48 protein-coding genes and 1 riboswitch (2 of these 49 running past the window's edge) are annotated in these 56,937 nt (G+C 71.1%); of the genes, 16 read left to right on the forward strand and 32 right to left on the reverse strand.

Annotation, left to right across the window (positions count from 1 at the left end; translation table 11 throughout):
* Window positions 1–313 carry the 5' end (the start) of a GNAT family N-acetyltransferase gene (locus ACIPSJ_RS36275; RefSeq protein WP_401352295.1) on the reverse strand. The gene continues 2,534 nt to the left of window position 1, outside the view, so 313 of the gene's 2,847 nt are visible here — the first part of the coding sequence; it begins with the start codon at window positions 311–313; its stop codon lies beyond the left edge, outside the window.
* A gap of 177 nt (window positions 314–490) precedes the next feature.
* Between ACIPSJ_RS36275 and ACIPSJ_RS36280 the strand changes: the two genes are divergently transcribed.
* A complete protein-coding gene (locus tag ACIPSJ_RS36280) occupies window positions 491–772 on the forward strand; it encodes an HPr family phosphocarrier protein (protein WP_073492738.1) in 282 nt (93 codons plus the stop codon).
* Window positions 773–1,042: 270 nt separating this feature from the next.
* Here ACIPSJ_RS36280 and ACIPSJ_RS36285 read toward each other — a convergent pair whose 3' ends face one another.
* From ACIPSJ_RS36285 to ACIPSJ_RS36300, 4 genes are all read right to left on the reverse strand, one after another.
* Window positions 1,043–1,738, reverse strand: a complete 696-nt coding sequence (locus tag ACIPSJ_RS36285; RefSeq protein ID WP_401352298.1) for a GntR family transcriptional regulator — start codon at window positions 1,736–1,738, stop codon at window positions 1,043–1,045.
* Window positions 1,739–1,935: 197 nt separating this feature from the next.
* On the reverse strand, window positions 1,936–2,691 hold the full coding sequence (locus ACIPSJ_RS36290; protein ID WP_359210823.1) for a M23 family metallopeptidase: 756 nt from the start codon (window positions 2,689–2,691) through the stop codon (window positions 1,936–1,938).
* Between the two features lie 12 nt (window positions 2,692–2,703).
* Window positions 2,704–2,867: riboswitch (cyclic di-AMP (ydaO/yuaA leader) on the reverse strand.
* A gap of 202 nt (window positions 2,868–3,069) precedes the next feature.
* Window positions 3,070–4,458, reverse strand: coding sequence for a M16 family metallopeptidase (locus ACIPSJ_RS36295; protein WP_401352301.1), 1,389 nt, complete (start codon window positions 4,456–4,458; stop codon window positions 3,070–3,072).
* Window positions 4,455–5,858: a pitrilysin family protein gene (locus ACIPSJ_RS36300; RefSeq protein ID WP_359210817.1), complete on the reverse strand. Its 1,404-nt coding sequence runs from the start codon at window positions 5,856–5,858 to the stop codon at window positions 4,455–4,457. Before ACIPSJ_RS36300 ends, ACIPSJ_RS36295 begins: the two co-directional genes overlap by 4 nt.
* 266 nt (window positions 5,859–6,124) lie before the next feature.
* Here ACIPSJ_RS36300 and ACIPSJ_RS36305 point away from each other — a divergent pair, with 266 nt between their 5' ends.
* The gene (locus ACIPSJ_RS36305; RefSeq protein WP_359211098.1) at window positions 6,125–8,581 is read left to right on the forward strand and encodes a DNA topoisomerase IV subunit A; all 2,457 of its coding nucleotides are present in this window, start codon (window positions 6,125–6,127) and stop codon (window positions 8,579–8,581) included.
* Here the strand turns inward: ACIPSJ_RS36305 and ACIPSJ_RS36310 are convergent.
* Window positions 8,578–9,654, reverse strand: coding sequence for a CobW family GTP-binding protein (locus ACIPSJ_RS36310; RefSeq protein ID WP_401352306.1), 1,077 nt, complete (start codon window positions 9,652–9,654; stop codon window positions 8,578–8,580). The two genes, ACIPSJ_RS36305 and ACIPSJ_RS36310, sit on opposite strands and share 4 nt — an antisense overlap.
* 362 nt (window positions 9,655–10,016) lie before the next feature.
* On the opposite strand from ACIPSJ_RS36310, the gene ACIPSJ_RS36315 reads away from it, so the two are divergent.
* The 3 genes from ACIPSJ_RS36315 to ACIPSJ_RS36325 all read left to right on the forward strand — a co-directional run bounded on the left by ACIPSJ_RS36315 (window position 10,017) and on the right by ACIPSJ_RS36325 (window position 11,276).
* Complete coding sequence (locus tag ACIPSJ_RS36315; RefSeq protein WP_401352314.1) at window positions 10,017–10,511, forward strand: DUF6082 family protein; 495 nt, start codon at window positions 10,017–10,019, stop codon at window positions 10,509–10,511.
* 98 nt (window positions 10,512–10,609) lie between these two features.
* Window positions 10,610–10,846: a hypothetical protein gene (locus ACIPSJ_RS36320; RefSeq protein ID WP_359210808.1), complete on the forward strand. Its 237-nt coding sequence runs from the start codon at window positions 10,610–10,612 to the stop codon at window positions 10,844–10,846.
* A 184-nt stretch (window positions 10,847–11,030) separates the two neighbouring features.
* Entirely contained in the window at window positions 11,031–11,276 is a 246-nt protein-coding gene (locus ACIPSJ_RS36325) for a hypothetical protein (RefSeq protein WP_355709920.1), read from the forward strand.
* Between the two features lie 114 nt (window positions 11,277–11,390).
* Here the strand turns inward: ACIPSJ_RS36325 and ACIPSJ_RS36330 are convergent, their stop codons facing one another.
* Window positions 11,391–12,557, reverse strand: a complete 1,167-nt coding sequence (locus ACIPSJ_RS36330) for a citrate synthase/methylcitrate synthase (RefSeq protein WP_401352317.1) — start codon at window positions 12,555–12,557, stop codon at window positions 11,391–11,393.
* Window positions 12,558–12,677: 120 nt separating this feature from the next.
* Between ACIPSJ_RS36330 and ACIPSJ_RS36335 the strand changes: the two genes are divergently transcribed.
* From ACIPSJ_RS36335 to ACIPSJ_RS36350, 4 genes are all read left to right on the forward strand, one after another.
* Window positions 12,678–13,934, forward strand: coding sequence for a citrate/2-methylcitrate synthase (locus tag ACIPSJ_RS36335; RefSeq protein ID WP_401352319.1), 1,257 nt, complete (start codon window positions 12,678–12,680; stop codon window positions 13,932–13,934).
* 112 nt (window positions 13,935–14,046) lie between these two features.
* Window positions 14,047–14,991: a sucrase ferredoxin gene (locus ACIPSJ_RS36340; RefSeq protein ID WP_401352322.1), complete on the forward strand. Its 945-nt coding sequence runs from the start codon at window positions 14,047–14,049 to the stop codon at window positions 14,989–14,991.
* A 113-nt stretch (window positions 14,992–15,104) separates the two neighbouring features.
* Window positions 15,105–16,766, forward strand: a complete 1,662-nt coding sequence (locus ACIPSJ_RS36345; RefSeq protein WP_401352325.1) for an ATP-binding protein — start codon at window positions 15,105–15,107, stop codon at window positions 16,764–16,766.
* A complete protein-coding gene (locus ACIPSJ_RS36350; RefSeq protein ID WP_401352327.1) occupies window positions 16,763–17,443 on the forward strand; it encodes a response regulator in 681 nt (226 codons plus the stop codon). Before ACIPSJ_RS36345 ends, ACIPSJ_RS36350 begins: the two co-directional genes overlap by 4 nt.
* A 17-nt stretch (window positions 17,444–17,460) precedes the next feature.
* Here the strand turns inward: ACIPSJ_RS36350 and ACIPSJ_RS36355 are convergent, their stop codons facing one another.
* The 3 genes from ACIPSJ_RS36355 to ACIPSJ_RS36365 form a co-directional block, all read right to left on the reverse strand.
* The gene (locus tag ACIPSJ_RS36355) at window positions 17,461–18,519 is read right to left on the reverse strand and encodes an ABC transporter substrate-binding protein (RefSeq protein ID WP_355709908.1); all 1,059 of its coding nucleotides are present in this window, start codon (window positions 18,517–18,519) and stop codon (window positions 17,461–17,463) included.
* A 61-nt stretch (window positions 18,520–18,580) separates the two neighbouring features.
* The gene (locus ACIPSJ_RS36360; protein ID WP_401352330.1) at window positions 18,581–19,444 is read right to left on the reverse strand and encodes an ABC transporter permease; all 864 of its coding nucleotides are present in this window, start codon (window positions 19,442–19,444) and stop codon (window positions 18,581–18,583) included.
* On the reverse strand, window positions 19,434–20,249 hold the full coding sequence (locus ACIPSJ_RS36365) for an ABC transporter ATP-binding protein (RefSeq protein WP_355709904.1): 816 nt from the start codon (window positions 20,247–20,249) through the stop codon (window positions 19,434–19,436). Before ACIPSJ_RS36365 ends, ACIPSJ_RS36360 begins: the two co-directional genes overlap by 11 nt.
* Before the next feature lie 158 nt (window positions 20,250–20,407).
* On the opposite strand from ACIPSJ_RS36365, the gene ACIPSJ_RS36370 reads away from it, so the two are divergent.
* Entirely contained in the window at window positions 20,408–21,100 is a 693-nt protein-coding gene (locus ACIPSJ_RS36370) for a response regulator (protein ID WP_359210787.1), read from the forward strand.
* A gap of 13 nt (window positions 21,101–21,113) precedes the next feature.
* Here ACIPSJ_RS36370 and ACIPSJ_RS36375 read toward each other — a convergent pair whose 3' ends face one another.
* From ACIPSJ_RS36375 to ACIPSJ_RS36400, 6 genes are all read right to left on the reverse strand, one after another.
* Window positions 21,114–22,706 carry a cation acetate symporter gene (locus ACIPSJ_RS36375; protein ID WP_401352332.1) on the reverse strand — a complete coding sequence of 531 codons (1,593 nt, stop codon included), beginning with the start codon at window positions 22,704–22,706 and terminating at the stop codon, window positions 21,114–21,116.
* Window positions 22,703–23,260 carry a DUF485 domain-containing protein gene (locus ACIPSJ_RS36380; RefSeq protein WP_401352334.1) on the reverse strand — a complete coding sequence of 186 codons (558 nt, stop codon included), beginning with the start codon at window positions 23,258–23,260 and terminating at the stop codon, window positions 22,703–22,705. Before ACIPSJ_RS36380 ends, ACIPSJ_RS36375 begins: the two co-directional genes overlap by 4 nt.
* Before the next feature lie 69 nt (window positions 23,261–23,329).
* The gene (locus ACIPSJ_RS36385) at window positions 23,330–24,007 is read right to left on the reverse strand and encodes a response regulator transcription factor (RefSeq protein ID WP_355709896.1); all 678 of its coding nucleotides are present in this window, start codon (window positions 24,005–24,007) and stop codon (window positions 23,330–23,332) included.
* Window positions 24,004–25,155: a sensor histidine kinase gene (locus tag ACIPSJ_RS36390; protein WP_401352336.1), complete on the reverse strand. Its 1,152-nt coding sequence runs from the start codon at window positions 25,153–25,155 to the stop codon at window positions 24,004–24,006. The genes ACIPSJ_RS36385 and ACIPSJ_RS36390 overlap by 4 nt, the downstream gene beginning before the upstream one ends.
* Entirely contained in the window at window positions 25,152–25,685 is a 534-nt protein-coding gene (locus tag ACIPSJ_RS36395; protein ID WP_401352338.1) for a DUF1453 domain-containing protein, read from the reverse strand. The genes ACIPSJ_RS36390 and ACIPSJ_RS36395 overlap by 4 nt, the downstream gene beginning before the upstream one ends.
* 280 nt (window positions 25,686–25,965) lie before the next feature.
* Window positions 25,966–28,089, reverse strand: a complete 2,124-nt coding sequence (locus ACIPSJ_RS36400) for a DNA topoisomerase IV subunit B (RefSeq protein WP_355726470.1) — start codon at window positions 28,087–28,089, stop codon at window positions 25,966–25,968.
* A 441-nt stretch (window positions 28,090–28,530) separates the two neighbouring features.
* Between ACIPSJ_RS36400 and ACIPSJ_RS36405 the strand changes: the two genes are divergently transcribed.
* Window positions 28,531–28,761 (forward strand): hypothetical protein, encoded by a 231-nt coding sequence (locus tag ACIPSJ_RS36405; RefSeq protein WP_123973563.1) that lies wholly within the window; start codon window positions 28,531–28,533, stop codon window positions 28,759–28,761.
* A gap of 99 nt (window positions 28,762–28,860) precedes the next feature.
* On the opposite strand, the gene ACIPSJ_RS36410 is transcribed toward ACIPSJ_RS36405, so the two are convergent.
* The 7 genes from ACIPSJ_RS36410 to ACIPSJ_RS36440 all read right to left on the reverse strand — a co-directional run bounded on the left by ACIPSJ_RS36410 (window position 28,861) and on the right by ACIPSJ_RS36440 (window position 40,743).
* Window positions 28,861–29,727 carry a serine protease gene (locus ACIPSJ_RS36410; protein ID WP_401352340.1) on the reverse strand — a complete coding sequence of 289 codons (867 nt, stop codon included), beginning with the start codon at window positions 29,725–29,727 and terminating at the stop codon, window positions 28,861–28,863.
* Window positions 29,728–29,861: 134 nt separating this feature from the next.
* Window positions 29,862–31,406: an RNA polymerase sigma factor gene (locus ACIPSJ_RS36415; RefSeq protein WP_355726465.1), complete on the reverse strand. Its 1,545-nt coding sequence runs from the start codon at window positions 31,404–31,406 to the stop codon at window positions 29,862–29,864.
* A 454-nt stretch (window positions 31,407–31,860) separates the two neighbouring features.
* On the reverse strand, window positions 31,861–32,748 hold the full coding sequence (locus ACIPSJ_RS36420) for a FadR/GntR family transcriptional regulator (RefSeq protein ID WP_355726462.1): 888 nt from the start codon (window positions 32,746–32,748) through the stop codon (window positions 31,861–31,863).
* Window positions 32,749–32,910: 162 nt separating this feature from the next.
* Window positions 32,911–35,631 (reverse strand): ATP-binding cassette domain-containing protein, encoded by a 2,721-nt coding sequence (locus ACIPSJ_RS36425; RefSeq protein WP_401352343.1) that lies wholly within the window; start codon window positions 35,629–35,631, stop codon window positions 32,911–32,913.
* An 80-nt stretch (window positions 35,632–35,711) separates the two neighbouring features.
* Complete coding sequence (locus ACIPSJ_RS36430) at window positions 35,712–36,470, reverse strand: NUDIX hydrolase (protein ID WP_355726456.1); 759 nt, start codon at window positions 36,468–36,470, stop codon at window positions 35,712–35,714.
* Between the two features lie 199 nt (window positions 36,471–36,669).
* Window positions 36,670–38,781: a glycogen debranching N-terminal domain-containing protein gene (locus tag ACIPSJ_RS36435; RefSeq protein WP_401352346.1), complete on the reverse strand. Its 2,112-nt coding sequence runs from the start codon at window positions 38,779–38,781 to the stop codon at window positions 36,670–36,672.
* A 375-nt stretch (window positions 38,782–39,156) separates the two neighbouring features.
* Window positions 39,157–40,743 carry a DUF4192 domain-containing protein gene (locus tag ACIPSJ_RS36440; RefSeq protein WP_401352348.1) on the reverse strand — a complete coding sequence of 529 codons (1,587 nt, stop codon included), beginning with the start codon at window positions 40,741–40,743 and terminating at the stop codon, window positions 39,157–39,159.
* A 131-nt stretch (window positions 40,744–40,874) separates the two neighbouring features.
* Here ACIPSJ_RS36440 and ACIPSJ_RS36445 point away from each other — a divergent pair, with 131 nt between their 5' ends.
* Window positions 40,875–43,040 carry a RecQ family ATP-dependent DNA helicase gene (locus ACIPSJ_RS36445; RefSeq protein ID WP_401352350.1) on the forward strand — a complete coding sequence of 722 codons (2,166 nt, stop codon included), beginning with the start codon at window positions 40,875–40,877 and terminating at the stop codon, window positions 43,038–43,040.
* Window positions 43,041–43,327: 287 nt separating this feature from the next.
* Window positions 43,328–43,948, forward strand: coding sequence for a hypothetical protein (locus tag ACIPSJ_RS36450; RefSeq protein WP_359210754.1), 621 nt, complete (start codon window positions 43,328–43,330; stop codon window positions 43,946–43,948).
* Window positions 43,949–44,299: 351 nt separating this feature from the next.
* Here ACIPSJ_RS36450 and ACIPSJ_RS36455 read toward each other — a convergent pair whose 3' ends face one another.
* The 3 genes from ACIPSJ_RS36455 to ACIPSJ_RS36465 form a co-directional block, all read right to left on the reverse strand.
* Entirely contained in the window at window positions 44,300–44,926 is a 627-nt protein-coding gene (locus ACIPSJ_RS36455; protein ID WP_401352353.1) for a hypothetical protein, read from the reverse strand.
* 68 nt (window positions 44,927–44,994) lie between these two features.
* Window positions 44,995–45,696 (reverse strand): ribonuclease HII, encoded by a 702-nt coding sequence (locus ACIPSJ_RS36460; protein ID WP_401352355.1) that lies wholly within the window; start codon window positions 45,694–45,696, stop codon window positions 44,995–44,997.
* Between the two features lie 82 nt (window positions 45,697–45,778).
* The gene (locus tag ACIPSJ_RS36465; protein ID WP_401352357.1) at window positions 45,779–46,402 is read right to left on the reverse strand and encodes a TetR/AcrR family transcriptional regulator; all 624 of its coding nucleotides are present in this window, start codon (window positions 46,400–46,402) and stop codon (window positions 45,779–45,781) included.
* A gap of 185 nt (window positions 46,403–46,587) precedes the next feature.
* On the opposite strand from ACIPSJ_RS36465, the gene ACIPSJ_RS36470 reads away from it, so the two are divergent.
* Window positions 46,588–48,135, forward strand: coding sequence for an MFS transporter (locus ACIPSJ_RS36470; RefSeq protein ID WP_359210744.1), 1,548 nt, complete (start codon window positions 46,588–46,590; stop codon window positions 48,133–48,135).
* A 386-nt stretch (window positions 48,136–48,521) separates the two neighbouring features.
* On the opposite strand, the gene ACIPSJ_RS36475 is transcribed toward ACIPSJ_RS36470, so the two are convergent.
* From ACIPSJ_RS36475 to ACIPSJ_RS36485, 3 genes are all read right to left on the reverse strand, one after another.
* On the reverse strand, window positions 48,522–49,445 hold the full coding sequence (locus tag ACIPSJ_RS36475; protein ID WP_359210741.1) for an ADP-ribosylglycohydrolase family protein: 924 nt from the start codon (window positions 49,443–49,445) through the stop codon (window positions 48,522–48,524).
* A gap of 10 nt (window positions 49,446–49,455) precedes the next feature.
* On the reverse strand, window positions 49,456–50,115 hold the full coding sequence (locus ACIPSJ_RS36480; RefSeq protein WP_355726429.1) for a histidine phosphatase family protein: 660 nt from the start codon (window positions 50,113–50,115) through the stop codon (window positions 49,456–49,458).
* Between the two features lie 86 nt (window positions 50,116–50,201).
* Complete coding sequence (locus tag ACIPSJ_RS36485; RefSeq protein ID WP_355726427.1) at window positions 50,202–50,807, reverse strand: YdbC family protein; 606 nt, start codon at window positions 50,805–50,807, stop codon at window positions 50,202–50,204.
* 151 nt (window positions 50,808–50,958) lie between these two features.
* On the opposite strand from ACIPSJ_RS36485, the gene ACIPSJ_RS36490 reads away from it, so the two are divergent.
* Window positions 50,959–51,492, forward strand: a complete 534-nt coding sequence (locus ACIPSJ_RS36490; protein ID WP_359210735.1) for a TerD family protein — start codon at window positions 50,959–50,961, stop codon at window positions 51,490–51,492.
* Window positions 51,493–51,567: 75 nt separating this feature from the next.
* Here ACIPSJ_RS36490 and ACIPSJ_RS36495 read toward each other — a convergent pair whose 3' ends face one another.
* Both ACIPSJ_RS36495 and nrdR read right to left on the reverse strand, forming a co-directional pair.
* Window positions 51,568–54,456, reverse strand: coding sequence for a vitamin B12-dependent ribonucleotide reductase (locus ACIPSJ_RS36495; RefSeq protein WP_401352362.1), 2,889 nt, complete (start codon window positions 54,454–54,456; stop codon window positions 51,568–51,570).
* Window positions 54,457–54,619: 163 nt separating this feature from the next.
* Window positions 54,620–55,171, reverse strand: a complete 552-nt coding sequence (gene nrdR / locus ACIPSJ_RS36500; RefSeq protein WP_359210730.1) for a transcriptional regulator NrdR — start codon at window positions 55,169–55,171, stop codon at window positions 54,620–54,622.
* 504 nt (window positions 55,172–55,675) lie between these two features.
* Between nrdR and lexA the strand changes: the two genes are divergently transcribed.
* Complete coding sequence (lexA, locus tag ACIPSJ_RS36505) at window positions 55,676–56,455, forward strand: transcriptional repressor LexA (protein WP_133028126.1); 780 nt, start codon at window positions 55,676–55,678, stop codon at window positions 56,453–56,455.
* Window positions 56,456–56,605: 150 nt separating this feature from the next.
* On the opposite strand, the gene ACIPSJ_RS36510 is transcribed toward lexA, so the two are convergent.
* Window positions 56,606–56,937, reverse strand: partial view of an ATP-dependent DNA helicase gene (locus ACIPSJ_RS36510; RefSeq protein ID WP_401352365.1) — the 3' end only. 1,645 nt of this gene lie beyond the right edge of the window; the window shows 332 of its 1,977 coding nt (coding positions 1,646–1,977); the start codon falls outside the window, past its right edge; the stop codon is at window positions 56,606–56,608.

Raw genomic sequence — 56,937 nt, forward strand, 5'->3', positions numbered from 1 at the left:
CGTCGGTGCCAATGCGGTCATAGCGTACGGTTGCGATGAACTCGCCGCCGATGGTGGCCGCGAGTCCCACCCTGTCCACAAAGTCGTGGTGCGTGAAGCGGTGGACGTCCTTGGCGGAGAGCCTGGGGTACGGCGCGAAGAAGCGGTAGTACTTCGACTCGTCCGAGACCTGCTCGTAGAAGCTGACCAGCCGGTCGGCGTCGTCGACGGTGATGGGCCGGATGCGCGCGGTGCCGCCGTCGCGCAGTACCACGTCCGCTTCCCAGTGGGACGGGTACTCGTGCCGGTCCTGCGGGTCCGCCGGGGTCTGCATGGGCCCCAGAGTACGGCTCGCGTACGACAACGGCGCGAGGCAGTCTGTGCAGGACGGAAGTCGGACCGAGGCCGCGGTCCGACGACACACCCGGAGGGGGCCCATGCCCGCTCCGGGGATGCTTCACGATATGGGAAACTGGTCTAGACAACCCTGAAAACCGAAGGGCAGCATCACATGGCTGAGCGCCGCGTCAACGTCGGCTGGGCCGAGGGCCTCCACGCCCGCCCCGCTTCCATCTTCGTCCGAGCCGCCACGGCCGCAGGCGTCCCGGTGACGATCGCCAAGGCCGGGGGCAACCCCGTCAACGCGGCCTCCATGCTGGCCGTCCTGGGCCTGGGCGCCCAGGGCGGCGAGGAGATCGTGCTCGCCTCCGAGGCCGAGGGCGCGGACGCCGCCCTCGACCGCCTGGCCAAGCTGGTCGCCGAGGGTCTCGAGGAGCTCCCCGAGACCGTCTGAGCGCCGTAGCGCCCGCACGGCCGAGGCCGCGCCACCCCTGCGGGGGCGGCGCGGCCTCGTCGTCTCCGCGCCGGCCCCGGCATGTGCCGGGAATTCATGACAGCCGCCCGTGACTTTACGACGGGTCCGCACGGGTTCATTCGGGAGCCTGCCCTCAGCCATTTCGACGGGCACGCCGACGACACGCCACCGGAATTCCCGGAGCGTGTGAATTCGGGCAGCGGAAATACACCTCCACCGAATAACACCTCTTTGTATACGGCGCGCGTGTTAATGCCGCAGGCCCGACATGTTTACGGAGTGTTGCGAAGTCCTCACACCGTTCGCCCGTTCGGTGCCGCCGGAAAAGCGCAGCCGGTGCGCGGCCGCCGAGCGCTCGGTGTGCAGCGCGGTGATCGCCCGCGCGCGCTCGCCGTCGCCGCGGGTGACCGCGTCCACGATGGCGCCGTGCTCGGCCCACGACTCGACCGGGTTGGCGGGCGCGTCGACGGCGTACATCCAGGCGATCTTGTGCCGCAGCTGGGTGAGGGTCGAGGTCAGGGCGTGGCTGCCGGTGGCCTGGGCGAGCGTCTCGTGGAACCAGCCGCCCAGCGAGCGCAGGTCCTCGCTGCTGCCCCGGCGGGCCCGTTCCTGGCCCAGCCTGACGAGTCCGCGCAACACCTTCAGGTGGGCCTCGGTGCGGCGCTGGGCGGCCCGGGAGGCGCCCAGCGGCTCCAGCAGCAGGCGCATCTCCAGCAGGTCGGCGGCCTCCTGCTCGCTCGGTTCGGCGACGCACGCGCCCGCGTGCCGGCGCGTGACCACGAAGCCCTCGGCCTCCAGCGTGCGCAGGGCCTCGCGGACGGGGACGCGCGAGACGCCGTAGCGGCGGGCCAGGAGTTCCTCGGTGAGCCGGCTGCCGCGCTCGTAGACACCCGCGACGATGTCGTCCCGGATCGCCGTGCATACCGAGTGCGCCGGAATACGCATGACCGACCTCCGCCTTAATCCCCGTGAAACGCCGCCGAGTGGCGCCCGTTCCGTGACTCTATTGCAATGAGCGGGAATTTCCGACGGGGGGCCGGATTCCATGGATATATTTTGGACAGCAAGGGCGCGAAAACGGCGAAAGCCCCGGCTCGGGAGCCGGGGCTTCGGAAGATCTCGCGGTGCTCACACCGTCCGCGTCAGACGTTCACGCCGTGCTTGCGGAGGTAGGCGACCGGATCGACGTCCGAGCCGTACTCGGGGGTCGTGCGGGCCTCGAAGTGGAGGTGCGGGCCGGTCGTGTTGCCCGTGGACCCGGAGAGGCCGATCTGCTGGCCCGGGGTGACCTGCTGGCCCACCGAGACGCCTATGGACGACAGGTGGCCGTACTGGGTGTACATGCCGTCGGCCATCTTGATGACGATCTGGTTGCCGTAGGCCCCGCCCCAGCCGGTGGAGACGACCGTGCCGGTGCCGACGGCGTGCACGACCGTGCCACTGGCCGCGTGGAAGTCGATGCCGGTGTGGGCGCCCGAGGACCACAGGGAGCCGCCGGTCTTGTAGCCGGTGGAGACGTACGAGTCGGAGATCGGCGCGACGAAGGCGTTGAGGCGCTTGCGCTCGGCCTCCCGCGCGGCGCGCGCCTTGGCCGCGCGCTCCTTCTTCACCTCCGCGACGGCCTTCTTGCGCGCGGCCTCCTCGGCGGCCTTGCGGTCGGCGGCGGCCTGCTGCGCGGCGGCCTGGGCGTCGATCTGGTCGGCGACCGTGTCGCTGACCGTGATGACCGGGGTGAGGCCGGTCTGCTCGACGGAGTTCTCGGCGGCGAGCGCCGGGGCTGCGGAGACGGTGCCGAGGACACCCGTGGTGGTGAGAGCCGCGATACCGGCGGCCTGCGCGGTGGTGCGCTTCACCCGGCCGGGACGACGGTGCTTCCCGGAGGCGCACATGAACGCCATGTAGAGGCTGGTCCTTTCCTTCCCTCTCGCCTACCGGGTTAGCTGACGGGTTCGGAGCAGGAAGGTCTCCTACGGGCCCCCTCGCGGCTCGCGCGGGCGCCCGATTCACCCCAGGGACGACGTGGGTCCCCGGCTCCCCTGGCTCGCGCCGTACGGGGACTCGGCGATGGCTGTCCGGTGCCGCGGACGCGGCGCACTGCCTGACGGACAGCCCGGAAGAACCTATGAGGGCAGGCTTTCAATGCCCAAACGGATCACGGTTTTTGTAGCGCATCCCACAGGGCAGACAGGCAACCTCCGCCCCAATTCGGACATTTAAGGGCCCTGGTGACACCACGGTCACCAGGGCCCTCGCACGCGCGCGTGTCCGCCGTCCGGCTACTCGGCGGCGACGACCGTGACGGTCCCGATCCCGAGGGCCTCGACGGGCTCCTTGATCTGCGCCGCGTCACCGACGAGGACGGTCACCAGACGGTCCACCGGGAAGGCGTTCACGACGGCCGCGGTGGCCTCCACGGTGCCGGTGGCGGCCAGTTGCCGGTAGAGCGTGGCCTGGAAGTCGTCGGGCAGGTGCTGCTCGACCTGGTCGGCCAGGGTGCCCGCGACGGCCGCCGCCGTCTCGTACTTGAGCGGCGCCACGCCGACGAGGTTCTGCACGGCCACATCGCGCTCGGCGTCCGTGAGGCCCTCGGCGGCGAGAGTGCGCAGCACCGTCCACAGGTCCTGGAGGGCGGGACCGGTGTTCGGGGTGTCCACGGAGCCGCTGATGGCGAGCATCGAGGCGCCGGTGCCGTCGGGGGCGGAGCGCAGGACCTGGCCGAAGGAGCGGACTCCGTAGGTGTAGCCCTTCTCCTCACGCAGGACGCGGTCCAGGCGCGAGGTGAGGGTGCCGCCCAGGCAGTAGGTGCCGAGCACCTGGGCGGGCCAGACCCGGTCGTGCCGGTCGGGGCCGACGCGGCCGATGAGCAGCTGCGTCTGGACGGCGCCGGGGCGATCCACGATGACGACCCGGCCGTTGTCGTCGGCGGTGACCGGCGGCACGGGGCGGGGCTGCCCGGTGGAGCCGCTCCAGGCGCCCAGGGTCTCGCCGAGCAGCTCGTCCAGGTCGATGCCGGTGAGGTCGCCGACGACGACCGCGGTAGCGGTGGCGGGCCGCACATGACGGTCGTAGAACGCGCGGACGGCGGCCGCGTCGATCTTCTCGACGGTGTCCTCGGTGCCCTGGCGCGGACGGGACATCCGCGCGGTCGACGGGAAGAGCTCCTTGTAGAGCTCCTTGGCGGCGCGGCGGCTGGGGTTGGCCAGCTCGTGCGGGATCTCGTCGAGGCGGTTGCGGACCAGCCGCTCGACCTCGCTGTCGGCGAAGGCGGGCGCCCTGAGGGCGTCGGAGAGCAGCCCGAGGCCCTTGGCGAGGCGGGAGGCCGGGACCTCCAGGCTGATCCGGACGCCGGAGTGGTCGGCGTGCGCGTCGAGGGTGGCGCCGGCCCGCTCCAGCTCGGCGGCGTACTCCTCGGCCGAGTGCTTGTCGGTGCCCTCGGAGAAGGCGCGCGCCATGATCGTGGCCACGCCGTCCAGGCTGGCCGGTTCGGCGTCCAGGGGCGCGTCCAGGAGCACCTCGACGGCGACGACCTGCTGGCCGGGGCGGTGGCAACGCAGCACGGTCAGGGCGTTGTCCAGGGTGCCGCGCTCGGGGGCCGGGAAGGCCCAGGGCCTGGCCTCGCCCGGCTGGGGCTGCGGGTGGAAGTCCATGCTGGCGAGCTCGGTCACTTGGCCGTCTCCTCGTTCTCGTTGCCGGCCGCTACGGTCGCTTCCTGCTCCGGGTCCTCGCCGCGCCCCGCCTCCTCGGTGTGCTCCGCGGACTCCTCGGACAGCGGCTCGTAGACGAGCACCGCGCGGTTGTCGGGGCGCAGGCGGGCCTTGGCGACCTCCTGGACCTCCTCGGGGGTGACCGTCAGGACGCGCTGGACGGCGGTCAGGGCGAGCTGCGGGTCGCCGAACAGGACGGCGAACCGGCACAGTTCGTCCGCGCGGCCCGCGACGGTGCCCAGCCGGTCCAGCCACTCACGCTCCAACTGGGCCTGGGCGCGCTCCATCTCCTCGGGCGTGGGGCCCTCCGCGGCGAACCGGGCGAGCTCCTCGTCGATGGCGGTCTCGATGACCGGCACCTCGACGTCACCGGAGGTCTTCACGTCCAGCCAGCCCAGGGAGGGCGCCCCGGCGAGCCGCAGCAGGCCGAACCCGGCCGCGACGGCCGTACGGTCGCGCCGGACCAGGCGGTTGTACAGGCGGGAGGACTCGCCGCCGCCGAGGACGGTGAGAGCCAGGTCGGCCGCGTCGGACGCGCGCGTGCCGTCCTCCGGGAGCCGGTAGGCGGCCATCAGCGCCCGCGAGGGGACCTCCTCCACGACGACCTCGCGCAGCTCCTCGCCCATGGTCTCGGGCAGCGAGCCGTCGCGCGGGGTGGGCTTGCCGTCGTGCGCCGGGATGGAGCCGAAGTACCTCTCGACCCAGGCGAGCGTCTGCTGCGGGTCGATGTCGCCGACGACCGACAGAACGGCGTTGTTGGGCGCGTAGTAGGTGCGGAAGAACGCGCGGGCGTCCTCCAGGGTGGCCGCGTCCAGGTCGGCCATCGAGCCGATCGGCGTGTGGTGGTAGGGGTGGCCCTCCGGGTAGGCGAGGGCGGTCAGCTTCTCGAAGGCCGTGCCGTAGGGCACGTTGTCGTACCGCTGGCGGCGCTCGTTCTTGACGACGTCGCGCTGGTTCTCCATCGACTCGTCGTCCAGGGCGGCGAGCAGGGAGCCCATCCGGTCGGCCTCCAGCCAGAGGGCGAGCTCCAGCTGGTGGGCGGGCATGGTCTCGAAGTAGTTGGTGCGCTCGAAGCTCGTGGTGCCGTTGAGCGAACCGCCGGCGCCCTGGACGAGCTCGAAGTGGCCGTTGCCCTTCACCTGGGCTGAGCCCTGGAACATCAGGTGCTCGAAAAGGTGAGCCAGGCCGGTACGGCCCTTGACTTCGTGCCGGGAACCGACGTCGTACCAGAGGCAGACCGCGGCGACCGGGGTCAGGTGGTCCTCGGAGAGCACCACGCGCAGACCGTTGGCCAAGCGGTGTTCGGTCGCTGTCAGGCCTCCGGAGCCTGCCTCGGCCGTGGTCGTGTGACCCATGGGCATGTACGTCCCTTCGCTCGCGGAAGCGGTGTAGAACCGCGGTTTTTCTGCCGGTCCTGCCACTGTATGCAAGCGTGCGGGGACCCGGCGAAGTTCCCGCACGACGTACGCCCAGAGCGGATCGCGTAGCCTGCGTCCCACCCGCTCCCGAACGCCGCCGAGGCACCGGGGCGGGCCGCGGAGACCGGGTCCTGGCCCGCGTTGTCAGTACCGCGGTCCACAATGGTCCGCGTCAGATCCGTTCACGCATGAGCAAGGAGCCGGCAGCGATGGCCCGCCGCAGCACGAAGACCCCGCCGCCCGACGACTCGTTCGAGGAGAGAATCCTCGACATCGACGTCGTGGACGAGATGCGCGGCTCCTACCTCGAGTACGCGTACTCGGTCATCTACTCGCGCGCCCTGCCGGACGCCCGCGACGGCCTCAAGCCGGTGCACCGCCGGATCGTCTACCAGATGAACGAGATGGGCGTGCGCCCCGACCGCGCCTACGTGAAGTGCGCGCGCGTGGTCGGCGAAGTGATGGGCAAGTTGCACCCGCACGGCGACGCGTCGATCTACGACGCGCTGGTGCGCATGGCGCAGCCGTTCTCGATGCGTGTCCCGCTGGTCGACGGCCACGGCAACTTCGGCTCCCTGGGCAACGACGACCCGCCGGCCGCCATGCGGTACACCGAGTGCCGGATGGCCGAGGCGACCAGCCTGATGACCGAGTCGATCGACGAGGACACGGTCGACTTCTCGCCCAACTACGACGGCCAGGAGCAGGAGCCGGTGGCGCTGCCCGCCGCCTTCCCGAACCTGCTGGTGAACGGCTCGTCGGGCATCGCGGTCGGCATGGCGACCAACATGCCGCCGCACAACCTCGGCGAGGTGATCGCCGCCGCCCGCCATCTGATCCGCTATCCGAACGCGGACCTGGACACGCTGATGAAGCACGTGCCGGGCCCCGACCTGCCCACCGGCGGCCGGATCGTCGGCCTGGAGGGCGTCCGGGACGCGTACGAGACGGGCCGCGGCACCTTCAAGATCCGGGCCACCGTGGCGGTGGAGACGGTCACGGCCCGCCGCAAGGGCCTGGTCATCACCGAACTGCCCTTCACGGTCGGCCCCGAGAAGGTCATCGGCAAGATCAAGGACCTGGTCAACGCCAAGAAGCTGCAGGGCATCGCCGACGTCAAGGACCTCACCGACCGCGAGCACGGACTGCGCCTGGTCATCGAGATCAAGAACGGCTTCGTGCCGGAGGCGGTCCTGGAGCAGCTCTACAAGCTCACGCCGATGGAGGAGTCCTTCGGCATCAACAACGTGGCCCTGGTGGACGGCCAGCCGCTCACCCTGGGCCTCAAGGAGCTCCTGGAGGTCTACCTCGACCATCGCTTCGAGGTGGTCCGCCGGCGCAGCGAGTTCCGCCGCACCAAGCGCCGCGACCGCCTCCACCTGGTCGAGGGCCTGCTCACCGCCCTGGTCGACATCGACGAGGTCATCCGTCTGATCCGCTCCAGCGAGAACAGCGCGGACGCCAAGCAGCGTCTGATGGAGCGCTTCTCGCTGTCGGACATCCAGACCCAGTACATCCTCGACACCCCCCTCCGCCGCCTCACCAAGTACGACCGCATCGAGCTGGAGTCGGAGAAGGAGAAGCTCACCGCGGAGATCGCCGAGCTGACCCGGATCCTGGAGTCGGACGCGGAGCTGCGCAAGCTGGTCTCGGCCGAACTGGCCGCGGTCGCCAAGAAGTTCGGCACCGAGCGGCGTACGGTCCTGCTGGAGGCCTCGGGCGCCGCGGCGGCCGTGGTGCCGCTCCAGGTGGCCGACGACCCGTGCCGGGTGCTGCTGTCCTCTACGGGCCTGCTGGCGCGCACGACGAACGGCGAGCCGTTCCCGGAGGACGCCGACGCCCGGCGCGCCAAGCACGACGTGATCGTCTCGGCGGTCCCCGCGACCGCGCGCGGCGAGGTGGGCGCGGTGACCTCGACGGGCCGGCTGCTGCGCATCAACGTGGTCGACCTCCCCCAGCTCCCGGACACGGCGACCGCGCCGAACCTGGCGGGCGGCGCACCCCTCTCCGAGTTCCTCTCCCTGGAGGACGGCGAGTCGGTGGTCTGCCTCACCACCCTGGACGAGTCCTCGCCCGGTCTCGCCCTCGGCACCGAGCAGGGTGTCGTCAAGCGTGTGGTCCCCGACTACCCGTCCAACAAGGACGAGCTGGAGGTCATCACGCTCAAGGAGGGCGACCGGATCGTCGGCGCGGTGGAACTGCGCACCGGCGAGGAGGACCTCGTCTTCATCACCGACGACGCGCAACTGCTGCGCTACCAGGCCTCCCAGGTGCGTCCGCAGGGCCGGCCGGCGGGCGGTATGGCCGGCGTCAAGCTCACGGACGGCGCGAAGGTCATCTCCTTCACGGCCGTGGACCCGGCGGCCGACGCGGTGGTCTTCACGGTGGCCGGCTCGCGCGGCACGCTCGACGACTCGGTCCAGACGACGGCCAAGCTGACCCCGTTCGACCAGTACCCGCGCAAGGGCCGCGCCACCGGCGGTGTCCGCTGCCAGCGCTTCCTCAAGGGCGAGGACTGCCTGTCCTTCGCCTGGGCGGGCCCGGTCCCGGCGAAGGCGGCCCAGAAGAACGGCACCCCGGCCGAACTCCCGGAGATCGACCCGCGCCGCGACGGCTCCGGCGTGTCGCTCCAGAAGACGGTGTCGGTGGTGGCGGGCCCGGTCTAGGCCTCGGTCTCCATCTCCGTCTCGGCCTCGTCGTAGCCGTCGCCCTGCACGTACCGCAGGACGCCCCACATGCCGTGCTCGTCGGCGTGTGGGGCGTCGTTCGTGCAGGCCTCCAACTCCTTGCGCAGGGCGGGCGCGTCGATGCCGGAGCCGATGAGCACGAGCTGCGTGAGCCGCTCCTCGCCCCGTCCCCAGGCCTCCGGGTAGAAGCGCAGAAACCGCCCGACGGCGTGCACGGCGTACCGGTTCCCGGTGTCGTACGGCCCGAAGTCGACGTACCCCTTGATCCGGTAGAGCCCCTCGGGCCGGCTGTCGAGGAAGGTCATCAGCCGACGGGGGTCCAGGGGCAGTTCGCAGGCGAAGGACAGGCTGTCGTACGCGGTGTGCAGATGCCCCTCGTGCCCACCGTCGGCGTCATGATCGTGCAGGTCGTCGAAGGACAGCTGGCCGATGCGTTCCTCGCCGGGGCGGCAGTCGAACAGGTACTCGGGATCGATACGGCCGTAGGTGGCCGGTACGACGGCGGCCCCGGGGTCGGCGAGCGACCGCACGAGCCCGAGCACACCGCCGCGGTCACCGGCCCGGTCGAGCTTGTTCACGACGACGAGGTCGGCGAGGGCGAGGTGCCGGTCGGTCTCGGGGTGCTTCGCGCGCGTGGCGTCGAACTCGGCGGCGTCGACGACCTCGACGAGGCCGCCGTAGACGATGCCGGGATGCTCGCTGGCGAGCAGCATCCGGACGAGTTCCTCGGGTTCGGCGAGACCGCTGGCCTCGATGACGACGACGTCGAGGCCGGCGGCCGGGTTCGCGAGCCGCTCCAGGTACACGTCCAGCTCACTGGCATCGACGGCGCAGCACAGGCACCCGTTGCCGAGCGAGACGGTCGAGTCGCCGAGGGCGCCGGCCACGGCCATCGCGTCGATCTCGATGGCCCCGAAGTCATTGACGATCGCCCCGATCCGGCTGCCCCCACCGCGGTGCAGCAGGTGGTTGAGGAGCGTGGTCTTTCCGGAGCCCAGGAATCCGGCGAGGACGACGACCGGGATCTGCCGGGGGCCGCGGTGGTGCTCCAACGGGGGGCCTTTCTGACGCGGACGCGCACACCGGCTCGCGGGCCGGCGCACCTCTGGGGATCGAATGCCACCCAAGAATACGAGCGGCGCGAACCCTCACGAAGTGAACGGTTGTTAGCCGCACGCACGGGGCAGACGTTGGACAAGGCGCCGGTTCGTGCGACCCTCGCTTCCTTCTGTGCGCCTCTTCTCCGCCTCCCCGCCGACCACATCGGCTCGGCACCCTGGGAGACGGCAAGCGCCGCCCACCGCTCGCCGGTCCCCACCAGTCGACCCGCGTCCCGACGACCGGCGGACGGCCGCCTGAATCGGGGGTTGACATGGCCACACGGAAATCTGGGACACGGGGGTGCGGTTCCGCCATGGCGGTGGGACTTGCCGCCGTCGCCGCCGCAGCCGCAACGGTCATCGCCCAGCAACGGCAGCAGAAGCGGCGCGACCGCCAACTGCGCGACGCTCAGCAGCACGTGAACCTGGCGAACCAGCAGCGCCTCCACTGGGAACTGCTGAGCAAGGCCATGGAGGATCCGGCGCTGGCCAGGGTGCTCGACGCGTACGGCGGCACCATCGCACCGGAAAAGCACCGGCAGTACCTGTTCGCCAACGCCCTGTACACCAATGCCCTGCTGGCCTACCGCATCGGCAACGTCAACCGGGCGGAACTCTTCGGGCACCTTCGCGGCACGGTACAGAACCCGATTTTCAGAGAGTACTGGGAAGCGACCCGCGCCGCCCGCGCGAGCCTTGAACAGAACTCCGTGGAGGCACAGGTGGGGCGCATGATGGACGGCCTCATCCGTGACCTGGACGAGGCGGACACCGACGAGTGGTGGGTCGTGGGCGAACCGCCCGAGTGAGCGGGCGAGTCGTCAGGCAGACGACCGACCCGGCACGTCCAGGCCGCTTATCCTTCCGTGGCCACACCGCGTCCCTGACCGCTTAGGACGGGAATACCTTGAAGATCATTCGCCGCATCGGCCCCTCCCCCCAGCAGCGCGGGAGCATGACCGGCGATACCTGCCCGGACATCTTCGAACTCAGCGACGGCCGTTTCGCCGTGATCGGGACCGACGCCACCGCGGAGCTCGAACGCGAGCTACCCGCCGACGCCGCACGAGCCGCGGACGAACGCATCGTGGTCATCAGCCGGGAGACACTGGTCCGCGCCAAGGCCGACATCCCGTCCGAATAGCATCGGCAGCGCACGGAGGCGGACACCGTTGACCGGTTTTCACTCGGTTCATTTCCGCGCGCCGGCCTCCGGACCGCCCAGGCCACAGCTAAACGCTCGCGTCAAATAATGGCGTGATCTTGTCTATGGCGTTTCGCGAGCCTTGCCCGCTAGTAACCGATTCGAGATCGCTACCGTACGCTCCGTGAGCTCACCAGACATCATCCGCCGCATCGGCGCATCCCCCCGTCAGCGCGGCAGCCTCGACGGCAGCACCTGTCCAGACATTTTTGAGCTGAGCGACGGCACGTTCGCCGTCATCGGGGCAGACAGAACCGAGGCGCTCGAGGGCAAACTCCCCTCCGACGCGGGCCGGTCGAGCGACGAGCGGATCGTGGTCATCACGCGCGAGACACTACTTCAAGCCAAGATCGACATTCCGGACGTCTGAACTCCGGCCGGACACCGCAGGACGACCACATGACGAGGCCTGGCCGCGCTTGGCGGCCGGGCCCTTTTCCTGTCGCCGCCATGCCCGCCACGCCCGTCGCGCCCGTCACGCCCGTCACGCCACGGCGGGAACCGCCACCGGCGCCACCGGCCCCACATACCGCGCCACCGGGCGGATGATCTTCGAGTCCGCCGCCTGTTCCAGGATGTTGGCGCTCCAGCCGACCACGCGGGCCGCCGCGAACGTCGGGGTGAACATCTCGCGGGGCAGGCCGCACAGTTCCATGACCACGCCCGCGTAGAACTCGACGTTGGTGTGGAGCTCACGGCCGGGCTTCAGCTCGGCGAGGATGCGTTCGACGTGGCGTTCGACCTCGACGGCGAACTCGACCCGGGGGCCGCCGAAACCCTCGGCAATCTCCCGCAGCATGCGGGAACGCGGGTCCTCCGTGCGGTAGATCGCGTGCCCGAAGCCCATCACACGGTCGCCGGCGAGGACCCTTTCGCGGATCCACGGGTCGATCCGGTCCGGCGTCCCGATCGCGTCCAGGGTGTCCAGCGCCCGGCTGGGCGCGCCCCCGTGCAGCGGCCCGGACAGCGCGCCGACCGCCCCGACGAGACAGGCCGCGACATCCGCGCCGGTCGACGCGATGACCCGAGCCGTGAATGTTGATGCATTGAATCCATGGTCAATGGTTGAGATCAAGTATTGCTCGACCGCACGCGCCCGCCGGGCGTCCGGCTCCGCACCGGTCAACATGTACAGGTAGTTGGCCGCGTACGACAGGTCCTCGCGCGGCTCCACCGGGTCGAGCCCTCGCCCGAGCCGGTACAGCGCCGCAAGGAGCGTCGGCACGGCCGCGCAGGCGGCGACCGTGTCGGCCCGCCGCCGGTCCGCGTCGACGTCGTACACCGGCCGGAACCCCTGGGCGGCGCCGAGCAGCGAGAGCGCCGTGCGCATACCGGCGAGCGGGCCGGACGTCCCGCTCGCCGCGGCCACCGCGGGCAGGGCCGCCCGGACCCCGTCCGGCAGCCGCCGGAGCGCCGCGGTCTCGGCGGCGAAGGCGGCGGCGCGCTCCGCGTCCGGCAGTTCGCCGTGGACCAGGAGGTGCCAGACGTCCTCGAAGCCCCGGGTGCGGGCGAGTTCGACGGCCGAGTACTGGCGGTAGTGGTAGAAGCCCTGACTGCCCCGGACATCACCGACCTCGGTGTCCGTGACGACGACCCCGGCGAGCCCGCGCGGCACCTCGACAAGGGGCGACGCGGTTCGGTTGACGGCCATGATGTGCCTCCGTTTTCCTCCCTGAGATTGACCTGACTGTCCATTATTGACTCTAATCTTGTCAATATTGATTGAATCAATGCATCATCGATATGTCTCGAAGCCCACTACGGTGGCGCCATGCGCGATCAACAACCCGCTCCCGGCAGTTCCGCCCAGCGGCTGAGCACCAGGGAGACCGCCGAACTGCTCGGTGTGAAGCCCGAGACCGTGTACGCCTATGTGAGCCGCGGTCAGCTCAGCAGCAGGCGCGAGCCCGGCGGCCGCGCCAGCACCTTCGACGCCAGGGAGGTGGAGGCACTCGCCCGGCGCAACAGGCGGGAGGCCGCGGGGAGTCCGGGGTCCGGCGGCGATCTGTCGGTGCGCACCCGGATCACGCTGATCGACAAGGACCGGTACTTCTACCGGGGTGTCGACGCCACCGAACTGGCCACGCGCCACTCCTACGAGGAGGTGGCCGAGTGGCTGTGGACGGGCCGGATGAACCGGGGCGTGGCCCTGACCGCCCCGGAGGCCACCGTCGCCGTCGCCCGCCGTGCCGTCGACGCGCTGCCGGAACACACCACCCCCACCGACCGGCTGCGGGTCGCGACGATCGCCGCGGCGGCCGAGGACCCGTTGCGCTTCGACCTGTCCGAGGAGGCCGTGCTCGGCACCGCGCGGGTGCTGATCCCCACGCTCGTCGCCGCGCTGCCGGTGCGGCACCGCGGCCGGCGGGACGACGGCCCGCTGGCCCACCGCCTGTGGCGCAGACTGACCGGTATCGACCCCGAGGACGCCGCGCTGCGCGTCCTGGACACGGCGCTCGCGCTGCTCGTCGACCACGACCTGGCGGCCTCCACACTCGCCGTCCGGGTCGCCGCCTCCGCACGCGCCCACGCGTACGCGGCCGTGTCGGCCGGGCTCGGTGTGCTCGAAGGCCCCCTGCACGGCGCCTCCAGCGGCCTCGCCCACCGGATGCTGCTCGACGTCCTCGACCAGGGCACCGCCGTCACGGTGATCGCGGACGAACTCCGCGCGGGCCGCCGTATCCCCGGCCTCGGCCACCGTCTGTACCAGGGCGAGGATCCCCGTGCGCGGGTCCTGTTCGCGCTCCTGGAGGAGCTGCCGCGCGCGGAGCCCGCCCTGCTCGCGGCCCGGGACATCGTCGCCACGACCGCCCGGCACACCCCGCTGCACGCCAACGTGGACCTGGCGCTGGCCGTGTTCACGGCCTCCTGCGGCATGCCGGCCACCGCGGGCGAGACGATCTTCGCCGTCGCCCGGACGGCGGGATGGATCGCGCACGCCCTGGAGGAGTACGGCGAACGCCCGTTGCGTATGCGCCCCAGCGGCCACTACGTGGGCCCGAAGCCCCCGCAGCCCCTGCCGGAGTGACCCTGTCGGCGGGACGGACGGGCGAGGCGGGCGAGGCGAACGGGCGGGGCGAACGGGGTGGACGGGCGGGGCCGGAAGTCGCCCCGGGCAAAGTCAGGTTAGGCTCACCTCTGTGAGTAGGTGCGCAACCGTCTCCCGGATGCTCGACGAGCCCGTTTCCGGCACCGCCGCCACCGCGACGACGTGGCTGCTGCTGGAACAGCCCGGCCCGTGGGGTGCCAAGGCGCTCACTTCGAGCCATCTGGACCCCGCGCTGGGCCGCGCCCTGGAGGCCGCCGCCAAGGGGACCGGCGTACGGGTCGCGCTCATCCGCCGCCCCGGCCGGCACGCCGACCCCGGCACCCCCGCGGTACGCCAGGTGTACGTGGCCCACACGGTCCCCGGGAACGTCTGGCTGCACAGCGCCACCACGCGCGACCCCCGGCAGCTGCTCGGCCTGGACTTCGCCGCGCTGGGCGCGGGCGACCACCGCTCGTTCGGCGCCGCGCTCGGCGGCCGCCCGCACCGGGGCAGCGCGCTCGCGCTCGTCTGCACCAACGGCAAGCGGGACCGCTGCTGCGCCCTGCTGGGCCGCCCGCTCGCCGCGGAGCTGGCCGCGTCCGGTGTACAGGGCACCTGGGAGGTCACCCATCTGGGTGGTCATCGCTTCTCGCCGACGGTGCTCGTCCTGCCGTACGGCTACGCGTACGGCCGCGCCGAGGCCCACGCCGTCAAGGAGGTCCTGCACGGCGCCCAGGAGGGCCGTGTGGTGCTGGAGGGGTGCCGCGGGTGCTCCGCCTGGGAACGGCCCGGCCAGGCGGCCGAGCTGGCCGTCCGCGAGGCGGTGGGCGAGTACGCGGCGGACGTGCTGAGCGTCGTACGGACCGAGGGCGCGGCCCCGCGCTGGGACGTCACCGTCGCCCACACCGACGGCCGCCGCTGGCGGGTCGGTGTGGACCAGGGCGCCTCCCTGCCGCCCCGCCCGGAGAGCTGCGGGGTGTCGGTACTGGGATCGCCGGCCCGGATGGACGTGGTGTCGGTGCGGGAAGTGCGGAGGACGACGGCGCTGGCGAGCTGACCCGGCCCTGGAGAGGGTTTTCCGGTCTCCGGGGCGCTTTCCCCAAGGAATGGTCAAGAGATCCGCGCCACACCCCTACGGCCCGGCGCCCCCGCGCACGTACCGTCGTGGGTATGAGCCCCAAGCCCCCCGCGCGCCGTCTGCGTCCCCGGCTGCCCCGGAAGGTGTTCTCGCAGGTCCTGCTGATGCAGGTGGCGATCGCCGCCGGGGTCGCGGTGCTCGCGACCGGGCTCTTCCTGGCGCCGCTGAGCAAGCAGCTGGACCAGGAGGCGATGCGCCGAGCGCTGGCCATCGCCCAGACCACCGCGCAGGACCCGCAGATCGCCGAGGGCGTCCTGACCACCCCGCCCAGCGTGAACGGGCCGGTGCAGCAGGAGGCCGAGCGGATCCGCAAGGCCACCCACGCCGAGTACATCGTGGTGATGGACCGGGGCGGATTCCGCTGGTCGCACACCACACCCTCGGAGATCGGCCGCCATGTCTCGACCGACCCCACGGAGGCACTGGACGGCAAGGAGGTCATGCAGATCGACAACGGCACCCTGGGGCGCTCCGCGCGGGGCAAGGTGCCGCTGTACGACGCGAAGCACCGGATCATCGGGGCGGTCTCGGTCGGTATCGCCTACGACAGTGTGCGGGCCCGGCTGCTGAGCGCGATCCCGGGGCTGTTCGCGTACGCCGGCGGCGCGCTCGCGGTCGGCGCGCTGGCCGCCTGGCTGATCTCCCGCAGGGTCCAGCGACAGACCCGTGACCTGGCCTTCTCCGACATCTCGGCGCTGCTCTCGGAGCGCGAGGCGATGCTGCACGGCATCCGCGAGGGTGTCGTCGCCCTGGACCGCGGCGGTCGCATCCGCCTGCTGAACGACGAGGCGAGACGGCTCCTCGGCATCGGTGACGAGGCCGTCGGCCTGCCCCCGGACGAGGCGCTCGGCGAGGGCCGCACGACCGACGTCCTGGCCGGCCGGGTGGTCGGCACCGATCTGCTCACCGTACGCGGTCAGCGGGTCCTGGTCGCCAACCGCATGCCCACCGACGACGGCGGCGCCGTCGCCACCCTGCGCGACCGCACCGAGCTGGAGCAGCTCGGCCGCGAACTCGACTCCACCCGCGGTCTCATCGACGCCCTGCGCGCCCAGGACCACGAGCACGCCAACCGGATGCACACCCTGCTCGGGCTGCTGGAGCTGGAGATGTACGACGACGCCGTGGAGTTCGTCGGCGAGGTGGTCGGGGACCACCGGGTCACCGCCGAGCAGGTCACGGAGAAGATCCAGGATCCGCTGCTGGCCGCGCTGCTGGTCGGCAAGGCCACCGTCGCCGCCGAGCGCGGGGTCGCCCTGTGGGTCTCGGACCGCACCCGGCTCCCGGACCGGCTGGTCGATCCCCGGGGGCTGGTCACGGTCGTGGGCAACCTCGTGGACAACGCGCTGGACGCGGTCGCCGGTACGCCGCACGCGCGCGTGGAGGTCGAGTTGTGCGCCGAGGGCCGCACGATCGTCCTCAGGGTGCACGACACCGGGCCCGGGATCCCGGCGCAGCAGCGGGAGGTGGTCTTCACCGAGGGGTGGTCCACCAAGAAGCCGCCCGCGCACGGCAAGCGCGGCATCGGGCTCCCCCTGGTGCGGCGGCTCGCCGAACGGCAGGGCGGCAGCGCGACCGTGGGCGAGGCGGAGGGCGGGGGCGCGCAGTTCACGGTCGTGCTCCCCGAGGCGCTGACCGAACCGGAGCTGGAGCTGGACGCGGCGCTCGCCCCGGCGGACGAGGAGACACGATGATCCAGGTCCTGGTCGTGGACGACGACACCCGGGTCGCCCGGGTCAACGCCGCCTACGTCGAGAAGGTGCCGGGCTTCCGGGTGGCCGGCGAGGCCCACAACGCGGCCGACGCGCTGCGCCAGTTGGAGAGACTGCCCCATCTCGACCTGGTCCTGATGGACCACTACCTGCCCGACGACACGGGCCTCGCGGTGGTCCAGGAGATGCGCCGGCGCGGCCACCAGACCGACGTGATCATGGTGACGGCGGCCCGGGACGTGTCGACCGTGCAGGCGGCCATGCGCCAGGGCGCCCTGCAGTACCTGGTGAAACCGTTCGCGTTCGCGGGGCTGCGGGCCAAGCTGGAGGCGTACGCGCAGCTGCGGCGCACCCTGGACGGCGGCGGCGAGGCCGAACAGGCCGAGGTGGACCGCATCTTCGGCGCCCTGTCCGCGTCGTCCGAGCCGCAGCTGCCCAAAGGGCACTCCCCCACCACCGCCGAGCTGGTCCGGCAGTGCCTGATGAACGCCGAGGGTCCGCTGTCGGCCCAGGAGATCGCCGAGCGGACCGGGGTGAGTCGGCAGACCGCCCAGCGTTATCTGAAGCTCCTGGAGCGCACCGGACGGGCCCGGCTGACCCTCAAGTACGGCGACGCGGGCCGCCCCGAACACCGTTACGTGTGGGCGACCCGCGGCTGAGCTCTCTTAACGGGCCGTCACTTGGCGGCCTCGACGAACTCCGTCGTGTACGTCTTGCTCAGGTCGACGTCGGCGTTCTGGATGTTCGTGTTGAACGCCTTGAGCACCTTCTCCACGGTCTCCGGGCCGTTCTCGGGCATCACACCGTCGTCGGTGAACATCGGCAGCGTGCTCTTGATGGACTCCGTGTAGAGAGCCTTGTCGCCCTGGGCGTAGTCGGCGGGCATCTTGGCGGCGATCTCGGCGGCGCTGTGCGTGGACATCCACTTGAGCGTCTTGACGAAGGCATTGACCAACTTCTGGACGGTCTCCTTGTGACCGTTGACCCAGTCCGTCTGCATGTACAGGCTCGACGACGGGTACGGGCCGCCGAGCGCCTCCTGCGAGCCCTCCGGCGTCCGCATGTCCAGGAGGATCTTGCCCGCCTTCTTGTCCAGGATGGTCGCGACGGTCGGGTCGGTCGTCATACCGCCGTCGATGGAGCCCTGCTGGAGCGCCGAGATGAAGGTCGCGCCCGCGCCGACGGCGACCGGCGAGAACTCGTTGACCTTCACCCCGTTCTTGACGGCGAGGTACTTGGTGAGGAAGTCGGTGGACGACCCGAGGCTGGTGATGCCGAGCTTCTTGCCCTTGAAGTCCTTGGGCGAGGTGATGTCACCGGCCGCCTTGGTGGAGACGATCTCCACCTCGCCGGGCGCCCGCGAGAACTGCACGACGGACTCCACGGCCTTGCCCTTGGTCTGGAGGTCCAGCGTGTGGTCGTAGAAGCCGACCGTCCCCTGCACCTGCCCGGCGACGAGCGCCGTCTCGGCCTGCACACCGGCCGGCTCGGTCAGCAGTTCCACGTTCAGGCCCTCGGCGTCGAAGTAGCCGAGCCGCTGGGTGAGCATCGCCGGCAGGTAGATGACCTTGTCCAGGCCACCGACCATGATCTTGACCTTGGTGCCCTTGCCGTCGCTCTTGCTGCCGGAGCCGGTGGAGGCCGTGCTGGCCGCGTCGTTGGCGCACGCGGTGAGGGAGGAGAGGGCGAGCAGGCCGGCGGCGGCCAGGGTGCCGTATCTGGCGGACTTGCGCATGACGTTCACGTCCTTGTGAGAAGGCGGTGCGGGGCGGGGCGGGGAGGAGGAGGAGCCGGGATCAGCTGTCGGAGTCCGACGGCTTCCAGCGGAAGATGCGGCGCTCCGCGAAGGTGAGCAGCCCTTCGGCGGCGAGCGCGACGACGGCGAGGATGACCATCGCGGCGTACACACCGGCCGCGTTGAAGGTGCCCTGCGACTGCGCGACGAGCAGGCCGATGCCCTTGGTGGCGCCGATGTACTCGCCGACGATGGCGCCGATGAGGGCGAAGCCGAAGCTGACGTGGAGGCTGGTGAAGATCCACGAGGTGGCGGACGGGATTACGACCTGGAGGGTCACCCGGCGGTCGCTGGCACCCAGGATCCGGGCGTTGGCCACGAGGTTGCGGTCGACCTCACGGGCGCCCTGGAACGCGTTGAAGAACACCGGGAAGAACACCAGCACCACGGCCGAGGCGACCTTGGAGGAGGCTCCCAGCCCGAACCAGATCACGAAGATCGGGGCGAGCACGATCCGGGGGATCGAGTTGAGCACCTTGATGTAGGGACCGAGGACGTCGGCGAGGAACGCGATCCGGCCGAGGGCGATACCGAAGACGACACCGGCGATCACACCGATGACCCAGCCGAGCAGGGCCTCGTAGAGCGTGTACCAGATCTGCTCGCCGAGGGAGCCGAGGGCGGTGCCGTGGGTCACCCAGGTCCAGATCTGGTCCCAGATCTTCGAGGGCATCGAGAAGTTGAACGGGTCGATGGCACCGGCCCGGGACAGGACCTCCCACAGGCCGAGGACGGCCACCAGGAGCAGGACGCGCACGGCGAACACGATCGCCTTGCGTCTACGGGCGGCCTGGGCCCGCGACTGGGCGCGGTCCTGGGTCTTGGCCGTGTCGACGACCGGTGTGCTGAGGACGTCAGGCGACATGGGCGGCGCCCCTCTCACGGGTGATGCGGACCTCTTCGCCGAGGGACTCCCAGATCTCGCGGTAGATCTCGATGAACCGCGGCTCCAGACGGACCGACTCGACCTTGCGGGGGCGGGGCAGGTCGATCTCGAAGACCTGCTTCACGGTCGCGGGCCCGGCGGTCATGACGACGACCTTGTCGGCCAGCGCGATGGACTCCTCCAGGTCGTGGGTGACGAAGACGACCGAGGCGCCCGTGCCCTCCCACAGTTCGAGGAGTTCGTCCGACATCAGGGCCCGGGTCTGCACGTCGAGCGCGGAGAACGGCTCGTCCATGAGCAGGATCTCGGGGTCGTTGACGAAGGTCGCGGCGAGCGCCACGCGCTTGCGCTGACCGCCGGAGAGCTGGTGCGGGTAACGGTCCTCGAAGGCGGCGAGACCGACCTTGGCCAGCCAGGCGCGGGCCTTGTCCCTGGCCTCCGCCTTGGGCACGCCCCGGAAGCGGGGCCCGGCCATCACGTTGGACAGCACGGTCCGCCAGGGGAAGGTGGCGTCCTGCTGGAAGACGAAACCGACCTTGTCGCCGACGCCGGCCACCGGCGCACCGGCCACCAGCACCTCACCCTCGCTGGGCTCCTCCAGCCCGCTGACCAGGGTCAGCGTGGTGGACTTGCCACAACCCGTCGGCCCTACGACGGCCACGAACTCGCCGCGTCCCACGGTGAGGTCGAGGTCGCGGACGGCCGTGTGCAGACCCCCCGACGGGGTCTTGAAGATCTTGCTCGCGCCCCGTAGCTCGATGGCGGGGCTGGTGTCTGCGCTCATGGGCCGGGACGGTAGGTGTGGCCCGTGCCACAACAGCAGTCTTCTGGGCGCAAGCCGTTCTTTTGCTCGCAAGCACCTGTTGTGCTCTTTTTGCTCGCGCTACAACTGCGCAGACGAAACACGGGCTTAACGCTCGCCGGCCTTGAAGGAGAGGCCTGATGATTGACGTCCTGGTGGTCGACGACGACTTCCGCGTCGCTGAGATAAACGCCAAGTACGTGGGGAAGGTTCCCGGCTTCCGGGTGGCCGCCCGCGCGCACAGCGCCGCCCAGGCCCTGGCCGCCGTGGAACGCGGCACCATCGACCTGGTCCTGCTGGACCACTATCTGCCGGACCAGACCGGCCTGGAACTCGTCCACCGGATGCGGGAGCAGGGCCACGGCGCCGACGTCATCATGATCACGGCGGCCAGCGATGTGACCACCGTCCAGAAGGCGATGCGTCTGGGCGCCCTGCACTACCTGGTCAAGCCGTTCACCTTCGTGGCGCTGCGCACCCGTCTGGACTCCTACGCGGCCCTGCGCCGCACCGTCGACCGGGTCGGCGGCCGGGGCCTGACGGGCCAGGAGCAGGTGGACCGGATCTTCGGCGCCCTGCGCACCTCGGCGCCGCCGTCCGCGCCCGGGCTGCCCAGCGGCCACTCCGAACCCACCACCGACCTCATCTGCGGGGTCCTGCACCAGGCGGACCACCCGCTCTCGGCCCACGAGGTGGCCGCCGAGACCGGCCTGAGCCGCTCCACGGCCCAGCGCTACCTGCGCCACCTGGAACAGGCCGGCCGGCTCCGCCTCTCCCTGAAGTACGGCGACACGGGCCGCCCGGAGCACCGGTACGCCTGGGTGGCGCCATAGCGCCTGCGCTGCTTCAGACGGCCCCCGCCCCGGTCAGCGACCGCACCTCGGTCTCCGCGTGCTTGCCCTCGTCCGGCACCTCGTCCGAGGTGACCGTGCCGAGCCAGCCCGCGAGGAAGCCGAGCGGAATCGACACGATCCCCGGGTTCTGCAGCGGGAAGTACTGGAAGTCCACCCCGGGGAACAGCGAGGCCGGGCTTCCCGACACCACCGGGGACAGCACGACCAGCCCCAGGGCGGGGACCAGTCCGCCGTATACGGCCCACACGGCCCCGCGGGTCGTGAAGCCCCGCCAGAACAGCGAGTACAGCAGCACCGGCAGGTTGGCGGAGGCGGCCACCGCGAAGGCCAGGCCGACCAGGAAGGCGGTATTGAGATCCCGGGCCAGCAGCCCCAGGGCGATGGCGACGACACCGATCCCGACGGCCGCCGTCCGCGCCACCGCCACCTCACTGCGTGGCCTGGCGCGGGGGCGGCGCAGTGAGGCGTACAGGTCGTGGGCGACCGAGGCCGAGGAGGCGAGGGTGATCCCGGCGACCACCGCGAGGATCGTCGCGAAGGCGACGGCGGCGACGACCGCGAACAGCACCGTCCCCCCGGTGGAGCCCGCGCCGCCGCCCAGGTCGAGGGCGAGCAGCGGAACCGCCGTGTTCCCCGACGCGCTGGACGCGCGCACCACGTCCGGTCCGACCAGAGCCGCCGCCCCGAACCCGAGCACGATCGTCATCAGGTAGAAGCCGCCGATCAGCCCGATCGACCAGACCACCGATCGCCGGGCCGCCCGCGCGGTCGGCACCGTGTAGAAGCGCGACAGGATGTGCGGCAGCCCCGCCGTCCCCAGCACCAGCGCCAGCCCCAGGCTGATGAAGTCCAGCCGCGCGCTCCAGCCGCCGCCGTACTTGAGTCCCGGCACCAGGAAGGCCCGACCGTGGCCGCTGCGCTCGGCGGCCGTGAGCAGCAGCCGGTCGATGTCGCCGTGGAACCGCAGCAGCACCAGAACGGTCAGCACCACCGTCCCGCTCAGCAGCAGGACCGCTTTCACGATCTGGATCCAGGTGGTGGCCCGCATCCCTCCCAACGACACGTAGATCACCATCAGCGCACCGACCCCGATGACCGTCCACGCCTCCGCGGCCTGGCTGGTCCGCCCCAGCAGCAGCGCCACCAGGCTGCCCGCGCCCACCATTTGCGCCACCAAATAGAGAACGGACACGGTGACCGAGGAAGCTCCCACCGCGATCCGCACCGGCCGCTCCCGCATCCGCGCGGCGATCACGTCGGCGAGCGTGAACCGACCGCAGTTGCGCACCAGTTCGGCCACCAGGAAGAGCACGACCAGCCACGCGACCAGGAAGCCCACCACATAGAGCAGCCCGTCGTAGCCGAAGAGCGCGATGAGTCCGGTGACACCGAGGAAAGAGGCCGCCGACATGTAGTCGCCCGCGATGGCAAAACCATTCTCCATCGGGGAGAAGAGCCGCCCGCCGGCGTAGAACTCCTCGGCCGAACCATGCCGTCTCCGGCTCACCCACGTCGTGATGCCGAGCGTCACGGCGACGAACGCGCTGAACAGCAACAGCGCCAGGGTCTGATGCTGGCCCGTCATGACTCACCGCCCCGGACCCCACGCGTCAGCTCCTGCGTGTCCCAGCGCAGTTCCAGGGCGGCACGGTCCCTGCGCAGCCGCGCGTGCCGGGCGTAGGCCCAGGTGAGCAGGAAGGTGGTGAGGAACTGCCCGAGACCCGCGATCATCGCCACGTTCACCGCTCCTGCGACGGGCCGCGCCATCAGCCCGGGCGCCGTCGTCGCGGTCACCACGTACCCCACGTACCAGGTGAAGAAGACGGCGAAGCCCGGCACCACGAACCGCCGGTAACGGCTGCGCACCTCCTGGAAGGCCGCGCTGCGCTGCACCTCCAGATAGACGTCACGGGCGCGAACAGCCGCGTCGTCCGGCTCCGTTCGCGCGCCCGGTACGGCGGGAGGCGGCGCGGCGGTGCCGTCCAGCTCGCCCCAGCCGGAGGCCAGGGCGTCGTACCAGGGGTCCTCGTACCTGACTTCCCGGGAGACGGTGCCGTGCTCGCCCTGGTCCTCGTGCTTCCCGGCCGAACTCTCGGGACCGCCCCCGCCGTCGCGGTGACGACCGTTGCTTGACTGCATGCCCAAGGATGGACAGATCGGGAAGATCCCCGACTCTTCTTCCCCTGGCTCTTCACCCCATCAGGTGACTCAATCCGCTGGTGGCCGCACCAGTCCCTTGCCGTAGGCATAACGCACCGCCTGCGCACGGTCCTTGAGGCCCGTCTTGGCGAACAGGTTGTTGATGTGTGTCTTCACCGTCGCGGTGGAGACGTGCAGCCTGCGGGCGATCTCCTGGTTGGTGAGCCCCTCGGCGATCAGCACCAGGACCTCGGTCTCCCGCGCGGTCAGCCCGTCGGGCGCCTCGGCGGCCACCGGTGCCGGCTCGGGGTGCGACAGCCGCTCCAGCAGCCGGCGCTGGATGCTGGGCGACAGTCCGGCGTCTCCGGAGAGCACGCTCTCCACGGCGCGCACGATCTCGTCGCCGCCCGCATCCTTGGTGAGGTAGCCACGGGCACCGGCCCGCAGCGCCGGGAACAGCGACTCGTCGTCCGCGAACGTGGTGAGCACCACGACCTGGGTCCCCGGATACTCGGACCTGATCCGCCGGGTCGCCTCCACCCCGTCGCAGCGCGGCATCCGCAGGTCCATCAGCACCACGTCCGGGGAGAGCTCGGCGACCAGCCGTACCGCCTCCTCGCCGTCGCCGGCGGCCCCGACGACCTCCACGCCGGGAAGGAGTCCGAGGAGCATCACGATGCCCTCCCTGACGACCGTCTGGTCGTCGGCGACCACCACCCGCGCCGGCTTCTTCTCCCCCTCCGTCATACGGGCACCCTCAACGTCACCGCGAACCCCTCGTCGTCACGCCCTGCCTCCAGCGACCCGCCCAGCAGTTCGGCCCGCTCCCGCATACCGAGCAGACCGTACCCGCCGCCGGCGCCGCTGAGTTCGCCAGGACGGCCTCCCGAGTCACGTACGTCCAGCGTCACTTCGTGCTCGCTGTAGTCGAGCCGTACCCGCACCTTGGCGCCGTAGGCGTGCTTGCGGACGTTCGTCAGCGCTTCCTGGGCGACGCGCCGGACGGTCTGCGACGCCTCGGCGGGCAGGGCGCGGCGCTCACCCGTGACGGTGACCTCGGCGCCGTCGGTCGAACCCGTGACCTCCGTGAGGAACTCCTCCAGCGGGGTCAGCTCGCCGCGCAGGGCGGACAGGGCCTGCCGGGTCTCGGCGAGTCCGTCCCTGGCCATGGCCCGGGCCGCGACGACGCGTTCGAGGATCTGCTCCCGGTCGGCGCCCCGCTCGATCAGCAGCCGCGCCGCCTCCAGGTGCACCATCTGGGCCGAGAGGCTGTGCGCCAGCACATCGTGGATCTCCCGGGCGATCCGTGCCCGCTCCCCCAGCGCCGCCGATTCGGCCTCGGCGGCTCTCGCGGCACGCTCCTGGGCGAGCAGACGCTGTGCGTGGCCCCGGGCCTCGGCGTCGAGTCTCATGACGTAGCCGGCGAGGGCCATGCCGACCACGGTGGCCGCCGTGGTCAGCCATACGTCGTTGTTGAACGCGGAGTACGAGGCCAGGCCCACGGACGCGACGGGCAGCGCGATCGCGACCGGCAGCCGCTCCAGGGCGGTGATGCCGCAGCCGCACCAGATCACCAGGGCCGGTCCGTGGAATCCCGCGATCTGCGCCGCGACCGCGAGGGCCAGCAGGACGGTGACGAGGACCAGGGAGGGCACGAGCCGGTGGGCGTAGGTGGTCCGGTAGAAGCCCCACGAGGCCGCGGCGGTCGCCAGGACACCGGCGACGGCGGCCGCCAGGCCCCAGCCGTGGACGTGCGACTGGTGGAAGGCGCTCCACAGCAGCAGGGCGAGGACGACCAGCCGAACGGCCCAGGCGAGCAGGCGCCGGGGGCGGGAGACCCCCGCTCGGCTCAGCGCTTCGCGCGAGGGCCAGCGCGTCCAGGCGTTCTCGGTCACACGCCTTCCTTCCTGGTGACCCGGGCCATGCCGTCACCGTACGCCCGGCCGGGGCCGCTCGTGGACGCGGCGGAGGGGAGCCACTGGGCACGCCGGACGAGGATGCCGGAACGGACCAGGAGGAGGACCGCCAGGCCGAGCATCAGGGCCGAGCTGTCCTGATGGATGCCGAGCAGGGATCCCAGGGCGAAGAGACCGACACGCACGGCCAGGCCGCCGATCCAGACCATCCCGCTGGCCTTGGTGCTCTTCGTCCACACCACGCCGTCGGGTTCGATCCACAACCGGGTGGTCCAGGCCCAGGCGGCACCCATGACCAGCCCCACGAGTATCTCGGTGCCGAGCAGCAGCGCTGATGCGGTGCGGTGGTGGGAGTCGAGTACGGCCGGTTCGCGCAGCGCGACGACCGCGAGGACCACGGGCAGCAGCCACCAGCGCCGGCCTGTGTCGATCGGGCGGGCGCGGAACTGGCGGACGATCACCACGACGACGACGGCCACGATCAGCAGCGCGTTGACGAGCCCGGACATCAGTGCCTCCGTGCGGAAGGGGTGGTGTCGGGAGCGGGAGCTGCCGACGCCTACGACGCTACGGAAAGGCCCAGGTCAGCAGATCGGAGCGGGGGTGGATCGCGGGTGGATTCCGGCACGCGGGATCTCTCCACCCGCGGGTGGAGAGGCACTGGTGACGAGCGCCGTCCCGGGTGCGGGGAGTGCGGCTCGGCCTCGGAACGCCGGGGAGCCCCGGCTTCCGCCGGGGCTCCCCGCCACACCCGTCCGGCCTCCCCCTGGGCCGAGTACCGCTCGACGGCTACGCGTCGATCCGCGACCGGTCCAGGGTCGCCGCCGAGCCGGAGATGAACTCCTTGCGGGGAGCCACGTCGTTCCCCATCAGGAGGTCGAAGACCTGTTCCGCCGCCTCCAGGTCGGAGAGGTTGATGCGGCGCAGGGTGCGGTGGCGCGGGTCCATCGTGGTCTCGGCCAGCTGGTCGGCGTCCATCTCGCCGAGACCCTTGTAGCGCTGGATGGAGTCCTTGTACCGGACACCCTTGCTCTGGAACTCCATGAGCTTGTCGCGCAGCTCCCGGTCCGAGTACGTGTACACGTACTTGTCCTGGCCCTTCTTGGGCTGGACGATCTCGATGCGGTGCAGCGGCGGCACCGCGGCGAAGACCCGGCCCGCCTCCACCATGGGCCGCATGTAGCGCTGGAACAGCGTCAGCAGCAGGCAGCGGATGTGGGAGCCGTCGACGTCGGCGTCGGTCATCATGATGATCTTGCCGTAGCGGGCCGCGTCGATGTCGAAGGTGCGGCCGGAGCCCGCCCCTATGACCTGGATGATCGCACCGCACTCGGCGTTCTTGAGCATGTCCGTCACCGAGGACCGCTGCACGTTGAGGATCTTGCCGCGGATCGGCAGCAGTGCCTGGAACTCGGAGTTCCGGGCCAGCTTCGCGGTGCCGAGCGCGGAGTCTCCCTCGACGATGAAGAGCTCGCTGCGCTCGACGTCGTCGCTGCGGCAGTCGGCGAGCTTGGCCGGCAGGGACGAGGACTCCAGGGCCGTCTTCCGGCGCTGCGCGTCCTTGTGCTGGCGGGCCGCGATGCGGGTCCGCGCGGCGGCGACCACCTTCTCCATGACCACACGGGCCTGGGCGGCCGCGTCGCGCTTGGTGGAGGTCAGGAACGCCTTCAGCTCCTTGGAGATCACGTTGTTCACGATCCGGCGGGCCGCCGAGGTGCCGAGGACCTCCTTGGTCTGGCCCTCGAACTGCGGCTCGGCGAGCCGGACGGTGACAACGGCGGTGAGCCCCTCCAGGGCGTCGTCCTTGACGATGTCGTCCTCGGCCACGCGGAGCAGCTTCTTGGCCCGCAGCACCTCGTTGAGGGTCTCCCGGACGGCCTGCTCGAAGCCGGCCACATGGGTGCCGCCCTTGGGCGTGGCGATGATGTTGACGAACGACTTCAGGTTCACGTCGTAACCGGTGCCCCAGCGCATCGCGACGTCGACGCCGAGTTCGCGGGTCACCTCGGTGGGGGTCATCTGACCGTGCTCGTCCAGGACCGGCACGGTCTCCTTGAAGGTGCCCTGCCCGGAGAAGCGGAGGACGTCGCAGACCGGCTTGTCGGTGGCGAGGTACTCGCAGAACTCGCTGATTCCGCCGTCGAAGCGGAACGACTCCTCGCCCTTGCTGCCGCCCTCGCCCAGGCCGTACTCGTCACGGACGACGATGGTCAGGCCCGGGACCAGGAAGGCGGTCTGGCGGGCACGCTGGTGGAGCGTGTCCAGAGAGAGCCTGGCGTCCTTGAGGAAGATCTGGCGGTCGGCCCAGTAGCGCACGCGCGTGCCGGTGCGGGTCTTGGGCACCCGCTTGGTCTTGCGCAGCCCGCTGCCGGCCTCGAACTTGCCGTCCGGACCGGTGCCGGTGAAGGCCCCCGGCACACCGCGACGGAAGCTGATGGCGTGCACACTGCCACCGCGGTCGACCTCGACGTCGAGACGCGCGGAGAGCGCGTTGACCACGGAGGCGCCGACGCCGTGCAGGCCGCCGGAGGCCGCGTAGGAGCCACCGCCGAACTTGCCGCCGGCGTGCAGCTTGGTCATGACGACCTCGACGCCGGACAGGCCGGTCTTGGGTTCGACGTCCACCGGGATGCCACGGCCGTTGTCCCGGACCTCGACGGAGCCGTCGTCGTGGAGGATGACGTCGATGTGGTCGCAGTAGCCCCCGAGGGCCTCGTCCACGGCGTTGTCGATGATCTCCCACAGGCAGTGCATCAGACCGCGGCTGTCGGTCGATCCGATGTACATGCCGGGGCGCTTGCGCACGGCTTCGAGGCCCTCAAGGACGAGCAGGTGCCGCGCGGTGTAGTTGGAGCCGTCCCGGTCTGCTCCTGCCAGCAGCGCTGTGGACGGCACGGACGTATCGGCGGTCACGCGGTTCGCTCCTCGCTGAATTTCAATGGGGCCCCTTTGGGGTAAGGGGTCGGCTTCGGTCGCCGCTCAGAGGGTACCGAGGCCTGGTAGAGCCGTTGTAACGCCACCCTCGTCGAGAACTCACCCTAGTCCAGCGTCGTATGCGTGTTCGATCCCTCGATGGAGTGAAGTACATATCACGTTCCCTTCGAGGCATGAACCATTTAGGCTCCGGGCACGTCCTCACAAACAACCGGCAACCCGGCCGGGAGGATGAGACCGATGAACCGCGCGAACCCGTAAGCACCGAAGACGACGCAATACGGCACATTCGCCGCCAACCGGCAGCAGACAGCCACCTCGAAAGATTTTTTTCGAGGAGAAGCCCAGAGCGGGAACGTTTTCAGGCTGGTTGGATGTTGACCCTGGTACGACAGCTCGTCGAGCTAGAGAAGAGGCGACGTGACTACTGTTCTGACCCCCGCGAGCCACCTGACGGCCGCCGATCGCTGCGACCGCTGCGGCGCCCAGGCATACCTGCGCGTCGTGCTGCTCAGCGGCGGAGAACTGCTCTTCTGCGCCCACCACGGTCGCAAGTTCGAGCCGGAACTCAAGAAGATCGCCGCTGAGATACAGGACGAGACGGAGCGGCTGACGACCGCTCCTGCCACCGCCTCCGAAGATGAGCGCTGACCTCTCGCATCCACGACGAGCCAGCACCGGCGCAGGCCGGTGAAGGGCGGCCGCTCCTCCAGGGAGCGGCCGCCCTTCGTCGTATCCGCGTAACGGCCCTCAGGAGGCCTTGTGGGGCCGGCGTGCGCCGCTGGGGGCATCGCCCCGGCCCAGGGCCCGCACGACCTCCGAGACGCGCGTGTAGACGCCGGGACTGCCCGGGCGTCCGCAGCCGCTGCCCCACGACACGAGCCCGATCAGCCGTCCCTTGGCGACCAGGGGCCCTCCGCTGTCGCCCTGGCAGGCGTCAGGGCCGCCCAGGGCCTCTCCGGCGCACACCATGGAGTCGGCCCGGTAGGTGCCGTCGCCGCCGCCGGGATAGGCCTGCTCGCACGTCGCGTCGGGCAGCACACGGACGTTCGCCGCGTACAGCCGCCGCGAGTAGTCGCCGCCGCCCGTGACGTCGCCCCAACCGGAGACCAGCGCGGCGGTGCCGGGCGTGTAGGCGGCGTCGCCCTTGGCCGCCATCTTGACGACCGCTTCGGCCGGCACGGGCTGGGCGAGGGTGAGGACGGCGAAGTCTCCGGTGTTCGCGGCGGCGTCGTAGCGCGGATTGACGCGGACGGCGGTCACGGGGATCTCCTGGCCCTGCGTCGAGAGCAGATCCGTGCGGCCCGCGATGACCTTGAGGTCGCGCACCCGGTCGGACGGCCCCCCGATCACCTCGTCGGCCATGCAGTGGGCGGCGGTCAGCACCGTGGTCCGGCCGATCGCCACTCCCCCGCAGAACTGACCGGCCCGCGTACCCCCGAACCGGTCACGACTGGACAGCGCGACCGTCCAGGGGGTCTGGGAGACATCGACGGGAAAGCCACCGACGACGACGCTGTCCGCGGCGGCGGAAGACGTGGTGGTCAGCGGTATGGCAGTGGCGACGGCCGCCAGGATCAGCGGCCTGATCAGGGCCGGGGCAACAGGACGACGCATGCACCCTCCTCACTCTGGGTGGTATCGGGAAACCCAGAGTCATCCAGCGGACCGCGACCCGCAGCACGAAGGCCCGGTCTCCCCGCGGGGAGACCGGGCCTTCGACGTCAGGCGGGCGACGCGTACGCCGTGGCCTAGTCGAGGTAGTCGCGCAGCACCTGGGAGCGCGACGGGTGGCGCAGCTTCGACATGGTCTTGGACTCGATCTGGCGGATGCGCTCACGCGTCACCCCGTAGACCTTGCCGATCTCGTCGAGGGTCTTCGGCTGACCGTCGGTGAGACCGAACCGCATGGAGACGACGCCGGCCTCGCGCTCGGACAGGGTGTCCAGCACCGAGTGCAGCTGCTCCTGGAGGAGGGTGAAGCTGACGGCGTCGGCCGGGACGACGGCCTCGGAGTCCTCGATGAGGTCACCGAACTCGCTGTCGCCGTCCTCGCCCAGCGGGGTGTGCAGGGAGATGGGCTCACGGCCGTACTTCTGGACCTCGATGACCTTCTCGGGGGTCATGTCGAGTTCCTTGGCCAGCTCCTCCGGAGTGGGCTCGCGGCCCAGGTCCTGGAGCATCTGGCGCTGCACGCGCGCGAGCTTGTTGATGACCTCGACCATGTGCACCGGGATACGGATGGTGCGGGCCTGGTCGGCCATGGCGCGGGTGATCGCCTGGCGGATCCACCAGGTGGCGTACGTGGAGAACTTGTAGCCCTTGGTGTAGTCGAACTTCTCGACCGCGCGGATCAGACCGAGGTTGCCCTCCTGGATGAGGTCCAGGAAGAGCATGCCGCGGCCGGTGTAGCGCTTGGCCAGGGAGACCACCAGACGGAGGTTGGCCTCCAGGAGGTGGTTCTTGGCGCGGCGGCCGTCCTCGGCGATGATCTCCAGCTCGCGCTTGAGCTTCGGGGCCAGCTTGTCGGCGTTGGCCAGCTTGTCCTCGGCGAACAGACCCGCCTCGATGCGCTTGGCGAGCTCGACCTCCTGCTCGGCGTTGAGCAGGGGGACCTTGCCGATCTGCTTGAGGTAGTCCTTGACCGGGTCGGCGGTGGCACCGGCGGCGGCGACCTGCTGCGCCGGCGCGTCGTCCTCGTCCTCGTCGGACAGGACGAAGCCCGCGCTCTCGGTGCCCTCGGGCTCCTCGCCGCCGGCCTTCGCCTCCTCGAGGACCTCTTCCTCGATGATCTCGGCGTCGTCCTTCTTCGCGGCCGTCTTCTTGGCCACCGTCTTCTTGGCCGCGGTCGCGGTCTTCTTCGCGACCGCCTTCTTCGCGGCGGGGGCCTTCTTGGCGACGGCCTTCTTGGCGGATGCCTCGTCGGCCGGGTCGTCGGCCACGGCGGGCGATACGGCGGGGGCGGCCGTCGCGGTGGCCTTCCTGGTGGTCACCGTCTTGGCCGCGACCGTCTTGGTGGCGGTGCGCTTGGCCGGACTCTTCGCTGCGACGCTCTTTCGGGTGCGCTTGGGCTCCGCGGCACTGACCATCAGCGTCACACCCTCTTCCTCAAGGATCTGGTTGAGGCTGCGCAGTACGTTCTTCCACTGAGTGGCCGGAATCTGGTCAGCTTCGAAGGCCCGACGCACATCGTCGCCGGCGATCTGCCCCTCAGCCTTTCCCCGCTCAATGAGAGCCATGACAGAGACGGACTCGGCGATCTCCGGCGGGAGCGTACGGGATGTGCTGGCCGACACGAACAACCTCTCGGAACGTTGGAAAACGGCTTCCGGCCCCGTCCGGGAAGGACTGGAGCCGACCGCCGGCTTGGGGATGGGCCGACGGCGCGGGCGGGGGCCGGGAAGATGCACAGCGCCATGAATGGCGTCCGTATTCCCTCCGCGACTGTCACCTCTTAGGTCATCGCGTTGTTCGCAAGAGCGTTACGCCCAATCTACGTGGCCCGAGTCACACCGCGTAAGCACTCAAAAACGGTCAGATGCGGGCAGAGACTGTCGCCAATGATCTCCGCGGCCATCCGGACCGCCCTCGGTACGTCCTACGACCGCCCCGGACACCCCGCCGCGCACCACCGCCGCGCCGCCGGACCCCGCCGGAGCCCCGAGGGATCCGGCGGGGTCCGGCGGAAGCGGGTCCCGGGCCTGCGGTGCCCCGAGACGCGGCACTGACCGAGCGCACGCTCTGACGCGGTCAGTGCTCGCGCGGGGCGGGCACCACGCGCTCGACCTCGGGATGGATGGTGAGCAGCTGGCGCATCGCCGACTCGGCCGCCGTGCCGTCACCGGTGCCCAGCGCGTCGACGATCCGCGCGTGCTGGGCCAGGGAGGTCTCGTTCGGCCGCTCACAGCCGGTGACCGGGCCGCCGGAGACCTGGAGGGCGGCCGAGACGATGCCGGAGAGGTGCTCCAGCATGCGGTTGCCCGCGATCTGGATGAGCAGCGAGTGGAACTCGGCGTCCGCGCGCGAGAACGTCAGCGCGTCGCCCTGCGCCATCGCGTGGCTCATGATCTCGACCATGTCGCACAGGCGCTGCTGGACGTCCTCGCGGCCGTGGCCGGCGGCGAGGCGGGCGGCGAGCGGCTCGATCGTCCAGCGCAGCTCGCTGAGCTCACGGCGCTGGTCGTCGCGCTGCGGCCCGAAGGCCCGCCACTCGATGATGTCCGGATCGAGGAGGTTCCAGTCGCTGACGGGACGCACGCGCGTGCCGACGTTCGGGCGGGCGCTGACCAGGCCCTTGGCCTCCAGGACCCGGAGGGACTCACGGACGACGGTGCGGGAGACCTCGAATCGCTGGCCGATCTCCTCGGGGACCAGCGGGCGGTCCGCGCCCAGGTCGCCGGAGACGATCATCTGACCCAGCTGCTGGACGAGTTGACCGTGCAGTCCGCGGCCGCGACTGCCCGCGGCGCGCCGTCCCACACGGCCCAGTTCCGGATCCGCGCCCTCCCAGGCGGGCACGCCGACACGATCGACGGCGGAGGCCTCCGTGTAGGGGTAGCGGTCGAGTTCGCCCGGGCCGACCAGACCAGAGTCTGCGGAGCGGGCGGCGGTCATCATGGTGTGCGCAAGGGTACTCACGGATCCTTTGTCGGCGTTGCCTCCAACTCCCTTGAGGTCTTTGGTGAAAAGCACACGAAAGGGTGATCGCTCACCCCGTCGCAATTGACGCCTTATCGGAAAGAAATGGGCGTTCTTCAGGGAGTTGTGGCCACCTGAGGATCGGAAGCGCCCGGTCCGTGGTCATCGAAGCCTGGTTCGCAGGGTGGTGAACACATACGCGCAGAGCAGCGCGGTCAGTGACAACGCCAGCGCCCCGCCCACGGGTTGGGCGAGCACCCGGGCCGCTCCGACCAGATAGCGCTCCCCTCCGAAGGGCCACCGCAGCAGGAACATCTCCCGCATCCGCACCGGGAGTCCGGCGGCCATCCGCACACTCGATCCCTCCAGCGCCTTGTGTACGACGGGTACGACGACCACGGGTACGGCGAGCACCGCGGCCAGCCCGGCCGTGGTGGACCGGAAGACTCCCGCCGCCAGCACACCGGCCCAGGCGCATCCGACGATCAGCCCGAACCAACTCGCGGTCAGCGGCATCCAGTCGCCGGGAACCTGTGTGAGTTCCCGTCCGTAGACGAGATAGAGCGCTTCGGCGTCGCAGCCCACGGTGAGGAACGAGAGCAGGACCGCGGTGGCTCCGGAGACCAGCAGTTTCGCGGTGAGCAGCCCCAGCCGGCGGGGCACGGTGCCGCGGTCCGCCGCCAGCGCGGGGTGGCGGAACTCGTCCCCGAAGGACAGCGCCCCGAGCAACCCCGCGCCGAGCGCCGCCGGGGGCAGCGGAAGCTCCCGCGGCCAGGCCGCGAACAGCCGGTCCTGCGGGGTGTGCCCGAGCCGGGCGAGCAGGACGGCGGTGAGCGCGGACACCAGCAGTACGGCACCGCAGGTGAGAAAGCCGGCCCCGATCCCGGCGGCCCGACGCAGTTCGTAGCGCAGCGGACGGAGCGGGCCGGGGGCCGAGCGGACGGAGATGGGCGGCGGCAGGGGGGACCTGGTGTCCAGAACGGCGGCTTCGGCGACGTGCACGCGCCCGGCCGCGGACGGGGCGGCCCCGTCATCGACCGCGGTGATGGCCTTGCGGGGCTGCGGCTTCGGCTGCGGCATCGGCTGCTGCTGCCGAGGCTGCTTGGCGGGGGCCTCGGTGGTGGGGCGCTCGGAGACGGGGAGCTCAGCGGCAGGGCGCCCGGTGGCGGGACGTTCGGCGGTGAGGGGTTCGGCGGTGAGGGGTTCGGCGGTGGGACGTTCGACGGCGGGGTTTTCGGCGGGTACGGAGTTGACGGGAGGCTGGGTTGTGGGTGCTTCGTCGGGTACGGCGCGGGGTGACGACTGCGCGTTGGAGGCTTCGGCGGCCGACGCTCGGGACGGCGGCTGAGGGGAGGCGGCGGGGGCCGACGGATGGGCGGGCGCGGGCCGCGTGGACGACTGGGCGGATACGGATGCCGATGCGGATACGGCCACGCTCGTCGGCTGGACGGATGCGGCGGCCGGTGGCTGAGCAGGTACGGCGGCCGTCGTCCTGGTGGACGTGGCGTGGCCGGAGGACTCGGCGGCGGCCGACGAGGTAGCGAGGGAGGAGGCGGGGGTGGTCGAGGGCCTGACCGCCGCCGGGCCCGGGCCTGGCTCGGCGGGACGCGTGTGGGCGATGTGCTCCGCGTTCTGGGGCGAAGGCTGAGACGCGAGCGGCGGGTTGCCGGTGAGCCCCGCGGTGGAGGCGGGGGGCAGCGGTTCGGTCGCGTCGGCGGGCGTCGGAGCGGCCGCCGACTGAGGCCATCCCGACTCCGCCCGCGGCTGAGGAGTCACCGGGGACGCGCCCACGCCTTGGCGCCGCTCCGCGCGAAGCACGTCGGGCCGACCGGCGGCAGGCGCCTCTTCCCCGGCTCCTCGCAAGGGGGCGAGCCGCCCACCGTCCGCCTCGGCCTCTCCTTCCACGCGCGTCGGCCGAGCATCGGCCGCCGGGGCGGGCTCGCCGTGGTCCGGCTGCGGCCGTACTGCCTCCGGCTCCTCGTCCGGCAACGGCTCCGTCCCGGCTCCGGGCCCCATGTCGCCCGTCTCGTCGGCGAGTTGGTGGACGAGGATGCCGTGGCGGAACGCGGCGTCGCCGACCTCGGCGGTCGTGCTGCCGTACACGGAGAGGCGGTTGCCGCCTTCTCGTACGACCTCCACGGAGCGGTGGTCGGCGCGGGCCTCCTTGGTGAGAAGGTCGGCGAGCCGGGCGGCGTGGGGGCTGCGGACGGCCACGCGCGGGCGCAGCCGGGTGCGGGCGAAGTCGGTGGCCTCCTGGTCCGCGACGAGTCGGCCGCCCTGCAGGGTGACGACCCGGTCGGCGGCACGCGCGGCCTCCTTGGGGTCGGCGGTGGTGAAGAGCACCGTGCCGCCCTGCTCCGCGTGCGCCCGGAGCATCCGGTGCAGCCAGTGGACCTCACGGGCGGGGAGGTCGTTCGTGGGTTCGTCCAGGACGAGGGTGTGCGGGTCGGGAAGCAGGGCACAGGCCAGGCCGAGCCTGCGGTCCACGCCGCGCGACAGCGTGCCCAGGCGTTCCTCGCGCAGACTGACGAGGCCGACGGCTTCGAGAACCTCGTCGGCACGCCGGGCCGGGACTCCGGTGGCCGCGCACAGCATGCGCAGATGGCCGCGGACCGAGCGGGACGGGTGACCGGGGACGTCGCCGAGGAGGACGCCGATCTCACGCGCGGGATGGGCGATGCGGTGCAGGGGGCGGCCCCTGAAGTAGGTGAGTCCACGGCCCTGTTGGAGCTCGAGCATCAGCCTGAGCGCCGTGGTCTTGCCCGCGCGCGCCTCGCCGAGGAGTGCGGTGACGCGGCCCGCGTGCGCCTCGAAGGTCACATCGTCGACGGCGGGCGGGTGCGCCTTGCGGGGATTGCTGGTCAGTCCGAAGGCCTCGATCACCTTAGGGAAGATAGCGCGGAATGACCGTTTTTCCGGGTATAGAGGGTTTTAACCTTGCCCGGGTTCGCGCTGTCGGACCTTCAGACCTCGGGTCGCAGCATCGGCGGGTTGAGCAGGGTCGCCCCGCCGGCGCGGAAGAGCTGGGCCGGACGGCCCCCCTGGCGGGTGGTCGTACCGCCGGTGGGGACGAGGAAACCGGGGGTCCCGGTCACCTTGCGGTGGAAGTTGCGCGGGTCGAGCGCCACACCCCACACCGCCTCGTAGACCCGGCGCAGTTCACCGACGGTGAACTCGGGCGTGCAGAACGCCGTGGCCAGGGAGGAGTACTCGATCTTGGAGCGGGCCCGCTCCACACCGTCGGACAGAATCTGGGCATGGTCGAAGGCGAGCGGTGCGACCGGCTCGCCGTCCCGGCCGTAACCGCCCTGTGCGAGCAGTTCCTCGACCGGGGCCCAGCGCGCGTTGCTGGCGTCACCGCCCGCCCGCGGTGCGGGGAGGTCGGGGGCGAGGGCCAGGTGGGCGACGCTGACCACACGCATCCGGGGGTCACGCTTGGGGTCGCCGTAGGTCGCCAGTTGCTCCAGGTGGGCTCCGCCGTCCTGAGCGGGGGCGTCGGGGTCGTGGGCGCGCAGCCCGGTCTCCTCCGCCAGTTCCCGCGCCGCCGCCTGCGAAAGATCCTCGTCGGCCCGTACGAAGCCGCCCGGCAGCGCCCAGCGCCCCTGGAAGGGCGCCTCGCCTCTGCGGACCGCCAGCGCGCACAGGGCATGGCGGCGCACGGTCAGTACGACCAGGTCCACGGTGACGGCGAAGGGCGGAAAGGCTGACGGGTCGTAGGGCATGCGGTGATCATAGTCGTCTGCCTGACGATAAACACTCCCTTCGTCACGCGCTTCGAGGGCTGATCCCTACGTGCTCAGAGGGCTGATCCACTTCGCTCCGGTATGCACCCCGCGGCGCGCGCCGATGAGCCTCCGGACGTCGGCCGCCCCTTCGTCCGGTCGCCGCGCCGCGCCGGATCGCCGTCCTCGGGCCGCGGGGTCACGCCCCCAACTGCAGACCGTCCGCCGCCTCCTCAACCATGGCCAGACCGAGCCGACTGACGCGTACCGAGAAGGGCGCGCCGGCGACCCGAAGTCCGGTGAGGCCCAGTTCGCCGAGGGGCGCGCTGCGGACCGGACGGAGGGTGACGGTCCGGGCCGGGGCGTCGGGGCGGATGCCCGCGAGCGCGGTGAGGAGCAGTACCCCGGAGGCGGCGGCCGTGGCCGCCGGACGGCAGGCCGCGGGGTGCGGAAGGGGAGCGCTCCCGTCGGAGCGCTGCACACCGGCGAACATCTCGGGGAGCCGGTGACCGAAGTGTTCGGACGCCGCCAGCAGGCCGCGCAGCAGCCCGCCGGCCTCCTTCTCGTATCCCGCGGCGGCCAGCCCGGCGACGGCGAGTGCCGTCTCCTGCACCCGGACGGCTCCGGCCCGGTGGCCGAACGGATTGTGCCCCGCCTCCTTCGCCCCCAGCCCGCGCAGCCCCCAACCGGAGTCCATGGCCGGGCCGCCCAGCAGCCGGGAGAGCTGCCCGGTCTGCGCCCTGTCGAGCAGGCCGACGGCCAGTTCGCCCGCCCCGAGCAGACCGGTGTCGAGCAGGTGGACGGCGGTGGAGCCGAGGTGGGTCAGGGGACGGCCGTCCGGGGTCAGAGCCGCCGCCGGACGCCCGCCGCCCCGGTCCTCGACCCAGAAGTCCGCCCGGAACGCCGCCCTCAGCTCCCCCGCCCACTGCCGCAGTGCGGCACCACCGGGCCGGTCGTACGCGTCGAGGAGGTCCGCGCCGAGCAGCGCGGCCCGGTGGGCGTGGGCCTGGGTCTCGGCGCGCGCGGGGCCGCCGGGCTGCGGATCGCAGAGGTAGGTGCGCTCGCCCACCGTGGTGCGCAGCCAGCTGAGGCAGCGCTCGGCGGCCGGGAGCAGTTCCCGTGTCTCCTGTTCCGGGAGCCCCCAGCGGCGGGCCTCCGCCAGCAGGACGGGAAAGAGCAGGGTCGCCTCCGTACCGGTGCAGCCCGGTGGCAGATGCGCTCCGGCGTCGCGGCGCGGTCCGGGGATCATGCCGGTCCGCGGTCCCGGGCCGCGGAGTTGGGTGCGGGCCAGGGCGCGCAGGGTGCCGGCGGCGAGCCTGGTGCCCAGGGGCAGGGTCATCCGGGCAGCGGCCAGGGCCTCGGCCGGGGCCAGTCCGCAGCGCCAGGGTGCCCCGCCCGCGACATAGGTGTCGGAGGGGTGCGCCGGGTCGCGGAGCAGCAGCGACTGGAGGTCGTCGATGCTCGTTCTGAGCAGTGCCGGAACCCTCGGGTCGTCGCCCGCGGCCCTGACCGGCGCCAGGGGGCTGGTCGCGGCGCGTCCCACGGCTCGCAGGGGAGCAGCGCCGTCCGCGCGTACCCGTAGCTCCACGCTCGCCGTTCCGCCCGGTGGCAGGTCGAACTCCCAGCGCAGCAGGCCGGCGGAGGCCAGCGCGTCCGCGGGCGGCGGGTCCGCCGTGATCGACGCGTTGCCGGTCGAGGTGACCCAGCGGAGGCCGGAGTCGTGGACGCTGGCCGGGAGTTCGGGGCCCGTGGTGCCGGAGGCGATGGCGCCGAGGTCCGCGAGGTCCGTGCCGAGGGCCACCTCCAGCGGCAGGCGCAGGCGGTGGGGCGCGGAACTGCGCAGGGTGATGCGCTCGGTGCCGTCGGCGTGCCGCGTGCGTTCCACGATCACGTCCGGATCGGGGCCGGCCGCCGGTGAGGCCCGGAGCGTGCCGACGAAGCGGGCGGAGTCCGCACCTGTCGTCCGGGCCTGCACGGGGAGCGGTTCGCGGCCGGCCACCCGGACCTGGCAGCGGGCGAGCAATCGCCGGCCCGCGCGGTAGAAGCCCTCCAGACCACGGCCGTTCAGCTGGCCGTGTTCGGCGGAGATGGCGAGGCCGGGCAGGGCGACGCAGATCAGGGCGGTGTGTGTGGGCGGCAGCCCGCCGGGATCGCCCGGGGGCGGGGTACCGGGTGCCGGGCGTGCGGGCTTGGGCCGTGGGGCTCGGTTGCGTGGCTGTCCCGAGACGGCCTCCGCGGGCGGGAGCCAGGGCGGGCCGTCCCTGAGTCGGCGGTTGTCGTCGGCGGTGGAAGGCGGACTCGGCTGATGCATGGGGAGGCTTCTTCTGCGCTCTGTGCGCCTGGGTTGTGCTGGGCGCCTGACGGACAGCCCCGGAGGGACAGGGGACGGGTGGCGGCACGGCCCGTCCAGGCGTTCCGCCACTCAGGTGAACGGAGACGGGCTCCTCCTGGTCACGCACCGACCCGACGAAGCCGACCGAACGGCCATACGGAGGGGTGTCCTGCGGCCGGGCCGGCCCGGGCCTTCGCACGGCCGGGGCCGACAGACCGGTCGGCCACGGGCCAAGGGGCGGACACGCACCGCGCCGCTTCCGTCCGACAAGGCTCCGGGCCCAGTGGCGCGCGGCGCGGGCCCAGGTCCGTCGATAGCCCGTCCACAGCCGACCACGCGGGGATGAGCCTTCGTTCATTCGTCCCCCTCGCCGCGGCCGTTCCCGGATCGTGTCCCCTCCCGCGCGGCTCGGCTGCCTCGCGCGTCCCTGCTCTCCCCGGCACGCGCACGTGTGCCGCCACTCGGCTTGGACGAGCCGGGGCGGGTGTGCTCCCCGCCGGTCTGTCGCGGGCGGGTGCCCTCCGGGTGCGACCGTCGGCCGTCGGCAGCGCCGCCGGTGCGTGGACCGCGCCGGCGGCGGGGGCCGGAGGCTGCGGGTGGCGTGCGCCCGGAGCCCGGATCGGTCCGGCCACCGGTGTCGCCGACGGCCGCCGGGCTGTCCATCGCCGCGCTGTCCGCCGTCGCACCGTCCGCTGTTGTGCCGTCCGCTGTTGTGCCGTCCGTCGTCGCGCTCTCCGCCGATGTGCGGTTCGCCCCGGCCCGGCCCGTGCGTTCCGTGCGCAGGCAGCGGCGGATCGCCTCGGGGTCCAGTCCTTCGTTGCAGGCCTGGTGCAACAGACGGGCGAAGAGATAGTCGGGGTCCGCGCCCAGGGCCATCGCCAGGGCCTCGCGCGCCTCCAGGTCGTCGCCGGCCGACCAGGCGACCCAGCCGGCCAGGGTCAGCGGGGCGGCCGCGTGTTCGCCGTACGGGCCGACGCAACGACGGGCCAGGGCGCGCCACAGGCGCAGGGCCGGTCCGGCCTCGTCGCCCTCCATCCAGGCGGCCGCGCGGTCGCGGGTCGTGCGGTCCTGCAGGCCGAGGATCAGTGTCGCGGCCTCCTCATGGGTGAGCGCGTCGTCGTCGCGCCGGTCCTCCTGGTGGATGCCGGACTCCGGTGGGGCGGCGGCGTACCGGCCGATGATCCGCTCGGCGAGGGCGAGGGTCTCCTCGGCCACGTGCGCGCGGAAGGTGTCGTCGAGGATCCGGGGCACCAGTGCCATTCCGGCCCGGTCCAGGGCGATCTCCTGGTCCGGAGCGGCGCCGGTCCCCCAGGGCTGCAGCCTGGCCCGCAGTTCGCGCAGGGTGCCGCGCACCTGGATTCCCGCGTAGGTGGCGGCGGCCGCGAGGACGGAGGTACCGGGCAGGCCCATGGGGGTGCCGCCGGGCGGACAGCACTCTTCTGTCGGGCAGCAGTACGACCAGAACCGGCCGTCCGAGACGCAGAGCGCCTCGATCACGGGCACGTCGAGCCGGCCGCACTCGGTGCGCAGCAGCTGGGCGAGCGAGGCGAGCCGGCGCATGACGTCCCGGCCCGATTCGCCGGGCGCCGGCTCCTGGCAGACGTAGGCGACCATCTGTTCGGGCCGGGTTCCCCGGCGTTCGCCGCCGGTGGTCAGGCCCTGGGCGAGCTGGCGGGCGGCGGACTCCCAGTCGTCCGGGTTCGCGGGGATGCCGAGCCGGGCCCGTCCGCCGAAGCGGCCGCGGCCGCCGCGGTCGTGCAGGGCGACCAGCACCATGCTGTCCTCGGGGCGGTATCCGAGCAGGTAGGGAAGCGCGTCGGCCAGTTCGGCCGGGGTGCGCAGGGTGATCTGGGTGTCGTGGACGGACCGGCCGGGGGCGGCCGCACCTCCCGTGAAGTTGCCGTTTTCGGAGGGTCCGGTGGTTTCGCTGTGATTCGTCATGCGCCGACGATCTCGCGGATCTTGTGATTCCGGTTGGGCCTGTGGATAAGTCGAATCAGGGACACGCCAAAGCCGTCCCCCCTCGTCCACAGCCCGCCCGGCTGTCGGTCCCGTCCTGTTGTATGGGGTGCATGGAGCACACGAGCAACGCGGAACTCCGGGCACGGGCGGACGCCGTCCTCGCCCGTCTGGTCGGGGACGACACCGGCACGGCCCGGCTGCGCGAGGACCAGTGGCGGGCGATCGAGGCGCTGGTCGCCGACCGGCGCCGGGCCCTGGTCGTCCAGCGCACGGGGTGGGGCAAGTCCGCGGTGTATTTCGTGGCGACCTCGCTGCTGCGCGCCGGGGGCAGCGGCCCGACGGTGATCGTCTCCCCGCTGCTCGCGCTCATGCGCAACCAGGTCGAGGCCGCGGCCCGGGCCGGCATCCACGCCCGCACCATCAACTCCTCCAACACCGAGGACTGGGAGGTGATCCAGGCGGAGATCGCGGCCGGTGAGGTCGATGTCCTCCTGGTGTCCCCGGAGCGCCTCAACAACCCCGACTTCCGTGACCAGGTCCTGCCCAAGCTCGCCGCGGCGACCGGGCTGCTCGTCGTGGACGAGGCCCACTGCATCTCCGACTGGGGCCACGACTTCCGGCCCGACTACCGGCGGCTGCGCACCATGCTGGCCGACCTGCCGCCGGGCGTGCCGGTGCTGGCGACCACCGCGACGGCCAACGCGCGCGTGACCGCCGACGTGGCCGAGCAACTCGGCACCGGTGGCGCCTCGGACGCGCTGGTGCTGCGTGGCCCGCTGGACCGGGAGAGTCTCAGCCTGAGCGTGCTGCGGCTGCCGGACGCCGCGCACCGTATGGCGTGGCTCGCCGACCACCTGGACGAACTGCCGGGTTCCGGCATCGTCTACACGCTGACCGTGGCCGCCGCCGAGGAGGTCACGGCCTTCCTGCGGCAGCGCGGGCACGCCGTGGCGTCGTACACGGGGAAGACGGAGAACGCCGACCGGCAGCAGGCCGAGGACGACCTGCTCGGCAACCGGGTCAAGGCGCTGATCGCCACGTCGGCCCTCGGCATGGGCTTCGACAAGCCCGACCTCGGGTTCGTGGTGCACCTGGGCTCGCCGTCCTCCCCCATCGCCTACTACCAGCAGGTGGGCCGTGCCGGGCGCGGTGTCGAGCACGCGGAGGTCCTGCTGCTGCCGGGCAGGGAGGACGAGGCGATCTGGAACTACTTCGCCTCGCTCGCCTTCCCGTCGGAGGACCTGGTGCGCCGCACGCTGGACGTGCTCTCCCGGGCCGACAGACCGGTGTCGCTGCCCGCGCTGGAGCCGCTGGTGGAGCTGCGCCGCTCCCGCCTGGAGACCATGCTGAAGGTCCTCGACGTGGACGGCGCGGTCCAGCGGGTCAAGGGCGGTTGGATCGCGACCGGGCGGCCATGGGCGTACGACGCCGAGCGGTACGCCTGGGTGGCGCGGCAGCGCGAGACCGAGCAGGAGGCGATGCGCCAGTACACGGCCACGGCGGACTGCCGGATGGAGTTCCTGCAGCGCCAGTTGGACGACGAGGGTGCCAAGCCCTGCGGCCGCTGCGACAACTGCACCCGGCCGCGCTTCACGGCGGACACCACCTCGACTGCGGTGGACGCCGCGCGGGTCGACCTCGGCCGGGCGGGCGTCGAGGTGGAGCCACGCCGGATGTGGCCGACCGGCCTGCCGGCCATCGGCATCGACCTCAAGGGACGCATTCCGGCCGGTGAACAGGCATCGGCCGGGCGGGCCCTGGGTCGGTTGTCGGACATCGGCTGGGGCAATCGGCTACGACCGCTGCTCGCGCCCCAGACCCCGGACGCGCCCGTGCCGGACGACGTGGCCCGTGCCGTGGTGGAGGTTCTGGCCGACTGGGCGAAGGGCCCCGGCGGCTGGGCCCCGGGCTCGGCCGACGCGCAGCTGCGCCCGGTGGGTGTCGTCACCGTCGCCTCACGCTCCAGGCCCCTGCTCATCCGCTCCCTGGGCGCCCGTATCGCGGAGATCGGCCGACTGCCCCTGCTGGGTTCCGTGGAGTACACGGGCGAGGCGTCCCGGGTGTCGCGCAGCAACAGTGCTCAGCGCCTGAAGGCCCTCGACGGTGCGCTGACCGTGCCGCCCGCCCTCGCCGCCACCCTCGCCGAGGCGCAGGGACCGGTGCTGCTGGTGGACGACTTCACGGAGACGGGCTGGACTCTGGCGGTCGCGGCGCGCCTGCTCCGGAGGTCCGGGGCGCGGGGGGTGTTGCCGCTGGTCCTGGCCGTTCAGGGCTGATCGTCCCGGCGCTCCTCGACTGCGTACGCCGGGCGCGGCGTACGCACGTGTCGTACGCGAACGTCCCAGGGGTCCCGGATCGCCTCACTGGGTAGGGATATAAGCCACGCACCACCAGATAACAGTCGGTGGCCCCATTTGCTCGTTGCCGCATTCCAGTTCGACAGGAAGAATTGGGGTCCGCTCCCCGCGCGGCTCGGCCGTGATCCGGTTGGGCCTTACTGCGGTGCGCGCTCCCCCGAATCCGATCTCGCCCGCAGTGTGGGCGCGTAGCCGAAGGGAGGAACGTGACCTTCGGATTCGCTCCGTCCTCGGCGGCATCGTTGTCGACGTCCGCGTCCGCCGCTTCCGCCAGCCGTCTGCTCGAGCCCTCGGAGTGGGCCGACGCCGGAATTCCCCTGCTGCGCAACCCCCGTGAGGTCGTCAGCGGGCTGCACACCCGCCACCGGCCCCGGCCGGGCACGGCCGTGGTGGCTGTTCTCGACCCCGAGGAACGGCTGTGCGCCAGCGCGTCCTTCGGCCGGCGCTCGGCGCCTGCCGACGGCTGGATGTTCCGCAACACGCTGCTGGCCCAGCTGCGCCGGGTGATCCCGCACGACCTGCGCCGCCGCACCCCGGTGCGGACCGCCGTACTGCTCTACTGCCGCGAGGGGGACGCGCGTTGGACGGAGGAGGACGGCGCCTGGATGTGGGGGCTGCGGGACGCGTGCACATTGCACGGGCTGCGCTGCGGGGCGTACATCACGCTGACGCACGACGGCTGGCAGGTGCTCGGCGAGGGTCGCGGCGGACGACGTCCCAACGCCGACTCGCCTCCCGAACCCTTCGCCCTGTCGGAGGCCCCGCCGCTGTCACCGCGCACCGGGGGCGCCGTCTCCGAGGTGCTGCGCCGCGCGGCCGCCCGCTGAACCCCGGCCCCCGCGAGGGGGCACCGGCCGGGCGCTCAACGCCGGGCACGGCACCCTGAAACGGCCGTGCGAGGTGCCCGGCGGGGTCTCCCGCCGCACGGCACGACAGGGCGGCACGGCGGAGGGCGGCCCGTGGTGCGGCCACCCGCCGGATCCGGCCCGGTACCCGCGTTCGGGATCCCCCGCCGCCGAACGTCCGCGGACCTTCTGCCGAGGGTCTGCCCCACGGCCGGTCCGCGCCGGACGGCGGCCACCACCGGCGTGCGGGCACGGCGGAGTCGCCACCGTGCCAGTACCGCCGCCGCGGCTCCTTCGGTACCTCCGGGAAGTCCCCGAGGTGCCGGAGGTGGCTCAGACGCCCGCGCCCAGCACCGAGTTGATCTGCTGCGGGTCGCCGCAGACGATCAGCAGGGCACCGGCCCGGGAGAGGGCCAGCGGCAGGGCGGTGGCAGCGACGGTGTCGGCGCCACCGTTGACGGCGACGACGACCACGGGGCGGATCGCGGCACGGGAGGCGACGGCGGCGTCCGAGTAGAAGACGTCGTCGCCCGCGTCGTGCTGCGCCCAGTAGGCGGCTTCACCGAAGGACAGTTCGTGGTCGGCCCACGGATGCTGCGCGCCGGTGGTGATCACCAGCACCTCACCCGGGGCGCGGCCCGACTCAAGAAGCAGGTCCACTGCCTCCTCGGCCGCGTCGAGAGCGCTCTCGACGGTGGCCGGGATCAGCTGGATCTGCGGGGCCGCCGCTGTGGCGGCGGACACGGCCGGGCCGGACGGGCCTGGCTTGGCCACCTCACGCGGCGTGCGCTGCACCGGCGGCGTGGGCCGCAGAGGGCCGGGACGACCGGGACGCGGCGGGGCCACGGGGCGGGGGCCGGGTACGGGACGAGGGGTCGGCGCGGTACGGCCACTGGCCGGAGTGGCGCGGGGACCCTGGGCACTCTCGTGAATCTGAGGCTCCTCGGGAATGAGAGGCATGAGCTGATTTTTATCAAACATTGGTGCAGGTCAGGTGAACCGGGTGGCACAACAGTGCGACTAGGACGTCAGAAATCGAAGCCGAGTTGTCCCTCGATCTCCGAAGTGCTTCCCTCCGCCCAGCTGCGGGCCTTCTTGAGATGCCGCCACTGGGGCAGCGCATCAAGATACGCCCACGACAACCGGTGGTACGGGGTGGGTCCCCGCTCCTCCAGTGCGGCCTTGTGCACGGGCGACGGGTACCCGGCGTTGTCCGCAAATCCGAAGTCTGCATGGTCGATACCCAGTTCGGCCATCATTTTGTCGCGCTGAACTTTGGCGATCACCGAGGCCGCCGCGACCGCCACACACGAACGGTCACCCTTGATGACCGTGCGCACCCGCCAGGGGGCGCCGAGATAGTCGTGCTTCCCGTCGAGGATGACCGCCTCGGGCCGGACCGGCAGGGCCTCCAGCGCGCGGCTCGCCGCGAGCCGCAGCGCGGCCGTCATCCCGAGGTCGTCGATCTCCTCCGGCGAGGCATGGCCCAGGGCGTAGGCCGTGACCCACGTCCGCAGCGCCTCGGCAAGTTCCGTGCGCCGCTTGACTGTCAGCAGCTTGGAGTCGGTGAGGCCCTCGGGCGGGCGGCGAAGACCGGTGACCGCGGCACAGACGGTGACGGGCCCGGCCCAGGCGCCGCGCCCCACCTCGTCGACACCGGCAATGGTCTTCGCTCCGGTCGTGGCGCGAAGGGAGCGCTCGACGGTGTGAGTGGGTGGTTCGTACGGCATGGCGCACTTAGGGTACGCCGCACCGATCCCTTGGCGACACCCCGGTCTCACGGACGGACCAGGGGCCCGCCCGGGCGGCGGCTCAGACCCCGCGCGGGGACAGCAGCGGAAGCATCAACTGGTCGACCATCTCTGCGATGTCCCCGTCACTCCATTCGCTTGCAGAAATCTTGGAGCGGTACATCATCATCGCCGGAATGGCGTCCAGGACATAGCCGTTGGCCGCGTCGGCGCGCACGTCTCCCCGCTCTATTCCTCGCGTGACGACCTGACTCATCAGCCGGGTGGTCGGGCCGACGACCCCCTCGAAGATCACTCCATGGAAGCGTTCAACCTGCATGTGATCGCATTCGTGAATCACCGAACGCAGCGCGAAGCCGGGGCGCGAGAACATCGCGTCGCGGGCCTGCCGGCACAGGGCGAGCAGGTCGTCGCGGACGTTCCCGAGGTCGGGGGCCTCCTCCAAACGGGGCAGACCGGCCTGGAGCGCGTCGGCGACCAAATCCTCCTTGGAGGACCAGCGGCGGTAGACCGCCGCCTTCCCGGTCTGGGCGACGGCGGCGACACCCTCCATAGTGAGGCCGCTCCAGCCGACGGTACTGAGCATCTCCAGGGCGGCGTCCAGGATCGCGCGCTCGAGAACCGCGCCGCGACGACGGGGGGTTGCCGTCTGCACCGGGCCGGCCGTCGGGCGCGAGGTCACCATCTGAGTCTCTCCAGCAAGCAAGGGGAGGCGGGCGTTCCAGAACGGGGCGCACAGGTTGCGCCGACAAGGGGCACGGTATCCGATGCGCGGCCAAGTGAACGCTTGCGTTCACTACTGAGGGCTCACTACGGTTGGGCGCGACAGTGAACGCGACCGTTCACTAAATCCTCGGTGGGAGACCCATAGTGACAACCTCTCAACTGTCTCAGGATCAGAAACCCGGTGCGGCGCGCCGGGAGGGGCATCCCGGCATCGCGCTCACCGTCATCGCGGCCTGTCAGCTCATGGTCGTACTCGACGCGACGATTGTGAACATCGCCCTCCCTCATATCCAGGAAGCGCTCGACTTCAGCACCACGGACCTCACCTGGGTGGTCAGCGCCTATACGCTCACCTTCGGCGGTCTGCTGCTCCTCGGCGCGCGGGCCGGTGACATCCTCGGCCGCCGCCGGGTCTTCCTGACCGGCATCCTGCTGTTCACCGTGGCCTCGTTCCTCGGCGGTCTCGCGCAGGAACCCTGGCAACTGCTGGCCGCGCGCGCGGTCCAGGGCGTGGGAGGCGCGATCGCGTCGCCGACCTCGCTGGCGCTGATCACCACCACCTTCCCCGAAGGACCCGAGCGGAACCGGGCGTTCGGGGTGTTCGCCGCCGTCTCCGCAGGCGGTGGCGCCCTCGGCCTGCTCTCCGGCGGCCTGCTCACCGACTGGCTCGACTGGCGGTCGGTGTTCTTCGTCAACGTGCCGATCGGCCTGCTGATCGCCGTGCTGACCCCGCTGTACATCAACGAGTCCGAGCGGCAGCCGGGGCGGTTCGACATCGCGGGGGCGCTGGCCTCGACGGCCGGCATGGCGTCCCTCGTGTACGGCTTCATCCGTGTCTCGGAACAGGGCTGGCACGACGGTCCGGCCCTCGGCTCCTTCGGCGCCTCGGTGGTCCTGCTGCTGGCCTTCGTCTTCATCGAACGCCGGGCCAGGGAACCGATCACCCCGTTGAAGATGTTCGCCGACCGCAACCGCTCCGGCACTTATGTGATCATGCTGAGCCTGGCCGCCGCGATGTTCGGCATGTTCTTCTACATCGTGCTGTTCGTGCAGAACGTGCTGGGCTACAGCCCGATCAGGGCCGGGCTGGCCTTTCTGCCCATCAGCGTGGCGATCGCCGCCGGCGCGGGGCTGTCGCAGCGGTTCCTGCCCACCCTGGGTCCCAAGCCGTTCATGATCGCCGGAGCGGCGATCGTGATCGTGGCACTGGCCTGGCTGACCTTCATCAAGCCCGACAGCTCGTACGTCAGCGGCGTGCTGGGGCCCATGCTGGTCTTCGGCTTCGGTATGGGCCTGAACTTCGTGACGGTGACCAGTACGGCGGTCTCCGGGGTCGCGCCGCAGGAAGCGGGCGCGGCGTCCGGGCTGCTGAACGCCATGCAGCAGGTGGGTGGTGCGCTGGGGCTCTCCATCCTGACCACGGTCTTCGGCTCGGCCAGCAAGGACGAGGCGAAGAAGCAGCTGCCGAAGTTCCTCGCCGACGGTTCGCCGGAGCAGAAGGCGGAGTTCGCCAAGACCCACCAACTGCCCGCACCCTGGGGGCACGAGGTGCTCGCGCACGGCATCGCGACCGCGTTCGTGCCCGCCGCCGCGATGGCCGGGGTCGGCCTGCTCACCGCCCTGCTGGTGATCAAGATCAGCAAGAGCGACCTCGAAGCGCTCGCCGGCACGGCCGGCCACGGGACGGGCTGACCCGACCGGATCCCCGCGGAGCCGGTGACGGCCGGACCGCTGCCGCCGCTGCGATCGCCGAGGGGCGAACGACAGCGACAGCGGTCCGGCCACGCACAGCACAGCCGTCAGCGCCGTGATCACCTTCAGAAGAGCCGATCCGAACCGCACCACCGACACCCACCCTCCCCCAGCGACTCCGCGTCTCTACGCCGTCCGCACTCGGACGGAACGACGGAGCGCGGAGCGGATGCCGGAAAAACGCCCGACGGTCACGCAGAGTTCCCATCGGGCACGGAGAGTTTCGAGAGCGGTCGGGAGCGTCGCTCTTCAGGACGGGTGGGCCGGGCCGGCGCCGCAGTAGACCTCCCGCAGTAGACCTCCCGCAGTAGGCCTCCCGCCGAGGGTCAGCCGCCGACAGCGGTCCCCGTCGGCACCCACTCCGGCAGCGCCTCCGTACGCTCCAGCCACGCGGCCGGCGGCGCTCCCGCCCTGCCGCCCGCGACTACGCCGCCCACGATGGCGCAGGTGGTATCCACGTCGCCGCCCACCTGGGCGGTCGTCCAGAACGCGGTCTCGTAGTCGCCGAGGGAGCGGGCGGCCGACCAGAGGGCGAAGGGGACGGTGTCATGGGCGGTCGTACGCCGTCCGCAGCCGAGGACGGCCGCGACGGTGCCCGCGTCGGCGTAGTCGAGCATGTCGCGGGCGCGTCGCAGGCCCTGGCCGACGGCGCTCTTCGGGACGAGGGAGACGACCCCGTCGAGGAGCGCTCCGGGGCTCGGGGGCCCGCCGGGCGCGGCGGCCAGGGCCGCTGCCGCGGCGACGGCCATGGCACCGACCACCGCCTCGCGGTGCTGGTGCGTGGGATAGGCCGAGATCTCGGCCTGATGGGTGGCCTGCTCCGGATCGTCCGCGTACCAGGCGCCCAGGGGAGCGATGCGCATCGCGGCGCCGTTGCCCCATGATCCCTGCCCGTTGAAGAGCCCGGCGGCCAGCTCGCGCCAGTCGCCGCCCTCCCGGACGAGGCGGAGCAGCCGGTTGACGGCGGGGCCGTAGCCCCGGTCGAAGTCGTGGTGCGCGGCGAAGGAGCGGGCCAGCGCGTCCTGGTCGATACGGCGGTGGGCGGCGAGGACGGCGACGACCGAGCCGGCCATCTCCGTGTCGTCGGTCCACTGCCAGGGAGCCGGTGGCAGCTCGCGCCGCTTCAGCAGCGGGTAGTTCACCGGTACGAAGAACTGTGAGCCCAGCGCGTCACCGACGGCGAGTCCGCGCAGGCTGGCCAGGGCGCGGTCCAGGCGCCCGGGGGTCGAGGAGTCGAAGGAGAAGGTCATCGCGGCCAGCCTAGCCGCTCATCCAGTTCGGCTCCGGGTCCCGCCAGCGGTCGAAGGGCTGGTCGAGGGTGTACTTGCCGTCGTCCCCGAGAACGAGCATCCGCATCTCGGCGTTCCCGGGGTTGGAGAGCGACTCGAAGTCCGCGACCGTCCAGTGGAACCAGCGCATGCAGAACAGCCGCATCGCCAGGCCGTGGGTCACCAGGAGCACGTTGGGCGGATGGTCCGGTGCCTCGAAGCTGCGGAAGAGGCTCTCCAGGAAGCCTCCGACGCGGTCGTAGACGTCGGCACCCGACTCGCCCTGGGGGAACCGGAAGAAGAAGTGCCCGTAGGCGTCCCGGTACGTCTTCTGCAGGCGTACGTCGTCGCGGTCCTGCCAGTTTCCCCAGTCCTGTTCGCGCAGCCGGGGCTCCTCGCGCACGCGTATGAGGTCCGGGTCGAGGTGGAAGGCGCGGAGGGTCTCGTGTGTACGGCGGTACGGGGAGACGTACACGCTGACGCGCTCCTGGCCGAAGATCTCCCGGATGCGCTTTCCGGTCTCCTCCGCCTGCCGCCAGCCCCGCTCGGTGAGGGCCAGCGAGTGGTCGGGTTCCCGCTCGTACACGGAGTCGTCGACATTGCCGGTTGACTCGCCGTGCCGGACAAGGACGATGCGCCGTGGTCGTGCCATGCCAAAACCCTAGATCGAGTGACGAAAAATCGAGCACTCGGATGGGCCCCATACAGCGCACATCACACAAACCGAGGGTTGGATATTCAAACGATCCAACTCGGTTCGAGCTCCACGATGTCCCCCGTGAGCGCCGCGATGTCGGCCTCCGTCTGGGCACGCAGCGCCAGCCGCTCCACCCGCTCCGTGCGGTACTTGCCGTGTTCGGCGGCCGACCGCCACATCGAGAGGATCATGAACTCGTGCTCGGGAGCCTCCGCGAACATGCCGCGGATCATGCCGGGCGAGCCCGCCATCGCCGGGTTCCAGACCTTCTCCTGCATCAGCGTGAAGTGCTCGACGCGCTCCTCGTGCACCCGGCAGAGCGCCACCCGGACCAGGTCGCTGTCCGTGAACCGCGGCTCGAAACCGGTCTTCACGTCGAAACGGTACTCGAACAGCTTGACCTGCTGATCCTTGTAGGTGCCCGACTGGGACGCGGCCAGACGGTCGTGCGAACGCGCCATGAAGGAGTCGTAGAAGGCACGGCTCTCCCAGAAGGCGAAGATGTGCGCCACTCCCGGCCGCTGCCGACTCCAGCCCCCGCCCTGTCCCCGAAATCCCGGCTCCCCCAGAAGCCCCGCCCATTTTCGCTGCGCCCGCTCGAAGCCCCGGCGGTCCACCACGGTGCAGCGAATCCACTTGACCAGCACCGCGCCATCGTAAGGCCATGGGGCGTGGCACCGGTCACGCTCCGGCCGAGATCACCCGCGCATGCGCCCCCGCGCGCGTGGCACGATGGACAAAGAGCGTGGACAACCCAACAGTTGGGGCAGTGGACCTCTAGGGGGAAGGGGACGCGTGGTGAGCGGTTTCAGCAAGGCGATCCGGAAGGTCGAGGTCGCGGTGAAGTGGGATCCCAGCCCGTCCGGACAGCCGCCCACCGATCTCGACATCGTCGCCGGGACGTTCACGGGAGCCGACCCGTACGGAACTCCGGCCTATCTGGTGCACTTCGACAGCCGCTCGCCCGACGGCACGATCTTTCTCAATCGGGACAGCCAGGACGGCAAGGGCTTCGGCTGGGACGAGGTGATGACGCTCGAACTCGACCGTCTCGACAGCCGCTACACGCGCGTGGTCGTCGGAGTCGTCATCCAACAGCGCTCCGCGCACCGGACGTTCGTGAATGTCCTGAACCCCGAGCTGCGTGTCCGGGAGGGCTACAACGTGCTGGCCCAGGACGACTTCGGCTCGGTCCTCGGGGCGACGGCGGCCGCCATCGCGGAGTTCGTGCGCGACCCGTCCGGCGACTGGGGCTTCCGCCCCGGCCTGCACGGCTTCGAGGACGACCCGGTCGTCTTCCACCGGTCCATGGGCGCCCTCGGCCGCCCCTGACGGCGAACACGACCACGCGCAAAGGTAAGGGGCGCCGGCATGGACCGGCGCCCCTTACTTCACTTCACCGACTCGTCAGCTGCAGCCGCTGGTCGAGCCGCAGCCCTCGCAGATGTAGCAGGAACCGGCCCGCTGCATCTTCGTGCCGCAGGAGAAGCAGAGCGGGGCGTCGGCCTGGATGCCCAGCTGCATCTCCACCAGCTCGGCACTGGTGTGGGCCTGCTTCGGGGCGGGCTTGACCACCTCGGGCTTCGGGATGGTGACGGCCTTCAGCTCCTGGGCGCGCGGCGCCGACTGGGCCAGGCCCTCGACGTCGACCTCGTCCTCGGCGGCCTCGTACGAACCCGTCTCCAGGTGGCGCTGACGCTCCTCGGCGGAGTGGATGCCGAGCGCGGAGCGCGTCTCGAAGGGCAGGAAGTCGAGCGCCAGGCGGCGGAAGATGTAGTCGACGATCGACTGCGCCATCCGCACGTCCGGGTCGTCCGTCATACCGGCCGGCTCGAAGCGCATGTTGGTGAACTTCGAGACGTACGTCTCCAGCGGCACGCCGTACTGGAGGCCGACGGAGACCGCGATGGAGAAGGCGTCCATCATGCCCGCGAGGGTGGAACCCTGCTTGGACATCTTCAGGAAGACCTCGCCCAGGCCGTCGTCCGGGTAGGAGTTGGCCGTCATGTAGCCCTCGGCGCCGCCGACGGTGAAGGACGTGGTGATACCGGGACGACCCTTCGGAAGGCGCTTGCGGACCGGGCGGTACTCGATGACCTTCTCGACCGTCTCGCGGATGGTCGCCTCGGCCTTCTCGGCGACCTCCGCCTTCTCCTTCTCCTTGGTCTTGGCGGAGAGGGGCTGGCCGACCTTGCAGTTGTCGCGGTAGATCGCGAGCGCCTTGACGCCGAGCTTCCAGGCCTCGTAGTAGATCTCCTCGACCTCCTCGACGGTCGCCGTCTCCGGCATGTTGACCGTCTTGGAGATGGCACCGGAGATCCAGGGCTGGATCGCGGCCATCATGCGGACGTGGCCCATCGGGGAGATGGCCCGCTCGCCCATGGCGCAGTCGAAGACCTCGTAGTGCTCCTGCTTGAGACCGGGGGCGTCGATCACATTGCCGTTCTCGGCGATGTGGGCGACGATCGCCTCGATCTGCTCCTCCTGGTAGCCCAGGCGGCGCAGGGCCTGCGGGACCGTGCCGTTGACGATCTGCATGGAGCCGCCGCCGACCAGCTTCTTGAACTTGACCAGGGCGAGGTCGGGCTCGACGCCGGTGGTGTCGCAGGACATCGCGAGACCGATGGTGCCAGTCGGGGCGAGGACCGACGCCTGGGAGTTACGGAAACCGTTCTTCTCACCGAGGCGGAGCACGTCCTGCCAGGCCTCCGTGGCGGCGGCCCAGACCGGGGTGTCCAGGTCGTCCATGCGGACGGCCGTGGTGTTGGCGTCGGCGTGCTGCTTCATGACGCGGTTGTGGGCGTCGGCGTTGCGGGCGTAGCCGTCGTACGGGCCGACGACCGCGGCGAGCTCCGAGGAGCGCTTGTACGCCGTGCCGGTCATCAGGGAGGTGATGGCACCGGCGAGGGCGCGGCCGCCGTCGGAGTCGTAGGCGTGGCCGGTCGCCATCAGCAGGGCGCCGAGGTTGGCGTAGCCGATGCCGAGCTGGCGGAAGGCGCGGGTGTTCTCGCCGATCTTCTGGGTCGGGAAGTCCGCGAAGCAGATCGAGATGTCCATCGCGGTGATGACCAGCTCGACGACCTTGGCGAAGCGCTCGACCTCGAAGGACTGGTGGCCCTCGCCGTCGTCCTTGAGGAACTTCATGAGGTTCAGCGAGGCGAGGTTGCAGGACGTGTTGTCCAGGTGCATGTACTCGCTGCAGGGGTTCGAGCCGTTGATCCGGCCGGACTCCGGGCAGGTGTGCCAGTGGTTGATCGTGTCGTCGTACTGGATGCCCGGGTCGGCGCAGGCCCAGGCGGCCTCGGCCATCTTGCGGAAGAGGGACTTGGCGCCGATCTCCTCGATGACCTCGCCGGTCATGCGGGCGCGCAGACCGAACTGGCCGCCCTGCTCGACCGCCTTCATGAACTCGTCGTTCACGCGGACCGAGTTGTTGGCGTTCTGGTACTGGACGGACGTGATGTCGTCGCCGCCCAGGTCCATGTCGAAGCCCGCGTCGCGGAGGGCGCGGATCTTCTCCTCCTCCTTGACCTTGGTCTCGATGAAGTCCTCGATGTCGGGGTGGTCGACGTCGAGGATGACCATCTTGGCGGCGCGGCGGGTGGCACCGCCGGACTTGATGGTGCCCGCGGAGGCGTCCGCGCCGCGCATGAAGGAGACCGGTCCCGAGGCGTTGCCGCCGGAGGAGAGCAGCTCCTTGGAGGAGCGGATCCTGGAGAGGTTCAGGCCGGCGCCGGAGCCGCCCTTGAAGATCATGCCCTCTTCCTTGTACCAGTCGAGGATCGACTCCATGGAGTCGTCGACGGACAGGATGAAGCAGGCGGAGACCTGCTGGGGCTGCGGGGTGCCCACGTTGAACCACACGGGGCTGTTGAAGCTGAAGATCTGGTGCAGGAGGGCGTACGCCAGCTCGTGCTCGAAGATCTCGGCGTCGGCGGGCGTCGCGAAGTACTTGTAGTCCTCGCCGGCCTTCCGGTACGTCTTCACGATGCGGTCGATCAGCTGCTTGAGGCCGGTCTCGCGCTGCGGGGTGCCGACGGCACCGCGGAAGTACTTGCTGGTGACGATGTTGACCGCGTTCACCGACCAGAAGTCGGGGAACTCGACGCCACGCTGCTCGAAGTTGATCGAGCCGTCGCGCCAGTTGGTCATGACGACGTCACGGCGCTCCCAGCTCACCTCGTCGTACGGGTGTACGCCGGGGGTGGTGTGGATGCGCTCGATACGCAGCCCCTTGGTGGCCTTCGTCCCCTTCGCGCGGGAACTCCGTGCCGGACCGCTCGCCGTCTCTGTCATGCCGCCTCCCTCTACGGGCAAAAACGCCCTGAAATGCCACGATGTTCCCGTGGCACGCTGTTCTGTTTGCGCGTCGCGGGCACGCTGAGCCGCCCCCGCAACAAGTCCTGGATCGCCGTCCGACAACCGGATCCGGGGCCTCCGCCCGGTTCCGGTCCGCCTGTCAGCCGGCGATATGGACGGGCGCGGGCACCCGAGTGGTTCCGCCCGGCCCGTGATCGTCCTCCTGGCTCCCCGCTCCCGCGTCTTCGTCGTCCGCGACGGGGTCCTGCGCCGCCTGCCTGAGCTCCGCGATCGCGGCCTCGAAGTCCTCGAGCGAGTCGAACGCCCGGTAGACGGAGGCGAATCGCAGGTAGGCGACGAGGTCGAGCTCCTGCAACGGACCGAGTATGGCCAGCCCCACGTCGTGGGTGGTCAGCTCGGCGCTTCCGGTGGCCCGCACCGCCTCCTCGACCCGCTGGCCGAGCTGGGCGAGTGCGTCCTCGGTGACAGGTCGCCCCTGGCATGCCTTGCGCACGCCGTTGATGACCTTGGTACGGCTGAATGGCTCGGTGACTCCGGACCGCTTGACCACCATGAGCGAGCACGTCTCCACGGTCGTGAAACGACGGGAGCAGTCCGGACACTGGCGGCGCCTGCGGATCGACGTGCCGTCGTCGGTCGTACGACTGTCGACCACGCGGCTGTCGGGGTGCCTGCAGAAGGGGCAGTGCATGATCTCCAACCCTCCTCACAGCAGACTCAATGGCCTCGCCGGGCCACATGAGCCCCTCGAAGCAGCCCCAAGCATAGGCGATCTCAGGAGCACGAGAGACCGGGGGGAACACAACTTGTGGGCTGCTGTAGCAATCCAACCACTAGATGTGGTGATTGGCTGATACATCGCCAGGTTGCGCGTGTCGCACACGTACCGCTACGGCGGATACGGAGATACGGTGGGCGCCGCACGGAGGTCGCGTGCGACTCCGGCGCAGATGGGGACGTCGGTCCCGGTCGGCGGCGGTCCGGATGGCAGACTGGGCACACCCACAAGGCCATCGGCCCGGCGGTGAAGAGTACAACAATGGGCCCTTTTGCCCGCCGGGCACCGCGTAAGCCATACACCCAGACATGTGATCGCGTGCGGTGAACCGCGTTTTTTCACTCGAACGTGTGTTTGGCGCAACCTTTCGAAAGCAACTACCGTTGTCCAGCAGGGAGACCATCGAGAGGGGCCGACGTGACCACGACCGCAGACAGTGCCACCATCACCGCCCAGGACCGCTCCCAGGGCCGACTCGACCCGGTGCATGCCATGAACGAAGCCGTGAATCCCGAGGGACACAAGCGCTCCCTGCCGGGCCGACCTCCAGGCATCCGGGCCGACAGCTCGGGCCTGACCGACCGGCAGCGCCGGGTGATCGAGGTGATCCGGGACTCGGTGCAGCGGCGGGGCTACCCGCCGTCGATGCGGGAGATCGGCCAGGCCGTCGGCCTGTCGAGCACGTCCTCCGTGGCGCACCAGCTGATGGCACTGGAACGCAAGGGCTTCCTGCGCCGCGACCCGCACCGCCCGCGCGCGTACGAGGTGCGCGGCTCCGACCAGGCCGTGACCGTGCAGCCCACGGACACCGCCGGCAAGCCCGCCGCGTCGTACGTCCCGCTGGTCGGCCGGATCGCCGCAGGTGGACCGATCCTCGCCGAGGAGTCGGTCGAGGACGTCTTCCCGCTGCCCCGGCAGCTGGTGGGTGACGGCGAGCTGTTCGTGCTGAAGGTCGTCGGTGACTCCATGATCGAGGCCGCGATCTGCGACGGCGACTGGGTCACCGTCCGCCGCCAGCCGGTCGCCGAGAACGGCGACATCGTCGCCGCCATGCTCGACGGCGAGGCCACGGTCAAGCGCTTCAAGCGCGAGGACGGCCATGTGTGGCTCCTCCCGCACAACGCGGCCTACGAACCGATCCCCGGCGACGACGCGACCATCCTGGGCAAGGTCGTCGCGGTACTGCGGCGCGTGTGACGCCTGCGGCGGGCGGTCATCTCGCCCGCCCTCCGATCGGGCCCCGGGACCCCTGCGCCGGTTCCGGGGTCTTGTACTGCCCTGGCACCGCCGATCGCCTGCCGCGGATCGCGGGTTGGCCTGACCGGCGCCGGTCAGGCCAACCCGCGATCACTGCGCCTCCGCCTGCCGGGCCACCGCGTCGATCGCCGCCAGCGACTTCCGGACCTGGTTACGGTCCGTGGTGTACCAGAAGTCGGGCAGTGACGTCTTGAGATACCCGCCGTACCGCGCGGTGGCCAGCCGCTGATCGAGGACCGCGACCACGCCCCGGTCCCCCGACGCTCGGACCAGCCGGCCCGCGCCCTGGGCCATCAGCAGCGCGGCATGGGTGGCGGCGACCGCCATGAAGCCGTTGCCGCCGGCGTCCTCGACCGCCTTCTGCCGGGCGCTCATCAGCGGGTCGTCCGGACGCGGGAACGGGATCTTGTCCATGACGACCA

The organism is Streptomyces sp. NPDC090088 (genome assembly GCF_044747345.1).
GTDB lineage: Bacteria > Actinomycetota > Actinomycetes > Streptomycetales > Streptomycetaceae > Streptomyces.

What these genes read in the sequence shown, in the direction of transcription:
- ACIPSJ_RS36280 (WP_073492738.1), top strand. Translation starts at nt 491, where the DNA reads ATGGCTGAGCGCCGCGTCAACGTCGGCTGGGCCGAGGGCCTCCACGCC.
- ACIPSJ_RS36285 (WP_401352298.1), bottom strand. Translation starts at nt 1,738, where the DNA reads ATGCGTATTCCGGCGCACTCGGTATGCACGGCGATCCGGGACGACATC.
- ACIPSJ_RS36290 (WP_359210823.1), bottom strand. Translation starts at nt 2,691, where the DNA reads ATGGCGTTCATGTGCGCCTCCGGGAAGCACCGTCGTCCCGGCCGGGTG.
- ACIPSJ_RS36300 (WP_359210817.1), bottom strand. Translation starts at nt 5,858, where the DNA reads ATGCCCATGGGTCACACGACCACGGCCGAGGCAGGCTCCGGAGGCCTG.
- ACIPSJ_RS36305 (WP_359211098.1), top strand. Translation starts at nt 6,125, where the DNA reads ATGGCCCGCCGCAGCACGAAGACCCCGCCGCCCGACGACTCGTTCGAG.
- ACIPSJ_RS36315 (WP_401352314.1), top strand. Translation starts at nt 10,017, where the DNA reads ATGGCGGTGGGACTTGCCGCCGTCGCCGCCGCAGCCGCAACGGTCATC.
- ACIPSJ_RS36330 (WP_401352317.1), bottom strand. Translation starts at nt 12,557, where the DNA reads ATGGCCGTCAACCGAACCGCGTCGCCCCTTGTCGAGGTGCCGCGCGGG.
- ACIPSJ_RS36335 (WP_401352319.1), top strand. Translation starts at nt 12,678, where the DNA reads ATGCGCGATCAACAACCCGCTCCCGGCAGTTCCGCCCAGCGGCTGAGC.
- ACIPSJ_RS36345 (WP_401352325.1), top strand. Translation starts at nt 15,105, where the DNA reads ATGAGCCCCAAGCCCCCCGCGCGCCGTCTGCGTCCCCGGCTGCCCCGG.
- ACIPSJ_RS36350 (WP_401352327.1), top strand. Translation starts at nt 16,763, where the DNA reads ATGATCCAGGTCCTGGTCGTGGACGACGACACCCGGGTCGCCCGGGTC.
- ACIPSJ_RS36355 (WP_355709908.1), bottom strand. Translation starts at nt 18,519, where the DNA reads ATGCGCAAGTCCGCCAGATACGGCACCCTGGCCGCCGCCGGCCTGCTC.
- ACIPSJ_RS36360 (WP_401352330.1), bottom strand. Translation starts at nt 19,444, where the DNA reads ATGTCGCCTGACGTCCTCAGCACACCGGTCGTCGACACGGCCAAGACC.
- ACIPSJ_RS36365 (WP_355709904.1), bottom strand. Translation starts at nt 20,249, where the DNA reads ATGAGCGCAGACACCAGCCCCGCCATCGAGCTACGGGGCGCGAGCAAG.
- ACIPSJ_RS36370 (WP_359210787.1), top strand. Translation starts at nt 20,408, where the DNA reads ATGATTGACGTCCTGGTGGTCGACGACGACTTCCGCGTCGCTGAGATA.
- ACIPSJ_RS36375 (WP_401352332.1), bottom strand. Translation starts at nt 22,706, where the DNA reads ATGACGGGCCAGCATCAGACCCTGGCGCTGTTGCTGTTCAGCGCGTTC.
- ACIPSJ_RS36380 (WP_401352334.1), bottom strand. Translation starts at nt 23,260, where the DNA reads ATGCAGTCAAGCAACGGTCGTCACCGCGACGGCGGGGGCGGTCCCGAG.
- ACIPSJ_RS36385 (WP_355709896.1), bottom strand. Translation starts at nt 24,007, where the DNA reads ATGACGGAGGGGGAGAAGAAGCCGGCGCGGGTGGTGGTCGCCGACGAC.
- ACIPSJ_RS36395 (WP_401352338.1), bottom strand. Translation starts at nt 25,685, where the DNA reads ATGTCCGGGCTCGTCAACGCGCTGCTGATCGTGGCCGTCGTCGTCGTG.
- ACIPSJ_RS36410 (WP_401352340.1), bottom strand. Translation starts at nt 29,727, where the DNA reads ATGCGTCGTCCTGTTGCCCCGGCCCTGATCAGGCCGCTGATCCTGGCG.
- ACIPSJ_RS36430 (WP_355726456.1), bottom strand. Translation starts at nt 36,470, where the DNA reads ATGCCCTACGACCCGTCAGCCTTTCCGCCCTTCGCCGTCACCGTGGAC.
- ACIPSJ_RS36435 (WP_401352346.1), bottom strand. Translation starts at nt 38,781, where the DNA reads ATGCATCAGCCGAGTCCGCCTTCCACCGCCGACGACAACCGCCGACTC.
- ACIPSJ_RS36440 (WP_401352348.1), bottom strand. Translation starts at nt 40,743, where the DNA reads ATGACGAATCACAGCGAAACCACCGGACCCTCCGAAAACGGCAACTTC.
- ACIPSJ_RS36445 (WP_401352350.1), top strand. Translation starts at nt 40,875, where the DNA reads ATGGAGCACACGAGCAACGCGGAACTCCGGGCACGGGCGGACGCCGTC.
- ACIPSJ_RS36455 (WP_401352353.1), bottom strand. Translation starts at nt 44,926, where the DNA reads ATGCCTCTCATTCCCGAGGAGCCTCAGATTCACGAGAGTGCCCAGGGT.
- ACIPSJ_RS36460 (WP_401352355.1), bottom strand. Translation starts at nt 45,696, where the DNA reads ATGCCGTACGAACCACCCACTCACACCGTCGAGCGCTCCCTTCGCGCC.
- ACIPSJ_RS36465 (WP_401352357.1), bottom strand. Translation starts at nt 46,402, where the DNA reads ATGGTGACCTCGCGCCCGACGGCCGGCCCGGTGCAGACGGCAACCCCC.
- ACIPSJ_RS36475 (WP_359210741.1), bottom strand. Translation starts at nt 49,445, where the DNA reads ATGACCTTCTCCTTCGACTCCTCGACCCCCGGGCGCCTGGACCGCGCC.
- ACIPSJ_RS36480 (WP_355726429.1), bottom strand. Translation starts at nt 50,115, where the DNA reads ATGGCACGACCACGGCGCATCGTCCTTGTCCGGCACGGCGAGTCAACC.
- ACIPSJ_RS36495 (WP_401352362.1), bottom strand. Translation starts at nt 54,456, where the DNA reads ATGACAGAGACGGCGAGCGGTCCGGCACGGAGTTCCCGCGCGAAGGGG.
- nrdR (WP_359210730.1), bottom strand. Translation starts at nt 55,171, where the DNA reads ATGCACTGCCCCTTCTGCAGGCACCCCGACAGCCGCGTGGTCGACAGT.